This window comes from Pseudomonas fluorescens, assembly GCF_002837185.1.
Classification (GTDB): domain Bacteria; phylum Pseudomonadota; class Gammaproteobacteria; order Pseudomonadales; family Pseudomonadaceae; genus Aquipseudomonas; species Aquipseudomonas fluorescens_AM.
This window is the reverse complement of the sequence record NZ_KZ477990.1, coordinates 1-56755: the sequence shown is the minus strand read 5'-3', so window position 1 is coordinate 56755 and position 56755 is coordinate 1. Positions and strand designations below refer to the sequence as shown.

At 60.2% G+C, this 56755-nt stretch carries 53 protein-coding genes (1 of these 53 cut by a window edge); 22 read left to right on the top strand and 31 right to left on the bottom strand.

The window, feature by feature from the left end; genetic code table 11:
- The 7 genes from fghA to rpoS all read left to right on the top strand — a co-directional run.
- A protein-coding gene (fghA, locus tag CIB54_RS07520; protein WP_101219343.1) for an S-formylglutathione hydrolase crosses the window boundary here: on the top strand, positions 1-323 show its 3' end. Its footprint begins 523 nt before the window's first position; only the last 323 of its 846 coding nucleotides appear in the window; its start codon lies off the left edge, out of view; the stop codon is at positions 321-323.
- A 54-nt stretch (positions 324-377) separates the two neighbouring features.
- A complete protein-coding gene (gene ispF / locus CIB54_RS07515) occupies positions 378-851 on the top strand; it encodes a 2-C-methyl-D-erythritol 2,4-cyclodiphosphate synthase (RefSeq protein ID WP_065951951.1) in 474 nt (157 codons plus the stop codon).
- Positions 848-1906, top strand: coding sequence for a tRNA pseudouridine(13) synthase TruD (gene truD / locus CIB54_RS07510; protein ID WP_065951952.1), 1059 nt, complete (start codon positions 848-850; stop codon positions 1904-1906). The genes ispF and truD overlap by 4 nt, the downstream gene beginning before the upstream one ends.
- Entirely contained in the window at positions 1894-2643 is a 750-nt protein-coding gene (gene surE / locus CIB54_RS07505; protein ID WP_065951953.1) for a 5'/3'-nucleotidase SurE, read from the top strand. Before truD ends, surE begins: the two co-directional genes overlap by 13 nt.
- A 41-nt stretch (positions 2644-2684) precedes the next feature.
- The gene (locus tag CIB54_RS07500) at positions 2685-3320 is read left to right on the top strand and encodes a protein-L-isoaspartate(D-aspartate) O-methyltransferase (protein ID WP_170827533.1); all 636 of its coding nucleotides are present in this window, start codon (positions 2685-2687) and stop codon (positions 3318-3320) included.
- Positions 3321-3527: 207 nt separating this feature from the next.
- A complete protein-coding gene (locus tag CIB54_RS07495; protein ID WP_065951954.1) occupies positions 3528-4364 on the top strand; it encodes a peptidoglycan DD-metalloendopeptidase family protein in 837 nt (278 codons plus the stop codon).
- A gap of 105 nt (positions 4365-4469) precedes the next feature.
- Positions 4470-5477, top strand: coding sequence for an RNA polymerase sigma factor RpoS (gene rpoS, locus CIB54_RS07490; protein ID WP_065951955.1), 1008 nt, complete (start codon positions 4470-4472; stop codon positions 5475-5477).
- Between the two features lie 213 nt (positions 5478-5690).
- On the opposite strand, the gene CIB54_RS07485 is transcribed toward rpoS, so the two are convergent.
- Complete coding sequence (locus tag CIB54_RS07485) at positions 5691-5900, bottom strand: cold-shock protein (RefSeq protein WP_002554837.1); 210 nt, start codon at positions 5898-5900, stop codon at positions 5691-5693.
- Between the two features lie 388 nt (positions 5901-6288).
- Here CIB54_RS07485 and dcd point away from each other — a divergent pair, with 388 nt between their 5' ends.
- Both dcd and CIB54_RS07475 read left to right on the top strand, forming a co-directional pair.
- Complete coding sequence (dcd, locus tag CIB54_RS07480) at positions 6289-6855, top strand: dCTP deaminase (RefSeq protein ID WP_003189215.1); 567 nt, start codon at positions 6289-6291, stop codon at positions 6853-6855.
- Between the two features lie 108 nt (positions 6856-6963).
- Positions 6964-7161: a hypothetical protein gene (locus CIB54_RS07475; RefSeq protein ID WP_065886112.1), complete on the top strand. Its 198-nt coding sequence runs from the start codon at positions 6964-6966 to the stop codon at positions 7159-7161.
- Between the two features lie 22 nt (positions 7162-7183).
- On the opposite strand, the gene pdeM is transcribed toward CIB54_RS07475, so the two are convergent.
- From pdeM to CIB54_RS07405, 14 genes are all read right to left on the bottom strand, one after another.
- Positions 7184-7834: a ligase-associated DNA damage response endonuclease PdeM gene (gene pdeM, locus CIB54_RS07470; RefSeq protein ID WP_101219341.1), complete on the bottom strand. Its 651-nt coding sequence runs from the start codon at positions 7832-7834 to the stop codon at positions 7184-7186.
- Positions 7834-10314 carry a ligase-associated DNA damage response DEXH box helicase gene (locus tag CIB54_RS07465; protein WP_101219340.1) on the bottom strand — a complete coding sequence of 827 codons (2481 nt, stop codon included), beginning with the start codon at positions 10312-10314 and terminating at the stop codon, positions 7834-7836. Before CIB54_RS07465 ends, pdeM begins: the two co-directional genes overlap by 1 nt.
- Before the next feature lie 57 nt (positions 10315-10371).
- Positions 10372-11136 carry an ABC transporter ATP-binding protein gene (locus CIB54_RS07460; RefSeq protein WP_065951958.1) on the bottom strand — a complete coding sequence of 255 codons (765 nt, stop codon included), beginning with the start codon at positions 11134-11136 and terminating at the stop codon, positions 10372-10374.
- Positions 11137-11149: 13 nt separating this feature from the next.
- Positions 11150-12268 carry a succinylglutamate desuccinylase/aspartoacylase family protein gene (locus CIB54_RS07455; RefSeq protein WP_065951959.1) on the bottom strand — a complete coding sequence of 373 codons (1119 nt, stop codon included), beginning with the start codon at positions 12266-12268 and terminating at the stop codon, positions 11150-11152.
- Between the two features lie 9 nt (positions 12269-12277).
- Positions 12278-12988, bottom strand: a complete 711-nt coding sequence (locus tag CIB54_RS07450) for an ABC transporter permease (protein ID WP_065951960.1) — start codon at positions 12986-12988, stop codon at positions 12278-12280.
- A complete protein-coding gene (locus tag CIB54_RS07445) occupies positions 12985-13713 on the bottom strand; it encodes an ABC transporter permease (RefSeq protein WP_065951961.1) in 729 nt (242 codons plus the stop codon). The genes CIB54_RS07450 and CIB54_RS07445 overlap by 4 nt, the downstream gene beginning before the upstream one ends.
- Before the next feature lie 56 nt (positions 13714-13769).
- Positions 13770-14549, bottom strand: coding sequence for a transporter substrate-binding domain-containing protein (locus CIB54_RS07440; RefSeq protein ID WP_065951962.1), 780 nt, complete (start codon positions 14547-14549; stop codon positions 13770-13772).
- Positions 14550-14797: 248 nt separating this feature from the next.
- A complete protein-coding gene (locus CIB54_RS07435; protein ID WP_101219338.1) occupies positions 14798-16432 on the bottom strand; it encodes an ATP-dependent DNA ligase in 1635 nt (544 codons plus the stop codon).
- Positions 16429-17433: a ligase-associated DNA damage response exonuclease gene (locus CIB54_RS07430; RefSeq protein WP_065951964.1), complete on the bottom strand. Its 1005-nt coding sequence runs from the start codon at positions 17431-17433 to the stop codon at positions 16429-16431. Before CIB54_RS07430 ends, CIB54_RS07435 begins: the two co-directional genes overlap by 4 nt.
- Before the next feature lie 182 nt (positions 17434-17615).
- A complete protein-coding gene (locus CIB54_RS07425) occupies positions 17616-20057 on the bottom strand; it encodes a penicillin acylase family protein (protein WP_101219336.1) in 2442 nt (813 codons plus the stop codon).
- A 202-nt stretch (positions 20058-20259) separates the two neighbouring features.
- A complete protein-coding gene (locus CIB54_RS07420; protein ID WP_065886122.1) occupies positions 20260-20460 on the bottom strand; it encodes an SEC-C metal-binding domain-containing protein in 201 nt (66 codons plus the stop codon).
- Positions 20457-20939, bottom strand: a complete 483-nt coding sequence (locus CIB54_RS07415) for an LEA/WHy family protein (RefSeq protein ID WP_101219335.1) — start codon at positions 20937-20939, stop codon at positions 20457-20459. Before CIB54_RS07415 ends, CIB54_RS07420 begins: the two co-directional genes overlap by 4 nt.
- A 22-nt stretch (positions 20940-20961) precedes the next feature.
- A complete protein-coding gene (locus CIB54_RS07410; protein ID WP_101219333.1) occupies positions 20962-21432 on the bottom strand; it encodes a YchJ family protein in 471 nt (156 codons plus the stop codon).
- 4 nt (positions 21433-21436) lie between these two features.
- Positions 21437-21934: a DUF6231 family protein gene (locus tag CIB54_RS07405; RefSeq protein ID WP_065951969.1), complete on the bottom strand. Its 498-nt coding sequence runs from the start codon at positions 21932-21934 to the stop codon at positions 21437-21439.
- Between the two features lie 188 nt (positions 21935-22122).
- On the opposite strand from CIB54_RS07405, the gene CIB54_RS07400 reads away from it, so the two are divergent.
- Positions 22123-22881: a collagen-like triple helix repeat-containing protein gene (locus CIB54_RS07400; protein WP_065951970.1), complete on the top strand. Its 759-nt coding sequence runs from the start codon at positions 22123-22125 to the stop codon at positions 22879-22881.
- Between the two features lie 95 nt (positions 22882-22976).
- Here the strand turns inward: CIB54_RS07400 and CIB54_RS07395 are convergent, their stop codons facing one another.
- Positions 22977-23441 carry a CopD family protein gene (locus tag CIB54_RS07395; RefSeq protein ID WP_065951971.1) on the bottom strand — a complete coding sequence of 155 codons (465 nt, stop codon included), beginning with the start codon at positions 23439-23441 and terminating at the stop codon, positions 22977-22979.
- A gap of 99 nt (positions 23442-23540) precedes the next feature.
- On the opposite strand from CIB54_RS07395, the gene dinG reads away from it, so the two are divergent.
- The 6 genes from dinG (at position 23541) to CIB54_RS07365 (ending at position 31975) form a co-directional block, all read left to right on the top strand.
- Positions 23541-25685 carry an ATP-dependent DNA helicase DinG gene (dinG, locus tag CIB54_RS07390; protein ID WP_065951972.1) on the top strand — a complete coding sequence of 715 codons (2145 nt, stop codon included), beginning with the start codon at positions 23541-23543 and terminating at the stop codon, positions 25683-25685.
- Positions 25686-25773: 88 nt separating this feature from the next.
- Entirely contained in the window at positions 25774-28071 is a 2298-nt protein-coding gene (locus CIB54_RS07385; RefSeq protein ID WP_101219331.1) for a beta-galactosidase, read from the top strand.
- 83 nt (positions 28072-28154) lie between these two features.
- Positions 28155-29300, top strand: coding sequence for a serine hydrolase domain-containing protein (locus CIB54_RS07380; RefSeq protein WP_065951974.1), 1146 nt, complete (start codon positions 28155-28157; stop codon positions 29298-29300).
- Between the two features lie 142 nt (positions 29301-29442).
- Positions 29443-30579 (top strand): OmpA family protein, encoded by a 1137-nt coding sequence (locus CIB54_RS07375; RefSeq protein WP_065951975.1) that lies wholly within the window; start codon positions 29443-29445, stop codon positions 30577-30579.
- 27 nt (positions 30580-30606) lie between these two features.
- Positions 30607-31254, top strand: coding sequence for a pyridoxamine 5'-phosphate oxidase (pdxH, locus tag CIB54_RS07370; RefSeq protein WP_065951976.1), 648 nt, complete (start codon positions 30607-30609; stop codon positions 31252-31254).
- A 256-nt stretch (positions 31255-31510) separates the two neighbouring features.
- Positions 31511-31975, top strand: a complete 465-nt coding sequence (locus CIB54_RS07365; RefSeq protein ID WP_003189251.1) for an outer membrane lipoprotein — start codon at positions 31511-31513, stop codon at positions 31973-31975.
- A gap of 729 nt (positions 31976-32704) precedes the next feature.
- Here CIB54_RS07365 and nhaA read toward each other — a convergent pair.
- Positions 32705-33889, bottom strand: a complete 1185-nt coding sequence (gene nhaA / locus CIB54_RS07360) for a Na+/H+ antiporter NhaA (protein ID WP_101219329.1) — start codon at positions 33887-33889, stop codon at positions 32705-32707.
- 216 nt (positions 33890-34105) lie between these two features.
- Between nhaA and CIB54_RS07355 the strand changes: the two genes are divergently transcribed.
- Positions 34106-35200 carry a PLP-dependent cysteine synthase family protein gene (locus tag CIB54_RS07355; protein ID WP_065951978.1) on the top strand — a complete coding sequence of 365 codons (1095 nt, stop codon included), beginning with the start codon at positions 34106-34108 and terminating at the stop codon, positions 35198-35200.
- A 60-nt stretch (positions 35201-35260) separates the two neighbouring features.
- On the opposite strand, the gene CIB54_RS07350 is transcribed toward CIB54_RS07355, so the two are convergent.
- The 3 genes from CIB54_RS07350 to CIB54_RS07340 all read right to left on the bottom strand — a co-directional run bounded on the left by CIB54_RS07350 (position 35261) and on the right by CIB54_RS07340 (position 38346).
- A complete protein-coding gene (locus tag CIB54_RS07350) occupies positions 35261-36874 on the bottom strand; it encodes an NAD(P)/FAD-dependent oxidoreductase (protein WP_101219327.1) in 1614 nt (537 codons plus the stop codon).
- A 105-nt stretch (positions 36875-36979) separates the two neighbouring features.
- On the bottom strand, positions 36980-37651 hold the full coding sequence (locus CIB54_RS07345) for a COG3650 family protein (protein ID WP_065951980.1): 672 nt from the start codon (positions 37649-37651) through the stop codon (positions 36980-36982).
- A gap of 95 nt (positions 37652-37746) precedes the next feature.
- Positions 37747-38346, bottom strand: coding sequence for a short chain dehydrogenase (locus tag CIB54_RS07340; protein WP_101219325.1), 600 nt, complete (start codon positions 38344-38346; stop codon positions 37747-37749).
- A 104-nt stretch (positions 38347-38450) separates the two neighbouring features.
- Here CIB54_RS07340 and CIB54_RS07335 point away from each other — a divergent pair, with 104 nt between their 5' ends.
- Entirely contained in the window at positions 38451-39365 is a 915-nt protein-coding gene (locus CIB54_RS07335; protein WP_101219323.1) for a LysR family transcriptional regulator, read from the top strand.
- Here CIB54_RS07335 and CIB54_RS07330 read toward each other — a convergent pair.
- From CIB54_RS07330 to CIB54_RS07290, 9 genes are all read right to left on the bottom strand, one after another.
- Positions 39356-39841 (bottom strand): DoxX family protein, encoded by a 486-nt coding sequence (locus CIB54_RS07330; RefSeq protein WP_101219321.1) that lies wholly within the window; start codon positions 39839-39841, stop codon positions 39356-39358. The two genes, CIB54_RS07335 and CIB54_RS07330, sit on opposite strands and share 10 nt — an antisense overlap.
- Positions 39838-40614, bottom strand: coding sequence for an HvfC/BufC N-terminal domain-containing protein (locus tag CIB54_RS07325; RefSeq protein ID WP_101219319.1), 777 nt, complete (start codon positions 40612-40614; stop codon positions 39838-39840). The genes CIB54_RS07330 and CIB54_RS07325 overlap by 4 nt, the downstream gene beginning before the upstream one ends.
- A complete protein-coding gene (locus CIB54_RS07320) occupies positions 40611-41489 on the bottom strand; it encodes an MNIO family bufferin maturase (protein WP_101219317.1) in 879 nt (292 codons plus the stop codon). The genes CIB54_RS07325 and CIB54_RS07320 overlap by 4 nt, the downstream gene beginning before the upstream one ends.
- 22 nt (positions 41490-41511) lie before the next feature.
- Positions 41512-41808, bottom strand: a complete 297-nt coding sequence (locus CIB54_RS07315; protein ID WP_065932827.1) for a BufA1 family periplasmic bufferin-type metallophore — start codon at positions 41806-41808, stop codon at positions 41512-41514.
- Between the two features lie 239 nt (positions 41809-42047).
- Positions 42048-42749: an ABC transporter ATP-binding protein gene (locus tag CIB54_RS07310; protein ID WP_065932826.1), complete on the bottom strand. Its 702-nt coding sequence runs from the start codon at positions 42747-42749 to the stop codon at positions 42048-42050.
- A 1-nt stretch (position 42750) separates the two neighbouring features.
- Positions 42751-43518, bottom strand: coding sequence for a high-affinity branched-chain amino acid ABC transporter ATP-binding protein LivG (livG, locus tag CIB54_RS07305; RefSeq protein WP_065893410.1), 768 nt, complete (start codon positions 43516-43518; stop codon positions 42751-42753).
- Entirely contained in the window at positions 43515-44768 is a 1254-nt protein-coding gene (locus CIB54_RS07300) for a high-affinity branched-chain amino acid ABC transporter permease LivM (RefSeq protein WP_065886144.1), read from the bottom strand. The genes livG and CIB54_RS07300 overlap by 4 nt, the downstream gene beginning before the upstream one ends.
- A complete protein-coding gene (livH, locus tag CIB54_RS07295; RefSeq protein ID WP_065951982.1) occupies positions 44765-45688 on the bottom strand; it encodes a high-affinity branched-chain amino acid ABC transporter permease LivH in 924 nt (307 codons plus the stop codon). The genes CIB54_RS07300 and livH overlap by 4 nt, the downstream gene beginning before the upstream one ends.
- 227 nt (positions 45689-45915) lie before the next feature.
- A complete protein-coding gene (locus CIB54_RS07290; protein WP_101219315.1) occupies positions 45916-47043 on the bottom strand; it encodes a branched-chain amino acid ABC transporter substrate-binding protein in 1128 nt (375 codons plus the stop codon).
- 341 nt (positions 47044-47384) lie between these two features.
- Here CIB54_RS07290 and CIB54_RS07285 point away from each other — a divergent pair, with 341 nt between their 5' ends.
- The 3 genes from CIB54_RS07285 (at position 47385) to CIB54_RS07275 (ending at position 52118) form a co-directional block, all read left to right on the top strand.
- A complete protein-coding gene (locus tag CIB54_RS07285) occupies positions 47385-47687 on the top strand; it encodes a DUF2288 domain-containing protein (RefSeq protein WP_017530446.1) in 303 nt (100 codons plus the stop codon).
- 375 nt (positions 47688-48062) lie between these two features.
- A complete protein-coding gene (locus CIB54_RS07280) occupies positions 48063-48407 on the top strand; it encodes a hypothetical protein (RefSeq protein ID WP_101219313.1) in 345 nt (114 codons plus the stop codon).
- Positions 48408-48503: 96 nt separating this feature from the next.
- Positions 48504-52118: a dermonecrotic toxin domain-containing protein gene (locus CIB54_RS07275; protein ID WP_101219311.1), complete on the top strand. Its 3615-nt coding sequence runs from the start codon at positions 48504-48506 to the stop codon at positions 52116-52118.
- Between the two features lie 63 nt (positions 52119-52181).
- On the opposite strand, the gene CIB54_RS07270 is transcribed toward CIB54_RS07275, so the two are convergent.
- Both CIB54_RS07270 and CIB54_RS07265 read right to left on the bottom strand, forming a co-directional pair.
- Complete coding sequence (locus CIB54_RS07270; protein WP_101219309.1) at positions 52182-54446, bottom strand: putative bifunctional diguanylate cyclase/phosphodiesterase; 2265 nt, start codon at positions 54444-54446, stop codon at positions 52182-52184.
- Positions 54447-54583: 137 nt separating this feature from the next.
- On the bottom strand, positions 54584-54952 hold the full coding sequence (locus CIB54_RS07265) for a YkgJ family cysteine cluster protein (protein ID WP_065952026.1): 369 nt from the start codon (positions 54950-54952) through the stop codon (positions 54584-54586).
- 249 nt (positions 54953-55201) lie between these two features.
- Between CIB54_RS07265 and CIB54_RS07260 the strand changes: the two genes are divergently transcribed.
- Positions 55202-56548: a spinster family MFS transporter gene (locus tag CIB54_RS07260; RefSeq protein WP_101219307.1), complete on the top strand. Its 1347-nt coding sequence runs from the start codon at positions 55202-55204 to the stop codon at positions 56546-56548.
- Positions 56549-56755: the final 207 nt, after the last annotated feature.

The following is a 56755-nucleotide window of genomic DNA, read 5'->3' as shown; positions in this document are numbered from 1 at the left end:
CGATCAACAATCCGATGGATTGTCCCTGGGGCCAGAAAGCCTTCTCCCGTTACCTGGGAGAGGAGCGCTCGAAGTGGCGTGAATGGGATGCCTGCGTGTTGATCAGCGAAGCCTCGGAACAGTTGCCGCTGTTGGTGGATCAGGGCGATCGCGACGATTTCCTCGCCGTGCAGCTCAAGCCCGAGGCCCTGCAGCAAGCGGCCAGGGCCGCCGGCCATCCGCTGGAACTGCGCCTGCAACCTGGCTATGACCACAGCTACTTCTTTATCGCCAGCTTCATTGACGACCATTTGCGCCATCATGGTCGTGCTTTGCTCGGTTAATGTGAGGCAAAAGTAGGTAGAATCACGCCCTGAATTAAATCGGGGCGTTTTTTTATGCGTATTGGCCACGGCTACGATGTGCACCGTTTCGCTGAAGGCGATTTCATCACTCTGGGCGGCGTGCGTATCGCGCACCATCATGGGCTGCTGGCTCATTCCGACGGCGACGTTGTCCTGCATGCCTTGAGCGATGCGTTGCTCGGCGCAGCCGCGTTGGGTGATATCGGCAAGCATTTTCCGGACACCGATCCAACCTTCAAGGGCGCGGACAGTCGTGTCCTGCTGCGTCATGTCGTGGGTTTGATCCATGCCAGGGGCTGGAAAGTGGCAAACGTCGATAACACCATCGTGGCCCAGGCGCCAAAAATGGCTGCGCATATCGACGCCATGCGTGCCCTGATTGCCGCAGACCTGCAAATAGAACTGGACCAAGTCAACGTGAAAGCCACCACCACCGAAAAGCTCGGGTTCACCGGTCGTGAAGAGGGCATCGCCGTGCACTCCGTCGCCTTGTTGCTGCGCGCATGAACGAATTTGAATTGCTCGGCCCACGTGCCTATGGCGAGGCCTTGGGCAGCGCGGTGCTGAAGGCCACTGCCGAAGATTTCCAGGTAGACGAGGTGCTTGACATCCCGCTGACCGGCGAGGGCGAACACCTGTGGCTGTGGGTGGAGAAGCGCGGCCTGAATACCGAGGAAGCGGCGCGGCGTATCGCCAAGGCGGCTGGCGTGCCGTTGCGCACCGTCAGCTATGCCGGGCTCAAGGATCGCCAGGCATTGACCCGTCAGTGGTTCAGCGTGCAATTGCCCGGCAAGGCCGACCCGGACATGCGTGCCGCCGAGAACGACACCCTCAGGATCCTGAAAACCGCCCGGCACAAACGCAAGCTGCAGCGCGGCGCCCATGCCGCCAACGGCTTTACCTTGCGCCTGACCCAGTTGGCCGGTGACACCGCTGCCATCGATGCGCGCCTGCAATTGATTGCCCGGCACGGCATCCCCAACTATTTCGGTGCCCAGCGTTTTGGCCATAACGGCGGCAATGTCGTCGATGCCCGTGACTGGGCTGCGCGCAAGGCCTTGCCGGAACAGCGCAATGTGCGTTCGCGGCTGCTGTCCACTGCCCGTAGCTTTCTGTTCAACAACGTGTTGGCGGCACGCGTCGCTGACGGCTCCTGGCAACGCGCCCAGGTCGGCGACCTGCTCGCTTTCACCGACAGCCGCAGCTTTTTCCCGGCCGGGGAGGCTGAATGCAGCGACCCGCGCCTGGCGATCCTGGACCTGCACCCCACCGGTCCGCAGTGGGGTGAGGGCGACTCGCCGGCGAAAGGTCCTACATATGAACTGGAACAATCTGTCGCCGCCGCAGAAGCTGACCTGCGTGATTGGCTGGTGAATGCGGGCATGAGCCAAGAACGTCGCATTCTGCGACTGCCCATTGGCGGGTTGACGTGGCATTATCCCGGGCCTGACATTCTGCAATTGGAATTCGTCCTGCCGGCCGGATGCTTTGCCACTGTATTGGTGCGCGAGCTTGTTGATCTGGTGCCGGTGGGGCCGACGGACAACCCATGCGTATTCTGATATCAAACGATGACGGTGCCACCGCACCCGGTCTCGCCGCGCTTCATGCTGCGCTGGCGGATTACGCCGAGTGCGTGGTGGTTGCCCCGGACCAGGACAAGAGCGGCGCCAGCAGTTCGCTGACGCTCGACCGTCCGTTGCACCCCAAGGTCCTGGCCAATGGCTTTATCAGCGTGAACGGCACGCCCACCGACTGCGTGCACCTGGCAATCAACAGCCTGCTGGAGCACGCGCCGGACCTGGTGGTGTCGGGCATCAACCTGGGCGCGAACCTGGGGGATGATGTGCTGTATTCCGGCACCGTGGCGGCAGCCCTCGAAGGGCGCTTTGTGGGTGGGGTCGGGTTCGCGTTTTCGTTCGCCTCCCGGCAACTGGATAATTTGGCCACGGCGGCGTACTACGCGCGCAAACTGGTGGAGGCGCACGGTTCTTTGGACCTGCCGCCGCGCACCGTGCTCAACGTCAATATTCCCAACCTGCCTCTGGACCATATTCGCGGAATCCAACTGACGCGGCTGGGGCACCGTGCCCGTGCGGCGGCCCCCTTGAAGGTGGTCGACCCGCGTGGCAGGGAAGGCTATTGGATCGCAGCGGCCGGTGACGCCGAGGATGGTGGCGAGGGCACGGACTTTCATGCGGTGATGCAAGGTTATGTATCGATTACCCCGTTGCAATTCGATCGCACCTTCAGTGATGCCTTCAGTGGTCTGGATGGCTGGCTGGAGGGACTGCGCTGATGGCTCGTGAACAAGACGATCTGCTGCGCCGTGGCATCGGGATGACCTCCCAGCGCACCCGCGAGCGTTTGATCCAGCGTCTGTACGAAGAAGGCCTGTCCAATGCGCAGGTGCTGGAAGTGATACGGCGCACGCCTCGGCACCTGTTTGTCGACGAAGCACTGGCGCACCGCGCCTATGAAGACACCGCGCTGCCGATCGGCCACAACCAGACCATCTCCCAGCCTTATATGGTCGCGCGCATGAGCGAACTGTTGCTGGCCGCGGGGCCGCTGGACAAGGTGCTGGAAATCGGCACCGGCTCCGGCTACCAGACCGCCGTGTTGTCCCAACTGGTCGAGCGGGTGTTCTCGGTTGAGCGCATCAAGGTGCTGCAGGACCGCGCCAAGGAGCGCCTGGTAGAGCTGAACCTGCGTAATGTGGTGTTCCGTTGGGGAGATGGCTGGGAAGGCTGGCCCGCATTGGCGCCCTACAACGGCATCATTGTGACTGCAGTGGCCACCGATGTGCCGCAGGCGTTGCTGGACCAGTTGGCGCCTGGCGGCCGCCTGGTCATCCCGGTGGGCTCCGGCGAAGTGCAACAATTGATGCTCATCATTCGAGAGGATGACGGCTTTTCCCGGCATGTACTTGGCGCCGTGCGGTTCGTGCCGTTGCTCAACGGCCCGCTGGCCTGACATTTATTCCCTGATAGTGAATTCCATAGACGCGGATGTGTCTTACAGCGGGGTCTATAGATTCAACAGTGGTGGAGCGGGAATTGAACACGGTGAGTTTTTCGTTTCAGCCGTGTGCCGGTAAAAAGCCAATGCCCAGTTATACTTGCGTCATATTTCAAGCCTGATACAGGCGTTAACGTTCAGCCACCACAAAGGGAGCGGCGGGTGAGTCTCACAGGTCCTGCGCAGCGAATGAGTAAAACAAGCTTTCAGCGACTAGTGCTTGGCCTTGTCTTGAGTTCCTTACTGGCCGCCTGCTCGAGCACGCCTTCCGGTGGTGCGCGGGTGGTTGACCGCACGAATGCGGCACCGCAAAAGCCGATGGTTACCACAGGCCAGTATGTTGTACGCAAGGGCGACACGCTGTTCTCGATTGCCTTCCGTTACGGTTGGGATTACAAGGCGCTTGCAGCTCGTAACAATATTCCCCTGCCTTATACGATACATCCGGGACAGACGATTCGTTTCGACGGTCGCACCGGTTCGACGTCTACGGCAGTTGTGACAAAGTCCGGTTCTTCGTCTTCCTCTTCGAGTAAAACCACCGTCTTCACCCGTCCGGCAGGCACCGCCGCGCCTTCGGTTGCGAGCAAGCCGGCGCCCGCGCCATTGCCCCCTGCGGGGCCTGCGCCGACCGGTTGGGGATGGCCCTCAAACGGCGTGTTGATTGGAAAATTCTCTTCAAACGGCAGTTTGAATAAAGGCATTGATATCGCCGGGGATTTGGGACAGCCTGTTTTGGCTGCGTCTGATGGGACAGTGGTGTACGCCGGGAGTGGTCTACGGGGCTACGGCGAGCTGGTCATCATCAAACACAGCGATACCTACGTCAGTGCCTACGGTCATAACCGCAGGTTGTTGGTTCGGGAGGGGCAGCAGGTCAAGGTCGGACAGACGATTGCCGAAATGGGTTCAACGGGTACAGACCGGGTGAAACTGCACTTTGAGATTCGCCGTCAGGGCAAGCCTGTAGATCCACTGCAATTCCTACCCCGCCGTTGATGTGTTGCCAGCCTGTTCCCTCACGTAGAAGGAACAGGCTCCAGCGTTGCCAAGGATAAAGGCGTCGCTTGAGCTTGAGGTCGAACTCACCAAAGGACTATAACAATGGCTCTCAGTAAAGAAGCGCCGGAGTTTGACATCGACGATGAGGTTCTCCTTATGGAGGCCGGCATCGCTACGGAAACGATGTCAGATAATGAGGGGGCTTCACCACCCTCAGTTCGCACCAAATCCAAGAACTCCTCCGCGTTAAAGCAACACAAGTACATCGACTACACCCGGGCGCTCGATGCGACCCAGCTGTACCTCAATGAAATCGGCTTTTCCCCTCTGCTCACCCCCGAAGAAGAAGTCCATTTTGCGCGTCTGTCGCAGAAGGGTGATCCGGCTGGGCGTAAACGCATGATTGAAAGCAACCTGCGCCTGGTGGTTAAAATCGCCCGACGCTACGTCAATCGCGGATTGTCGCTGCTGGACTTGATCGAGGAGGGCAACCTGGGCTTGATCCGGGCGGTGGAGAAGTTCGACCCTGAGCGCGGCTTTCGCTTCTCGACCTATGCCACCTGGTGGATTCGCCAGACCATCGAACGGGCGATCATGAATCAGACCCGTACGATCCGGTTGCCGATCCATGTGGTCAAGGAGCTCAACGTCTACCTGCGCGCAGCGCGGGAGCTGACACAGAAACTCGATCATGAACCTTCGCCCGAAGAAATCGCCAACCTGCTGGAAAAACCGGTAGGGGAGGTCAAGCGCATGCTCGGCCTGAACGAGCGCGTGTCTTCGGTTGACGTCTCGCTGGGTCCGGATTCGGATAAAACCTTGCTGGACACCCTGACGGATGATCGTCCGACGGATCCTTGTGAACTGTTGCAGGACGATGATTTGTCCCAGAGCATCGACCAGTGGCTGTCGGAGCTCACCGACAAGCAGCGTGAGGTGGTGATTCGCCGCTTCGGCCTGCGCGGCCATGAGAGCAGCACGCTGGAGGACGTAGGCCTGGAGATCGGCCTGACCCGTGAGCGGGTTCGGCAGATTCAGGTGGAAGGTCTCAAGCGCTTGCGCGAGATCCTTGAGAAGAATGGCTTGTCGAGCGAGTCGTTGTTTCAATAACCACCCTGTTTGAACGCTTGAATGTGGGAGGGGGCTTGCCCCCGATAGCGGTGTGTCAGTCAATGCCTATATCGACTGAAGCGCCGCCATCGGGGGCAAGCCCCCTCCCACATTTTTTTTGCGTCGCGCATTTGCCTGGCAGCAGCGTCAACTCCCAGGCATAAAAAAACCCCGCTTTTGAGGGCGGGGTCTTTTTGACTAAGTCAGTACAAGTTAGATAACTTGAACTTCTTCAGCTTGCATGCCTTTCTGACCGCGGGTAGCGATGAAAGAAACCTGTTGGCCTTCTTTCAGGCTTTTGAAGCCGTCGGATTGGATAGCTTTGAAGTGAACGAACAGGTCGTCACCGGATTGTGGAGTGATGAAGCCGAAGCCTTTTTCATCGTTGAACCACTTAACGGTACCAGTTTGGCGATTAGACATGGTGTAACTCCTTGAACAAAGTTAACTGCGACTCAGGAAAAGCCCTGGCCGAGACTGAGTGCAAAGAGCAGGAAAAATTCTTGGAGATGGTTGGATCGAAATTCAACATATCGTGTAGAGATTCTCAGTGACACAAGCAACACAGTGACGCCACCTTAACCCTTTTTCCGGAACGTGCCAATGGTATTTCCGCAGGTTTCTCTAATTTCGTGATTGGCGGTGGTATTTATTGTCCCGCACAACCGCGCCAGGACCCCCGGCCACGCTGGCTGGGGGTTATGGGCGCCGGTGCATTCGTGATTAAAAGCCGTGCGCCCTTTGAACCCCACCGTCGGCCCCGGTAAGATGCCTCACAGAATTTTTCCACCTCGCTATTCAGGACACCGCCATGAGCATCAAATCGGACAAGTGGATTCGCCGCATGGCGCAGGAACACGGCATGATCGAACCGTTCGTTGAGCGCCAGATTCGTGGCGAAGGCGACGAGCGCGTGATTTCGTACGGGGTCTCCAGCTATGGCTACGACGTGCGTTGCGCCGATGAATTCAAGGTGTTCACCAATATCAACTCGGCGATCGTCGATCCGAAGAACTTCGACGAAAAAAGCTTCGTCGACGTCAAGAGCGACGTGTGCATCATCCCGCCAAACTCCTTCGCCCTGGCCCGCACCGTGGAATTCTTTCGTATTCCTCGGGACGTATTGACCATCTGCCTGGGTAAAAGCACTTATGCCCGTTGCGGCATCATCGTCAACGTGACCCCGCTGGAACCCGAGTGGGAAGGTCACGTGACCCTGGAGTTCTCCAACACCACCACCTTGCCGGCGAAAATCTACGCCAATGAAGGTGTGGCACAGATGCTGTTCCTGCAGTCCGACGAGGCGTGTGAAGTGTCCTACAAGGACCGTGCGGGCAAGTATCAAGGTCAGCGTGGCGTTACTCTCCCACGCGCTTGATCGAAAGCTCCTACGCTTCAAGGGAATTAGTCTGCAGAAAGTGACTCTATCTAGGTGTACTGCCTCGGCGCGTGTAAAACGCGTCGAGCCACGCTTGAGGAGTGCCCTATGAAGATCAACCCGCGAATCAGCGCAGAACTTGCCCGGCTTGAACCCAACCAGATTGGTGTTCTGGCCTGGTCCTTGATGGCCGATCCCGCTTATGCGGGCGGTATCCCCGGTCAACCTGAGCCGGACTATCCGCAGCCGACGGAACCGGGTGAACCGACCCTGCCGGATGAGCCACCACCCGCGCCCGTGGCCTGAGCCATAGACGCCCAACCGGCGTTCACTGAACCGGCCATACCGCCTGATCGCCGATCACAAAGATTCGGCGTTCACTGTCCTGTTCCACTGCATACCCACCGGTGAATGCGCCAAACGCCGGCAGCAGGCTGATGCGTTTGCCCACCTGGAAGCACGGCAGGCGCAGACTCTGCCGACCTCTGCCGCGCAGGCGATACACCGGATGGACATGCCCGGCCAGCACATGATGGCTGGGGTGGGCGTCCGGTTCGTGCTGCAGCGCGAACGGCCCCATCAACAGAGGCTCCGGCACAACGTCTATGCGCAAATCGGCAGGCGGATCGCCGGCGCGTTGATCGTGATTGCCGCGAATCAGTGTGATCGGCAACTCGGCATGCCGCGCCCGCCAGGCCCTGAGCGCGCCCAGGGTGCCGCTGGCGTGGGAGCCGGGGCCGTGGAGGAAGTCTCCGAGAAAGATCAGATGAGTGCACGGAAACGCCGCCAGCAGCCGGTCCAGGCGCTGCAGGTTTTCGCTGGTGGTGCCCTGGGGGACCGGTTGCCCGAGGCTGCGGTAGGCCGAGGCCTTGCCAAAGTGAGCGTCGGCGATCAACAGGCTCTGGCGCGCTGGCCAGTACACCGCTTTGTCCGCCAGTAACCACAACTGCTCATCTTCGAGCGTGATCGAACAGACCATTAACCTTTTCCTTTGTCCGCGATTTTTTCCAGGTCCTTGACCATCCGCGCAATGCGCTCCGAGAGTTTTTCCGAACTCAGGCTTTCGCGCATCCGCTCCACCAATAACGGGAAGGCCAGCGGCGTAGGCCGTTGGATCACATGCAGGTCCAGTTGCAGCGCCGACAGGCGCAGCAATGTCTCCTCCAGGCGCTGGATGTCCAGTTCGTTGCGCAGCACTTCTTCCCCGGCCTGGGCCAGCAACAGGTTCTGCGGGTCATATTGCTTGAACACTTCGAAGAACAACCCGCTGGAAGCCTGGACCTGGCGAGTACTTTTCGGCGCACCGGGATAACCGGCGAACACCAGCCCGGCAATGCGCGCGATTTCGCGAAAGCGGCGCAACGCCAGTTCACCGGCATTCAGGCTGGCTGCCACATCCGTCAGCAGATCCTGCGGGCTGAGCAGGGCCTCGTTGAAGATATCGGGCCAGTGCACCTCGGTGGCACTCAGCAGTTCCAGCCCGTAATCATTGACCGCAATGGAAAAGGTCACGGGTTGCCGCCGGCTGACGCGCCACGCCAGCAAACTCGCCAGCCCCAGATGCACCTGACGCCCGGCGAAGGGGTAGAGGAACAGGTGCCAGCCCTCGCGCGATTTGAGAAATTCCGCCAGCAAGTGGTTGCGGGTCGGCAGGCCGGACCAGCGCAATTGTGTCTGCAACAGCGGCTGCACCGCACGCATCTCCGGCCCTTCGAAGCGACCCTGGGCCGCCGCGTCAAAGCGCTCGATCACCGCCTGCGCCAACTCGTTGGAAAGCGGCATGCGCCCGCCATTCCAGCGCGGCACGGCGGCTTTTTTCGCGGTGCTGCGGCGTACATAGGCGGTCATGTTTTCCACGCGCACCAACTCCAGCAGGCGCCCGGCGAACAGAAAGCCATCTCCCGGCTTGAGCCGTGCAATAAAGCCTTCCTCGACACTGCCGAGGTTCTTGCCGCCACCGCCTTTGCTCCAGTACTTCAGATGAATACTCGCATCGCTGACGATGGTGCCCACGCTCATGCGATGGCGGCGTGCCAGGCGCGCATCGGGGACGCGCCAGATGCCCTGTTCGTCAGGCTCGACGCGGCGGTAATCCGGATAGGCGGTGAGCGACAGCCCGCCATGGCGCACAAAGGCCAGGGCCCAGGCCCAATCGGCGTCGGTAAGATCGCGGTAGGCCCAGGCACCGCGTACCTCCGCCAGCAACGCGTCGGGAGTAAACCCACCGCCCAGGGCCATGCTGACCAGATGCTGCACCAGCACATCCAAGGGTTTGTGGGGCGATTCGCGGGCTTCGATGCGCCGCTGGGCAATCGCATCCTGTGCGGCGGCGGCTTCCACCAGCTCCAGGCTGTGGGTCGGCACCAATGTCACCCGTGACGGCCGCCCCGGTGCATGCCCCGAGCGGCCGGCGCGTTGCATCAGGCGCGCCACACCCTTGGCCGAGCCGATTTGCAGCACTCGTTCCACCGGCAGAAAGTCCACGCCCAGGTCCAGGCTGGAGGTACACACCACCGCCTTGAGTTGGCCTTCTTTCAACGCACGCTCCACCCAGTCTCGGGTCTCCCGCGACAGCGAACCGTGATGCAGCGCAATCAGGCCGGCCCAGTCCGGCCTGGCCTCCAGCAACGCCTGATACCAGATTTCCGATTGCGCACGGGTGTTGGTGAATACCAGGCAACTGCTGCTCGAGTCCACTTCAGCCACGACTTGCGGCAGCATCTTCAAACCGATATGCCCGGCCCAGGGAAAGCGTTCGGCAGTGGGCGGCAGCAGCGTGTCCACTTGTAGCTGTTTGGCTGTCTGCCCCTGCACGTTTATCCCGCCACCCTGTGGCACCAACACCTCCAGCGCGTGGGCCTGATTACCCAAGGTCGCTGAGATCCCCCACACCAGCAAATCCGGATGCCAGCGCCGCAGCCGCGCCAACGCCAATTGCAGTTGCACACCGCGTTTATTGCCGATCAGTTCGTGCCATTCATCCACCACCACCATGCGCAGATGCCCCAGGCTGACCTCGCTGTCGGCGCGCGCGAGCATCAGCGTCAGGCTTTCCGGCGTGGTGATCAGCGTGGTGGGCTGGCGGCGGGTCTGGCGCGCACGTTCGCTGCTGCTGGTGTCGCCCGTGCGCAGGCCGACGCTCCAGGGGATCTGCAGTGCCGCCAACGGCGCCTCGAGGGCGCGCGCGGTGTCGGCGGCCAAGGCACGCATCGGGGTGATCCACAACACGGTCAGGGGTTCGGCCGGGGCTTTGCGCTTGCCGGTAGCGGGTGGGCGCGCTACGGCGAAACGATTGAGGGCCGCGAACCACAGCGCGTAGGTTTTACCCGCGCCGGTACTCGCATGCAATAAGCCTGACTGACCCGCCTTGATGGCCTTCCACACGTCTTTCTGAAAGGCGAACGGGCGCCAGCCGCGGGTGGCAAACCATTGTTTGGCGAAGTCGACGGGTTTTGCCATGCGGCAGCGGACGCTCTGGAGGCTCTAATGCACAGACCCCCCAGGCGGTCTAAAGGTTTACTTCAAGTTACCGCTCAGGAATTGCTGCAGGCGCTCGCTCTTCGGATTGCCCAACACGTCCGCCGGCGCACCTTGCTCTTCCACTCGGCCCTGGTGCAGGAACAGCACCTGGCTTGAGACTTTGCGCGCGAAGCTCATTTCATGGGTCACCATGATCATGGTGCGGCCTTCTTCGGCCAGGCCCTGGATCACTTTCAACACTTCACCCACCAACTCCGGGTCCAGCGCCGAGGTGGGTTCATCGAACAGCATCACCTCGGGTTCCATCGCCAATGCGCGGGCAATCGCGACCCGTTGCTGCTGGCCGCCGGAGAGGAACGCGGGGTATTGATCAGCCACTCGCGCGGGCAGGCCGACTTTATCCAGGTAGCGACGGGCGCGGTCTTCGGCGTCTTTCTTGCTGCACCCCAGCACGCGGCGCGGGGCCATGGTGATGTTTTCCAGCACGCTCATGTGGCTCCACAGATTGAAGTGCTGGAATACCATGGCCAGCCGCGTGCGCAAGCGTTGCAACTCGGCATCGTCGGCCACGCGCATGCCGTGGCGGTCGCTGACCATGCGGATCGTTTGACCATCCAGGGTCATGGCGCCGTCGTTGGGCGTTTCCAGGAAATTGATGCAGCGCAGGAAGGTGCTCTTGCCCGAGCCGCTGGCGCCGATCAGGCTGATCACGTCGCCGGTCCTGGCCTTGAGCGAGACACCTTTGAGCACTTCATTGTCGCCATAGCTTTTATGCAGGCCTTCAACGGTCAATTTGTACATGGGGCGTGCATCCTCAAGGCGAAAGTAGGTAGCCGCTGCGGTAGGCCTCTGCGCCAGCGACATGGCTGATCACCATCCCGGCGGTGGCCATGCGCCGCAGCGAGCGCGCGTAAAGCAGGCCGGCATTGCGGCAATGCACGGGCGTTACGCGGTCGGTGATGGGGTCGATGATTTCGGCGATAAGCTGCCCGGCCTCCAGGTATTCCCCCGGCAAGGCGTGGAACACCAGCAAGCCGCCCACCGATGTGGTCACAGGCTCCACACCGGCCAGTGGCGTGGCCGGGTAGGGCAGCGCGGGCAGTGGCGGCGCGTCGCCTTCAATTGCGCCGCAGTGGGTCAGGTAATCGATGATCGCCTGGCAGTCCAGGGCAGCCAGGCCGTGGTTGACGTCGCCTTGGCCGCGCAATTCGACGGTCACGGAAAAACTGCCCAGGGGTATCGGGAAGCGCTTGGCGAAGCGTTGCTGCAACTGCCACCACACCAGGGTGAAACATTCATCGAAGGACTGCCCGCCGGAATCGGTGGCCAGCAGGTTGGCCTCCGAACCCAGGTAGCGCGCCAGCGGCTCCACCTGCGGCCAGGCCTCGGGCGTGGTGTAGAGGTGCGCCACGGCTTCGAAATCGCAGTGCAGGTCCAGCACCACGTCGGCATCGCACGCCAGGCGCTGCAGCACCAGGCGCTGGGATTGCAATTGAGTCGACGCCGTTTGCGCGGCCAGGGCGCCGGATAACGCGGTGCGGATCAACCGGGCGTTGTGTTGGGGATCATTGCCCAGCAAATCTTCGACCTGATCCCCGACCGCGTCGCTGAGGTCGACAAACAGGCGATTGAAGTTCTGTCCGCTTTCCAGCTCATAGCGGCCCAGGGGAATGTCCATCAGCACCTGTTCCAGCCCCACTGGATTGGCGACCGGTACCAGGACGATTTCGCTGCGCACGCGCCCGTTCGCCGCCAACTGTGCCAGGCGCGCCTTCAAGTGCCAGGCCACCAGCATGCCCGGCAGTTCATCGGCGTGCAGTGATGATTGGATGTAGACCTTGCTTTTGGCCTGTTCCGGGCCGAAGTGGAAACTGTGTATCTGTCGCGCCGTGCCGGGCACCGGCGCAATCAGGTCATGTCGCTGATGACGCATGAGCGCTCCTTAATGGCTCGGCCCGAGAAAGGCCAGCCAGCGGCGTTCCGCCAGTCGAAACAGGCCGACCAGGGCGAAGGTCACGGCCAGGTAAATCAATGCCGCGATGCCGAATGATTGAAAAGTCATGAAGGTGGCCGAGTTGGCGTCCCTGGCGACTTTGAGGATGTCCGGAATGGTTGCGGTAAACGCCACGGTGGTCGAATGCAGCATCAGGATCACTTCGTTGCTGTAGTAGGGCAACGACCGGCGCAGTGCCGACGGCATGATCACATAGGCGTACAGCTTCCAGCCGCTGAGGCCGTAGGCCTTGGCCGCTTCGACTTCGCCGTGGGCCATGCTGCGGATCGCCCCGGCGAAAATTTCCGTGGTGTAGGCGCAGGTATTGAGGGCGAAGGCCAGGATTGTGCAGTTCATCGCATCGCGAAAGAACGCATCGAGGACCGGTTGCGCGCGCACGGCGGCGATGCTGTAGATGCCGGTGTAGCAAATCAGCAACTGGATATACAGCGGCGTGCCGCGAAACAGGTAGGTGTAGAACTGCACCGGCCAGCGCACCAGGCGCCTGCGCGATACACGGGCGATAGACAGGGGAATCGAGACTATGAAGCCGATCACCAGTGCTGCGCTGAGCAGCCAGAGAGTCATGGCCAGGCCGGTGATGTGCTGGCCGTCGCTATAAAGGAACGGGCGCCAGTATTCCTGCAACAGCTCGATCATCGCACGGCCTCCCGTGAACCTGCGGCGTAGCGACGTTCAAGACGGCGCAAGACAAAATTGGAGGCGCTGGTGATCAACAGGTAGATCAGCGCGGCGAGCACCAGGAAGTAGAACAGTTGGTAGGTGCTCTTGCCGGCATCCTGGGCCGCTTTCACCAGATCAGCCAGGCCGATGATCGACACCAGCGCCGTGGCCTTGAGCATCACCATCCAGTTATTGCCGATGCCCGGCAGGGCAAAGCGCATCATTTGCGGGAAGGTCACGTAGCGAAACCGTTGCCCGCGCTTGAGCCCGTAGGCGGTGGCGGCTTCCAGCTGGCCACGGGGCACGGCCAGAATCGCGCCTCGAAAGGTCTCGGTGAAATAAGCCCCGTAGATAAAGCCCAGGGTGATGACCCCGGCGCTGAAGGGGTCGATCTCGATGTATTCCCATTCCATAAAGTCGGTCAGGCCGGTCAGCCAGGTTTGCAGGCTGTAGAAAATCAGCAGCATCAGCACCAGGTCGGGGACGCCGCGAATCAACGTGGTGTAGAGCTGGGCGGGGATACGCAGCAAGGGCAGGCTGGACAGTTTGGCGCTGGCGCCGAGCAGGCCCAGCAACACGCTGACGGCCAGGGACAGCACCGACAATTTGAGGGTCATCCAGGTGCCTTGCAGCAACAGCGGGCCGAAACCCTTCAAGCTGAACGCGCTCAGCCCGAGAGTTTGCAACAGATCTTCGAACATAAATCAGGACCTATGGCGATAAAAAAGCGCCCCTTGAAAAAGGGGCGCCCCAGGCATTATTTGCCGCTGTACAGGTTCAGATCGCCAAAGTGTTTCTTCTGGAGGGTGGCGTAGGTGCCATCATCGTGTAACGCTTTGATACCTTTATCCAAAAGCGCCTTGAGCTCAGTGTTACCTTTTTTGATACCGATCGCGGTTTTCGCTGGCAGCAGCGGGTCGTCGATGGCGGCGCTGACTTCGTAGCCGGCACCGGCTGGAGACTTGAGGAAGCCCAATTCGGCTTGCAGCATGTCCTGCACGGAAGCGTCGAGGCGCCCGGACGTCAAGTCGGCATACACCTGGTCCTGGTTGGCGTAGGCCTTGGTGGTCACACCGGCCTTGTCCAACACGGCCTTGGCGTAGGCTTCCTGGATGGTGCCTTGCTCATAGCCCACGGATTTGCCCTTGAGCGATTCAGGCGTCGAATACCCTGCACCTTTTTTGAACACCAGCGAGGTAGGGCCCGAGAACAGCTCGTTGGAGAAGTCGATAGCCTTCTCGCGCACCGGGGTCACGGTCATGGAAGAAATCACACCGTCGAACTTGTTGGCTTTCAGGCCCGGAATCATGCCGTCAAAGTCGCTTTCAACCCATTTGCACTTGACCTTCAGTTCCGCGCAGATGGCGTTGCCCAGGTCAATGTCGAAGCCCACCAGGCTGCCGTCGGCGGCCTTGGATTCGAATGGTGCGTAGGAGGGATCGACACCGAAACGCAATTCCTTGTATTCCTTGGCGGTTGCAACACCTGCAGCCATGCACAGAGCCAGTGCAGAAAGGGTCAGCAATGCTTTTTTCATTATGTGTTCCCTGGAAACCAAGATAAGCGCTTGTGGCGCGTTTAGGACTGTTACTGAACGGTGTCAGACGCAGCACAAGTAGCAATTTCTGCACCATAGTTCCGAATGATCGTTTTAAAAGGTGAGATAAGGGATTTCTAAGCGTAGGAAATGCCCACTAGTGGGCATTCGGAAAAGGTTGCACCATTACAGGTCATATGGAGATTCCAATGTGGGAGGGGCAAGCCCCCTCCCACAATTGATTTTTGTCAGGCCAGTAAGTCCTGCAGTGTGGCGAGGCTATCGGCTTCCTCCACCGTTTTATCCTGGCGCCAGCGCAACATCCGCGGAAAGCGCACCGCAATGCCGCTCTTGTGCCGCTTGGACAGGGCGATGCCTTCGAAGCCCAACTCAAACACCATACTCGGCGTGACGCTGCTGACCGGGCCGAATTTTTCCACGGTGGTCTTGCGCACGATTGCATCGACCTTGCGCATTTCTTCATCAGTAAGCCCCGAATACGCCTTGGCGAACGGCACCAGTGTGCGCTCGCTGCCCGGCGGGCCATCCCAGACCGCGAAGGTGTAATCGCTGTACAGGCTGGCGCGCCGGCCATGGCCGCGCTGGGCGTAGATCAACACTGCGTCGACGCTGAACGGGTCGACCTTCCACTTCCACCACAGGCCCATGTCCTTGGTGCGGCCCACACCGTAGAGGCCTTTGCGATCCTTGATCATCATGCCTTCGACACCGAGGCTGCGGGAGGCTTCGCGTTGCACGGCCAACGCCTCCCAGGTGTGCCCCTCGAGCACTGGCGAGGGCAACAGCACGGGTTGATTGCACTGCGCGATCACGCGTTCCAGCTGCGTACGGCGTTCAGCCAGGGGGTGGTTGCGCCAGTCATCGCCCTGATATTCGAGCAGGTCGTAGGCGAGCACCGCCACCGGCGCGTCCTCAAGCACTTTTTTACTCAGTGTCTTGCGGCCGATCCGCTGTTGCAGCAGGGCGAAGGGTTGCACCGCGTCCTTCCAGACCACGATTTCACCGTCGATCACGGTGCCGTCCGGCAAGCCGCTGACCAGGTTGTGAAGCTCGGGGAAACGCTCGGTCACCAGTTCTTCGCCGCGCGACCAGACCCACAAGCGGCCCTCACGCTTGACCAATTGCGCGCGAATGCCATCAAACTTCCATTCCACTTGCCAGTCGGCGGGGGAGCCGAGCAGCGCGTCAAACTGCTCCAGCGGTTGCGCCAAGCCATGGGCGAGAAAAAACGGATACGGCTGCCCGCCGCGTTGCGCATGCTCGTCGGATGATTCGGGGGCAATCAGTTTGAGATAGCCGGCGGGAGTAGGGCGATTGGACAGGTCGGTGTAGCCCACCAGCCGTTGGGCCACGCGCTTGCTGTCGAGCCCGGCCATGGCGGCAAGCGCGCGGGTCACCAGCAGTTTGGACACGCCGACGCGAAAGCTGCCGGTGATCAATTTGATACACACCATCAGGCTCGGTTGATCCAGTTGCGCCCACAGCGCTGGCAGGCGCTCGGCCAGTTCAAGCGGCGCAAGGCCACGCAGCGGTAACAGTTTGTCTTCCAGCCACACCGCCAGGCCATCTTCAGAGGTGTAGGTGGATTCGGGTAACAGCAGGGAAATGGTCTCGGCCAGATCGCCGACGGACTGATAGCTTTCTTCGAACAACCACGGCTCGATGCTCGCCGCTTGCGTCGCCATGTCCCTGAGCAGGCGGGTCGGCACCAATTGTCGCGGCCGCCCGCCTGAGAGGAAGTACACCGCCCAGGCCGCATCCTGCGGCGGTGCCTGCTGGAAATAGTCTTGCAGTGCCGCCAGCTTGGCGTTGCTGGAAGTCGTGGCGTCGAGGTTGGCGTACAGCTCGGCGAAGGCTTTCATGCGCTGGCCTCTTCGTCGTCGTCGCCGTATTCGGTGCTGAACCCTTGAGCGTCCAAGCCTTTCTCGCGCAGATGGCGTACCAATACGCCGACCGAACCGTGGGTAACCATCACCCGCTCGGCGCCGGTCTGCTCAATCGCCCACAACAGTCCGGGCCAATCGGCATGGTCCGACAGCACAAAGCCGCGGTCGACCCCGCGGCGCCGCCGCGTGCCGCGCAGGCGCATCCAGCCGCTGGCGAAGGCGTCGCTGTAGTCGCCGAAGCGGCGTATCCAGGTGCTGCCACCGGTGGAGGGCGGGGCGATGATCAGGGCCTGGCGCAGCAGCGGGTCGTTTTTTTTGAAGTCGCCGGCGTACAGCGTTTCGGGAATGTAGATACCTGCTTCGCGGTAGACCCGGTTCAGTGGCTCGACGGCGCCATGGCTGAGGATCGGGCCGATGCTGGCATCGATACCATGCAGAATGCGCTGTGCCTTGCCAAAGGAATAGCAGAACAACACGCTGGCCTTGCCGGCAGCGATATTGGCCTGCCACCAGTCGTTAATGCCGGAGAAAATCTGCGCCTGCGGCTGCCAGCGGTAGATCGGCAGGCCAAAGGTGGATTCGGTGATAAAGGTGTGGCAGCGCACCGGTTCGAAAGGCGCGCAGGTACCATCGGGCTCGACCTTGTAATCGCCGGACGCGACCCAGACCTCACCCTGATATTCCAGGCGCACCTGGGCCGATCCGAGGACATGCCCGGCCGGGTGGAAACTCAGTGTGACACCGTGGTGAACGAGTTTCTCGCCGTAGGCCAGCGTCTGCAGGTTGATGTCCTGGCCGAGGCGCGAGCGCAGAATGCCTTCGCCGGGGGCGGCGGCCAGGTAATGCTCATTGCCGGTGCGGGCGTGGTCGCCGTGGGCATGGGTGATCACGGAGCGTTCCACCGGGCGCCAGGGATCGATGTAGAAATCCCCGGCGGGGCAATAGAGGCCTTCGGGTCGGGCGATGACGAGGTCCATGGGGTGACCGGGGAGATGGGCTTGTTACTTATGAGGCGGGGGGCTGTGCAGAAGTTCTATCAGAATGCATGGGGCCAAATGTGGGAGGGGGCTTGCCCCCGATAGCAGTAGTTCAGTCAATGAATGTGTTGACTGTCACACCGCTATCGGGGGCAAGCCCCCTCCCACATTTGAAAACCGGGTTACTTGCCGGGTGTCAGGGTCAACCTGGTTTTGCCATACACCTTGTCAAAGTTCTGCGGCTGCATCGGGAAGCTCAGGTAGTGCGCCTTGAGTGATGGATCGATGCCGTTGGCATAGTTCGGGCTGGCCGGGTTGCCCGACTGGCCAGTGCCGCCCTGGCCCATCATCGGTTCGGGCTGGCCGAAGTCGACAATCATGCGCAGCGCCGACGTCTGGGCCACATTGAAATCCTGCCCCCAGGTGTAGGGGGCCGGGTTCAGGGTGTTGTGGTCGCCGCCGCTGGCGAAAGGCCCGCGGATAACCTGGCCGCTGGCGTTTTTCCAGGTGGTGGTGTGCAGCTTGCCCCATTGCCAGGCCTTGTGATCGGCGCCCAGCAGGCTGTCGCCGGTGCTGATCGCAGCGGCCAGGGTGCGTGCGAGAATCGCCGGCTTGTCTTCTTTTTGCGGTGTGCGCGTGTCATCCCAGAGCGGGCTGTCTTCACGGCCCAGCAAATGGTCTGCGGTGGCTGAGTAGGACAGGCTGGCGTTGCTGACAAAGGCTTTCCAGCTGGCGCTGTGTTCCGGACCGAGTTTGTCGAGGAAAATCTGTTTGGCGCTTTCCTGCAGGAACAGTTCGTAGACCGCCGCGTCGGCGGACGTCGGTGCAAGGCGACCCTCAAAGGCCATCAAGCGGCCCAGTGCTTCGCGCGCCTTGGCCTGTTCGGCGGCGGGCAGCGCATCGATTGCCTGTTTCAACGGCTGGGCCATGCCCGGCGCCTGGAACATACCCTTGAGTTTGGCGGCAAAGGTGGTGGTCTGGTCGTATTGCATGGCGATCACGCTGCGGCTGTCGTGTTTGCCGGCGTTGGCCAGTTGCGCCAGGCGCTCGCTGCGCTCCGGCGCGTCCCAGGAATTGGACAGCTGCATGCCATAGCCACGCGGAGCAGTGCGCTGGTTGGCGGTGCCGATCCAGCCTTGAGCCGGGTCCTGGTCATAGGGGTGCAGCATGGCGTCGGCGTAACCGTCCCAGTCAAAGCGCGTATCCCAGCCCGGCGAGGGCAGCAGGCCTTCGCCTTCGCGGCGGTTGGGAAAGCGGCCGGTGACTTGCCAGCCGATGTTGCTGGCGTCGGCGAAGATCATGTTCAGCGCAATGGCGCGAATTTCGCGTGTGGCGTCCGAAGCCTTGCCGGCATTCTGTGCGCGGGACAGGTCGAAGAACGCATCCAGGCTCTTGTCGTCTTTCAAATCGGCGGTTTGCAGGGCCAGGCCAAAACCGCTGGTGAGCGCCTGGCTGCTGTTGAGCAAGGCGCCGTGGCGGGTTTCGTACACCACGTCGCGAATCGAGCGCTGGCCTTTGATGAAGAAGGTCTCGTTACGCACGCCGGCCGCTAGCCATTTGCCGTTGTTTTCGTAGTACAGCGCGCTGCCCTGGCGTTTGACCTTTTCCAGGAACAGGTCCTGGGTGTCGCCCTTGACCGCGCTCATGCTCCACGCCACCTTGCCGTTGAAACCCGACAGCAGGGTCGGCAGGCCGGCAATCGACGCGCCGACCGCCTGATATTTCGGTGCACGGATCTGCACATAGCTCCAAGGCGTGGGTGCTTGCGGCTGGGCAGCGATGTCGTTGGCCAGCAGGCTTTTGCCGCTGCGGCTGCGTTGCGGCCCGATGGCCCAGTTGCTCGACGTGGTCACGCCCAGGGCATTGAGGCTGTTGAGTTGCTGGCTGACCGTGTCCAACCCGGCAAGACCCGTGACCTGGCTCAGGTTCACGCCCTTGAGCTTGTCGGCCTCGGCCAGCGGGATCGCCTCGTCCGGCGCGCTGGGAATAAGCCAGGCGAGCTTGTCGACGCCGACTTTTTGCGCCAGCACCAGCGACGAGATTTCTTCCTGCAGGTTGCTCGACTCACTGAAATTCAGCAGGCAGAACAGCAGCGCCGAATCTTCCGGTTTCCAGTACTCGGGTTTATAGCCGGTCTGGGCCAGGTCTGTCGGCAGCTTGTCGCGGTAGCGGAACAGGTAGGCGTTGACGCCCCGCGCGTAGACTTCGAAGAAACGCTTGAGCCGCGGCGACGACGCGTTGTACAGCTCGCCGGCGCTCTTTTTCAGGTTGACCGCGCGCATGAAGCGGTCGACATCAAGCACCTCGGGACCGGACATTTCCGCCAGGCGGCCCTGAGCCAGCAGTCGCAGGGTGACCATCTGGGTGATCCGGTCGCTGGCATGCACGTAGCCAAGGCTGAACAGCGCGTCGTGGAAGGTGTTGCTTTCGATCAGCGGCATGCCTTGGGCATTACGGCGTATCGACACGTTTTGTGCCAGGCCTTTGATCGGCTGTACGCCGGCTGCGGGGGGCAGAGTGTCCTGGGTGTTCTGGAGCTGGCAACCGGACAGGCTCAACGCACTGACCACTGCCGCGGCAACGCCGAACCGGGGAAGAAAATGTGTAAGGGCTGGCGAGGCCATGGCAAAGCTCCTGCGGGGGGTAGCGTCATTAAAGGCGCTACGTTAGTCAGCGCGGCGAAACGACGCAAGCGGGAGTTGTGTAATTGGATGAGTACCCATGTGGGAGGGGGGTTGCCCCCGATAGCGGTGGGTCAGTAACAAATAGGCTGACTGACACACCGTATCGGGAGCATGCCCCGTCCCACATTGAGTTTCGAGTGGCTTAAGCGCCGTGGCACTTCTTGAATTTCTTCGCGCTGCCGCATGGGCAAGGATCGTTGCGACCCACGTCTTTCAACGCGTTGCGCACCGGCTCCTGGTGAGCGTGGCCGCAGTTCGGGCCGTGGACATGGCCGTGGTCGTGATCCTGGTGATCGTGATCGTGGTTGCAGTCAGGACCATGGACATGGGGTTGCTGAGTCATCGATGTCGCTCCGGAATAAAATCGCCGGGGATTATCTCGCCATTGTGGGCCACCTGCACGTCATTACCGATGAATAAGCCGGTTTTCAACTCGCCTTCAAGACGATAAGGCACGGGACGCTCGGGGTTTTTCAGCAGTTGCACCACATCGCGTATTCGCGGCCACAGGTTGGTACGCACCGACACCCGGAAGTATTTATGGCTGCGCGGCGGTACGGTCAGCCATTCGTTGGACTCGCCTTCGGTCAGCACCAGGTCGCCCAGGGTGACCTTGTAGATCAGGCCACGCACGGTCAAGTCCGCATCGTCGCGGTTGTCCACGCGAAAGTAGAGCTTGAACTTCTGCTCCAGCAACTTGGCACGCACCACTTCGACTTTCACCAGCGATACGTGGGGCGGCGGCGAATCGTCCTCGAACCAGGAGGCGCATCCGCTCAGGCCCAGGGTTAACGCCAGCATCAGGCTGAATGTGCGAAGCATTGGCGTTATCCCTGTCAGGTCGTTAAAAATAGCTGGAGCAGCACTTCTTGAACTTCTGCCCGCTGCCGCACAGGCATGGGTCATTGCGCCCGGCCTTCACTTCCACCGTCGGGTCGATGAAGTACCAGCGCCCCTCATTCTGTACGAAAGAAGACCGTTCGCGGTGGCTATGTTCACCGGTACTGTCATGCCAGCGCGCCGTGAAGGTCACGAAGGCATGTTCCGGTTGGCCGCCGAAGACCTCGGAATTTTCCACCTCCAGCCCAAGCCAGGTGCTCTGGGCACTCCAGGCGGTAATGGCATTGCGGTCCAGGCCGGCCTGCTGCGCCGGCAAGGTGGTAGCCACCAGATAGTCGACCAGGCCCAGCACATAGGCGCTGTAGCGCGAGCGCATCAATGCGCTGGCACACGGCGCGGGGTGGCCGGCGTGGTAATGGCCGCAGCAGGCATCCAGCAGGTTGCCACTGCCGCAGGGGCAAATGGATGTACTCATTGTGTTACCACCAATACTTGCCAAAATTTTCCGGGTTGGCCCAGAAGCGGGCGTTGAGCCAGTCGGGTACTTGTTTATAGTCAAGCAGATCATAGGTAAACAGCGTCAGCACCTGCTCATTGCGCTCAAAGCGTTCGCCGGCCTGCAGGGCCAGGGAGAAAAAATCGGTGTCCTTCCAGTCGCAGGCGCCCAGGTCCACCAGCACCGCGATGCGGCTGGCATTGAGGTTGCGAATGCCGCCCAGCAACGTCAGACCCTGGGATTTGGGCAGGTGTTCAAGGCAATCGACCACCAGCGCCAGGTCAAAACGCTGCGCCGCCAGTTCGGCGGGCAACGGTCCGGGTGGGGCAATGCTGACACGCACATCGGGATGCGCCGTTTTAAACGCATCCAGTGCGGGAAACTGGCTGGCGCCCAACAACAACAGGCGTTTGGGGGCGTGCAGGTCCAGCAGCGCGGCCAACGCTTGCTGGGGTGTACGGGAAGAAATTCCAGCGGTCATTTAAGATCCTCACATCAGGACCCTAGAGACTAGCGCGGCTGGGCGTGCGGGCCTAGCGCATCAGTGCCAATAGCGCCGGTGCCTGAGCCGGGCCTTCTGAAGTTTTTTGATCCTTCACTGGCAAATCGCCTGTAGAAGTCGTTACTGTGCGTCCAAAGAAAAATTCGGAAACACTCGGGAGCCCCATGATGCGTAAGGTTTTTCTGCTGGCCCTGTTGGTCAGCCCCGTTGCCCTGGCCCAGAGTGTCAGTGTTGAAACCCATTCGTTGATGCGCCTGCCCAGCAGCACCAGCGTGTTGCAGCTCGAGCGCCTGGACGTGGCGGACTACGGCACCCTGTTGATTCCGGCCACCATCAGTCAGATCGCGGTGGAGGAACTGCATCTGGGACGTGAAGCACGTATCGCCATCGTCCCCGGCACTACCGCGCTGCAGTTGCAGGTGCGCCAGGCTCAACTGGATCACGGCAGCCAGATCACCTCTCGCGGCGCGCCCGGCACCCATGAAAGGCCAGCCAAGCCGGGGCGTGACTTGACCTTGCGTATCGAGTCGCTGACTGCAGAAGAACTGTCGGTGGATGCCCGCGGTGGCGCCGGTGCCCAGGGGTATGCCGGCCTGGATGGCGCCAATGGCGTCGATCCGGGTTGCACCTGGGGTTCGGCCGGGCGTGGGTTCAATGGCGATAACGGCGGCGATGGGTTACCGGGTGCGTCGGGTGCGTTAGTGCGCGTGGAGTTGCCGCAGGCCTTCCCGGCTGATCAGATCAAGGTCCTGGTGGACGGCGGGCCTGGGGGCTTGGCCGGTGTTGCGGGTAAACCCGGCAAGGGCGGTCAGTCCAAGGGCTGCCTGGTGTACCGCGCCGATGGCGGTGAAAAAGGCCGCTCGGGCTTGGAAGGGCAGCCGGGGCCGGCCGGGCCTGCGGGGGCGGTGACCATTCAGCGGCTTTAATAGAACTGTAGCCGCAAGTTACAAGCTGCAAGCTGCAAGTGAAAAGCCTTGTGGCTTGTGGCCTGTAGCTTGTAGCTTGTAGCTTGTAGCTCCATTCAAACCATCGGCCGAGCCGAAGCAATTGCCACCACCACCAACCCCACAATCAAGTTGATCCCCACCAACTTGCGAATCTGCCCCAATGCAGCCGCGCCCGCCGGCCAGTCCTCAGCCGCCACCGCCGCCTTCAATGCCGGAAACTTCAACGCCTGGATGCGGATAAACAGCGCCGTCATCACCAGATACAAGCCCATCATCACCTGCACATAGCGCGGCGCCGTTTCAAAACCGTTGAAGCGCAGGTGCAGCAGGCCGACGCCGCTGATCGGCAAAATCAGCACCGCCACCCACACCCATACAAAAAAACGTTGAAACACATTTGCCCACAACTTCAGCCGGGCAGGGCCCTCAAGGGCCGCCATGGCGGCGGGGCGCAGGATCATCCAGGCGAAAAACATACCGCCGACCCAGATCAGGGCGGCCACTACATGCAGGGTGTAAGCGAGGCTAAACGCGGTCATTGTGGTACTCCGTTCTGCGCGGGATTAATTAGCGGGGTATGATAGCGGCCGATCCGAACCACTGAAAATTTATCCAGCGTTTTTTGCGCCCGACTATCCATGATCAGCACTGAACTCAAAACTACGATCCAGGGCGCCTACACGCGTTTTCTCGAAGCCAAGAGCTTGAAACCGCGCTACGGCCAACGCCTGATGATCGCCGAAGTGGCCAAGGTCCTCGGGGATATCGACACCGACGACGAAGGCCGGCGCAGTGGCGACCCCGCGATCGTGGCCGTCGAGGCCGGCACCGGTACCGGCAAGACTGTAGCCTACAGCCTGGCCGCGATCCCTACCGCCAAGGCCGCCGGCAAACGCCTGGTGATTGCCACCGCGACCGTCGCCCTGCAAGAGCAGATCGTCTACAAAGACCTGCCTGACCTGATGCGCAACAGCGGGCTGAATTTCACATTCGCGCTGGCCAAGGGCCGTGGCCGTTACATGTGCCTGTCCAAGCTTGACGTGCTGCTGCAGGAAGGCCATGCGCAGACCGCCACCGCCTCGCTCTTCGAAGAAGAAGGCTTCAAGATCGAAGTCGACGAAGTCAGCCAGAAACTGTTTACCAGCATGATCGAAAAACTTGCCGGTAATAAATGGGACGGCGACCGCGACAGCTGGCCCACCGCCCTGGAAGACTCCGACTGGGCGCGCCTGACCACCGACCACAGTCAGTGCACCAACCGCCATTGCCCCAACTTCGGTCAGTGCGCCTTCTACAAGGCCCGCGAAGGCATGGGCAAGGTCGATGTGATCGTCACCAACCACGACATGGTGCTGGCCGACCTGGCCCTGGGCGGCGGCGCGGTACTGCCGGACCCGCGTGACACCCTGTATGTGTTCGACGAAGGCCATCACCTGCCCGACAAGGCTATCGGACACTTCGCCCACTACACACGCCTGCGCTCCACCGCCGACTGGCTGGAGACCACCGCGAAGAATCTCACCAAGTTACTGGCCCAGCACCCGCTGCCCGGCGACCTGGGCAAATTGATCGAGCAAGTCCCGGAATTGGCGCGGGAGATCAAGACCCAGCAGCAGTTCATGTTCAGTGCCTGCGAGCAGGTGGCCGACTTCAAGCCCGGCGAAGACGTGGAAGGCCGTGAGCGGCCGCGTCACCGGTTTGTGGGCGGGATGATTCCCGAGCATATGCGCGAAATGGGGATTGAGCTGAAGAAAGGCTTTTCCCGTCTCACCGACCTGTTCACCCGTCTGACCGACCTGCTCAAGGAAGGCATGGACGGCGAGGTCAACATCGGCATCGCCAGCAACCAGGCCGAAGAATGGTACCCGCTGTTCGGCAGCCTTTTGTCCCGCGCCCAGGGCAACTGGGAGTTGTGGACGGCCTTTACCGTCGAAGACCCGGAAGACAACCCGCCGATGGCGCGCTGGCTGACCTTGGCGGAAAGCGGTGCGCTGTTCGATATCGAGGTCAATGCCAGCCCGATCCTCGCCGCCGAAATGCTGCGCCGCAACCTGTGGAACGTGGCCTACGGCTGCCTGGTGACCTCGGCCACGCTGACCGCCCTGGGCACCTTCGACCGCTTCCGCATGCGCGCCGGCCTGCCGAAAAAGGCCGTCACTGCGGTGGTGCCGAGCCCGTTTCATCACGCCGATGCTGGCGTCCTGCGGGTGCCCGACCTCAAGGCCGACCCACGGGACGCGGCGGCGCACACGGCGGCGATCATCCGCGACCTGCCCGAGTTGGTGGAAGGCTCGCGGGGCACCCTGGTGCTGTTTTCGTCGCGCAAACAGATGCAGGATGTGTTTGACGGTCTTGACCGCGACTGGCGTAAACAGGTGTTCATCCAGGGCAACCTGTCCAAGCAGGAAACCTTGAACAAGCACAAGGCGCGGGTCGATGGCGGTGATTCAAGCGTGTTGTTCGGCCTGGCGAGCTTTGCCGAGGGCGTGGACTTGCCCGGTGCCTACTGCGAGCATGTGGTCATCGCCAAGATCCCGTTTTCGGTGCCGGATGATCCGGTCGAAGCGGCGCTGGCCGAATGGATCGAAGCACGCGGCGGCAACCCGTTCATGGAAATCTCGGTGCCCGACGCTTCGCTCAAGCTGGTGCAGGCCTGCGGGCGCTTGCTGCGCACCGAGCAGGACCGGGGCACCATCACGTTGCTCGATCGCCGCCTGGTCACCCAGCGCTATGGCAAGGCAATCCTGAATGCCTTGCCGCCTTTCAGGCGCGAAATTTCTTAAGCCACGGTGGGCGAACTCGTCCACTTCGTGGTCTATCTCAAGTATGTCATCAGGCCATTCACCGGCCGTCTGGGAGAACCTTGTTCGTATGATTCGCACGCTGCCCGCTCTTTTTGCCCTGCTGTTCGCCGCGCCCTTGATGGCCGCGCCGGCCGGGCAACAAACGCTGTTCAACTTCGTCCGGCCCGCCGATGTGGTCAAGGTGGCGACTCAGGACGCCAGCCTGCCGCAATACAACGCCGAACAAACCCCGGAGGGCGAGGTGCTGCGCCGCATCACCTTCAACCCGGCGGCCGAGCCGAGCCTGGTGCTCAGCCCGCAAACCGGCGTGTGGGACTGGTCGCAATCGGGTGCCATGAGCCTGCGCATCCAGAGCGCCATGAATTGGGCGTTGACCCTTTACGTAAAAGTACAAAGTGCCGACGGCAGGACCCTGGTCAGCCGCATCGACTTGCCGGCCGGCCCGGCCCAGACCTTGCTGGTGCCACTGCAAGCCAACTCGCCGCTGAGCCAGGGCATGAAGGCCGGCCCGCCGATGCCGATGACCATGGACGGCCAGCGTGTCTTGCTGGCCGCCAGCGCCGGGGAAGTCGACCGCAGCCAAGTGGTGTCGGTGACGCTGTCGATGATCAAACCCAATGCCGCCCAAAGCATCCTGCTGGAGCGCTTTGGCGTGCAAGACAGCGAACCGGTGATGAAGGCCGCCTACAGCGAACTGGTGGACGCTTACGGCCAGTCCACCCGCGCGCGCTGGCCGGAAAAAGTCAGCAGCGACGAACAGCTCAAGGCCGCAGCCGCCAAGGAGCAGCAACAACTGAAGGGATGGCTTGCCGAGCGTGACAAATCCGCCCTGGATCAGTACGGCGGCTGGAACAAAGGCCCGGCGTTCGACGCCAGCGGCTTCTTCCGCACTGAAAAGCGCGACGGTCGCTGGTATCTGGTCACGCCGCAGGGCCATCCGTTCTACTCGCTGGGCGTCAATACCGTGGCTGCGGACAACAGCCAGACCTACGTGGCGGGGCGGGAGTGGATGTTTGCGGCGCTGCCCAAGGCCGGTGAACCCTTCGACAAGTATTACGGCCGTGGCGACAACCGTACCGGTAACGGCGCGGGCGAGGGTCGCGGTTTCGGCGCGGGGCGCTGGTATGATTTTTATGGCGCCAACCTGCAGCGCACCTACGGCGGTGACGGCTTCGATCAGAAACGCTGGGTGACCCATACCCTCGACCGTCTGCAAGCCTGGGGCTTCAACACCGTGGGCAACTGGAGCGAGCCGGACCTGGCCAAGGCCGACCGTGTGCCTTACACCTTGCCGCTGTCGATTGTGGGTGACTACGCCAGCATCAGCACCGGCACCGACTGGTGGGGCGGCATGCCCGACCCGTTCGACCCACGCTTCGCCATGGCCACTGAGCGCGCCGTGGCCATCGCCGCTCGCGATCATCGCGACGACCCGTGGCTGATCGGCTTCTTCGCCGACAACGAACTGGCCTGGGCCGGCCCTGGCGACGACGCAAAATCGCGCTATGCCCTGGCCTACGGCACCTTGCGCATGACCACCGACGTACCGGCCAAGCGTGCTTTCCTCAAGCAACTGCGCGACAAGTACCGCAATGAAGACGGTCTGTCCAAAGCCTGGGGCATCCATCTGGCCGGTTGGGAGCTGATGGAAGACCCCGGCTTCGAGCCGCCGATGCCTGACCCGGAACACCCTGAAATCGAGGCCGACTTCAAGTATTTCCAGAAGACTTTTGCCGATGCCTACTTCAAGACCATCTCCGACTCGCTGAAATGGCACGCCCCCAACCAACTGCTGCTGGGCGGGCGTTATGCCGTGAGCACCCCCGAGGCCGTGGCGTCGTGTGCACAGTATTGCGATGTGCTGAGCTTCAACATGTATACCCTCAAGCCCCAGGACGGTTATGACTTCGCCGCCCTGCGCGCACTCGACAAACCGGTATTGATCACCGAATTCAACTTTGGCTCGACCGACCGTGGCCCGTTCTGGGGCGGTGTGACGCAGTTGGCCCGTGAAGAAGAGCGCGGCGCGGCCTATGCCGCCTTCCTCAAGCAAGCCATGGCGGAGCCGTCGATTGTCGGCGTGCACTGGTTCCAGTACCTTGACCAGCCCGTGACCGGACGCCTGCTGGACGGTGAAAACGGCCATTTCGGCCTGGTGGGCATGACTGATGTGCCCTTTCAGGGGTTTGTCGACAGCGTGCGTAAAAGCAATCTCGCGGCGGTCGACCAGTTGGGTAAGGAGGCTGAAAAAGCCAGGGCGACCGGTGCGGCCCGTGAGAGCGAAGGCGGCCGCTCGGGCCAGGCGGGCAAAGATGCCGGCCAGGGCGCCGGGCATGCCGGCGGGCACTCCGGAAATGGTCATTGATTCGTCGTTGACGGGTTCACAAATCCTACAATGGCTGGAACAATGTCGGTCACTTTTCATGCAGTTTTCTTGAGGTCGTTCCGGTGCAGATTCAGGGTCATTACGAGCTCCAGTTCGAAGCGGTACGTGAAGCGTTTGCCGCATTGTTCGATGACCCTCAGGAGCGCGGTGCCGGGCTTTGCATCCAGATCGGCGGCGAGACGGTTGTCGATCTGTGGGCCGGTACCGCCGATAAGGACGGCGCCGAAGCGTGGCACAGTGACACGATCGTCAATCTGTTCTCCTGCACCAAGACCTTCACTGCGGTCACCGCCCTGCAACTGGTGGCCGAAGGCAAACTGAAGCTGGATGCGCCCGTGGCCGATTACTGGCCGGAATTTGCCGCGGCGGGCAAAGCGTCCATTACCTTGCGCCAGTTGCTCTGCCATCAGGCCGGGCTGCCGGCGATCCGCGAGATGCTGCCCACCGAAGCCTTGTACGACTGGCAACTGATGGTCGATACCCTGGCGGCCGAAGCGCCGTGGTGGACACCCGGCCAGGGCCATGGCTACGAGGCAATCACCTATGGCTGGCTGGTCGGTGAACTGTTGCGCCGTGCCGATGGGCGCGGGCCTGGCGAGTCTATCGTGGCGCGGGTGGCGCGGCCGTTGGGGCTGGATTTCCACGTGGGCCTGGCGGACGAAGAGTTTTACCGTGTCGCCCATATAGCCCGCAGCAAAGGCAATATGGGCGATGCCGCGGCACAACGGTTACTTCAAGTAATGATGCGTGAACCCACGGCGATGACTACGCGTGCATTTGCCAACCCGCCGTCTATTCTGACCAGCACTAATAAACCCGAATGGCGGCGTATGCAGCAACCCGCGGCAAATGGTCACGGTAATGCACGCAGCCTGGCCGGGTTTTATAGTGGTTTATTGGATGGTAGTTTGCTGGAAAGCGAGATGCTCGAACAATTGACCCGTGAACACAGTATCGGAGCGGATAAAACCTTATTGACCCAAACCCGTTTCGGCCTGGGTTGCATGTTGGATCAACCGCAGGTGCCCAATGCTACGTTCGGCCTTGGCCCGCGCGCATTCGGGCATCCCGGGGCAGGGGGCTCGGTAGGGTTTGCCGACCCTGAGCATGATGTAGCCTTCGGTTTTGTGACTAATACGCTGGGGCCCTATGTACTTATGGACCCACGGGCTCAGAAGTTGGTCGGAATATTGGCCGGTTGTCTATAAACCCCTTGCTGTTTCACAATTTTTTGTTACAAAGACACGTATAAGAAGACGCTGAACGCAATGATGTAACTTCAATGTTCTTTAAGCGTCTGGTTAACGGGGCATTTGGCCCCTTGGTTTTTTCTCATTTTGTGGATATCTCATGTTATCGAACAAGTCCTTGGCACTGGCGCTGTGCCTCACTATTACTGGCTGTGCACAAACTCCACAAAATGATGCCGAAGGTGGGCACTGGTGGTCATTTGGATCGGATAAGGCTGCTACCAAGGACGCAGTGACCCAGACCGACGCCAAACCGGATGCCAAGCCTGCTGCCGATGCCAAGCCTGTTGCGCCTGTCGCCGCGGCGCCTGCTCCGGCAGCCAAGAGCGACACCGGTTTCAACTGGTGGCCATTCGCCGCCAAGAGCGCCGACGAAAAGGCCGCCGAGGCCAAGGCCGATCTGAAAGCGGACCTCCAGGCCGCCACCCCGGCTCCCGTGGCCAAGACCGACACCGAAGCCCATTGGTGGTGGCCGTTCGATACCAAGCCCAAGCCACTGGCCAAGGTCGATGTGACCAACGTGCAGATGCCCGATCCGAAAATCACCCAGGCCTGGCTGGACGATTACGAGCCGCGCCTGCGCGCCGCGATCAAGGACAGCAACCTGCAATTGGAACGTCGCGACAACGTACTGGTGGTGATCGCCCCGGTAGACGGTTCATACAACCCGAAACGCCCGGCGATGCTGCTGCCGGTGACCCTGGGCCCGTTCACGCGCGTTGCCAAGGCCGTTGAAGCGGACCCAAAGACCGCCGTACTGGTTCTGGGCCACGTTGATGCCACCGGCAGCGCTCCGGCCAGCCAGGCGCTGAGCAAGGAACGTGCGCAGTCGATCGCTTCGATTTTCAGCCTCAGCGGTTTGAAGCAGGATCGCCTGATGCTGCGTGGCATGGGCGACCTGATGCCGCGCGCCGCCAATGACAGTTCCCAGGGCCGTGCGCTGAATCGTCGCATGGAAATCATGTTCACTCAGCGTTCAACTATGTTGGCGCTGCTGAGCCAGTACAACTCGGGCAAGACCCCGCCTGTGGCTGAAATGGTTGCCGTGCAGGACGTTCCCGCACCGGCCCCGGCGGCAAAAGCTCCAGCGAAAAAAGCACCGGCCAAGAAAGCTGCCGCCAAGCCAGCCGCCAAGTCAGCCGCTAAAAAGGCCCCGGCCAAACCGGCTGCGAAGAAACCGGCTCCGGCCAAAGCCAAGGCTGCTGCACCGGCAAGCAACGACCAGGCGAAAAACTGATCCGTTGAACCACAAGGATAAAGCCGCATGACCCAGGCACTGGCCGATATGCGCCGTGACTACACACGGGACGGTTTGAGCGAGGCCCAGGCCCCGGACGAGCCGTTTGCCTTGTTCCACCAATGGTTCGCCGATGCGGTGAAAACCGAGCAGGCACCGGTGGAGGCCAATGCCATGACCCTGGCGACGGTCGACCAGGACGGTCGGCCGCACTGTCGCATCCTGTTGCTCAAAGGCCTGGATGCACAGGGCTTTACCTTCTTTACCAACTATCAGAGCGCCAAGGGTGAGCAACTGGCGGCGCGGCCGTTCGCGGCCATGACGTTTTTCTGGCCGACCCTCGAGCGCCAGGTGCGTATTGAAGGGCGCGTGGTCAAGGTCACGCCTGAAGAGTCGGATGCTTATTATCAGGTGCGCCCCCTGGGCAGCCGCCTGGGTGCGTGGGCATCGCCGCAGAGCCAGGTCATTCGTGATCGCGAAGAACTGCAGCAACTGCTCAAGGCGACTGAACAACGTTTCAGCGACACCCAGCCCGATTGCCCCGAGCATTGGGGAGGCTATCGTTTGCTGCCGGAGCGCATCGAGTTCTGGCAAGGCCGCGCCAGTCGCCTGCATGATCGTCTCGACTATCGGCTGCAAGCGGGCCAATGGACGCGCGCGCGTCTTGCGCCTTGAGCGGCTCCTTTCGTCATTCCATCTGAATCATGCCCTGCGCGCCGAAGTCTTTATGTACGAGATTTCGGCGTTTTCGGCTGTATGGCTACACTGATCAACCAGGCTATGGCATGGTGCGGCTTAGCTACCGTTCGTCGAATCTTGTGGTGTCGGAAGTCTGTACTCAGGCTGAATGAAAGCACTTTTCTGCCTGGCTTGCCGTGACAGGCGCCAAGCCGCAGCGTTTAATGAATACCTGTCCTTTGGAGTTGATGCTATGCGTAAGTCCGTTTTACTAGTTGCCTGCTTTACTACCCTGTCCTTGCTGTTGGGTGGCTGCGCCTCGAGTCTGACCGGCGACTCCTACTCCCGTGACGAGGCGCGTCGTGTACAGACCGTTCGCATGGGCACTATTGAATCCCTGCGTCCGGTGAAAATCGAAGGCACCAAAACCCCAATCGGCGGCGCTGCCGGTGCAGTCATCGGCGGCGTTGGCGGCAGCGCCATCGGCGGCGGTCGTGGCAGTATCGTCACCGCTGTGATCGGCGCGGTAGCCGGCGGCCTGCTGGGATCGGCCACCGAAGAAGGCCTGACTCGCACCCAGGGCGTGGAAATCACCGTTCGCGAAGACGACGGCAGCATGCGCGCCTACGTACAAGCCGTGCAGGAAAATGAAATTTTCCGCATTGGCGACCGCGTACGCATCATGACGGTTGACGGTACCAGCCGCGTTACCCGCTAAGCGGTCAGCGAAAGGCAAAGAAAAACCCCAACCGGGTGACGGGTTGGGGTTTTTTGTTTAATAGGCCATGAGCTTGTCGTTTAGAAAAAACTTAATCGCACATAATAAAAAACCGCCTTAGTAGGGCGGTTTTTTATTGCAGGCCCACTTTGGCACGGGCTTGCGGTCTCACGGGAGCACTGACGTGTTCACGATACTACTGCTTTTTCAGCGCGCAGAGCAAGGCTTGAGGATCAGTGGTTCTCATTGATGTAATGATCTTTTTTGTGGATTTTAATCTGCAAAAACGAGCAACAACTCCATAGTGTAATCAGCTTTTGTCTGTCACACCCTGGCGCGACAGTTGGGCTAGTATCGCCGTCGTTCTGCGCTCTTCGTGAAGTAGGTTGGCCGGGTTCGCGCGCAAATTTTGGACCGACTGCCACGGGCTAGTAATCCGTGCCGGATTGATGCACGAGGACCATAAACCCGGCCCGCCTCACAGGAGCACTGACGTGCACCCGAAGGCTCACATGTTCCGGTAAGTGCGCTGGAGGTAAGGCCCAACGTTTGGAGGGCCGAGTATGTCTAAGTTTGCACGACGTACGTGGAACCTCGTAGTGAATGCCCTGCGTGTTTATCCCGTATGGGTATTCCTGCGGGACAGTTTCGATGACCTGTAAGGTCTGAGAAGCGGAGCCGCCTCGATTCAGTTCGAGGCGGCTTTTTGGTGTTTGGCTATCACCTCAACTAGGAAATGACGGCTTTCCTGCGACTCGCCAGCGCCGTTACCGCATAACCGATACACGCCGCCACTATCGAACCGGTCAGAATCCCCATGCGATCTTCGCCGGCAAACTCGCTGACGCCCGGTACGAAGGCCAGTGAGCCGACAAACAGGCTCATGGTAAAGCCGATACCACACAGAATCGCTACCCCCAGCACCTGGCCCCAGTTCGCGCCGCTGGGCAGTGAGGCAATACCGGTCTTGATGGCCAGCCAGGTCAGGCCGAACACACCGATGGTCTTGCCGATCAACAGGCCGGCGGCGATGCCCATGGGCACAGGGTGGGTAAAGCTTTCGAGGCTGACGCCGGTGAGGGACACCCCGGCGTTGGCAAACGCGAACAGCGGCAGGATGGCGTAGGCCACCCACGGGTGCAGGGTATGTTCCAGGGTCAGCAGGGGCGAGGTTTCGGCGTTCCGGGTGCGCAGTGGAATGCAGAACGCCAGGGTCACCCCGGCCAGGGTGGCGTGCACGCCGCTCTTGAGCACGCACACCCACAGGATCAGGCCGATGATCATGTACGGCCCGAGCTTGACCACACCCAGGCGGTTCATCGCAATCAACGCGATCAAGCATGCCGCTGCGCCTGCCAGGGAAGCCCCGGACAGGTCGGCGGAATAGAACAGCGCAATGACGATAATAGCGCCCAGGTCGTCAATGATTGCCAGGGTCATCAGGAACAGTTTCAGCGACACCGGCACGCGTTTGCCCAGCAGTGCCAGGACGCCCAGCGCAAAGGCGATATCCGTGGCCATCGGGATTGCCCATCCGCCGAGGGCCGCAGGGTTGTCCTTGTTCAATGCCCAGTAGATGAGCGCGGGTACGACCATGCCGCCGATAGCCGCCGCACCCGGAAGGACGACCTGCGACGGTTTGGACAGGTGACCGTCGAGCAGCTCGCGTTTGACTTCGAGGCCGATCAGCAGGAAGAACAACGCCATCAGGCCGTCATTGATCCAGAGCAAGGCGGGCTTGGCGATTTGCAGCGCGCCAACCTGGGCCACCACGGGCGTGTCGAGAAAGGCGCCGTACAGGTGTGACAACGGTGAGTTGTTGATAATCAGCGCCAAGGCGGCAGCCGCGATCAGCAACAGGCCGCTGGCGGCCTCCAGCTGGAAGAAACGGGTGAAAGTGCTACGCAGAGGCAAGGGATGCTCTCCAATCCAGGTTCAATAGGTGGGTACCCTAACCCGTACCGTTAGTTGTTAAAACAAAAGTTATATTCTTATTTGTTATAAGCGTCGGGTAGAGCTGGCGTTGCGTCTAAGCCTAGCAATTGTGTGTCCAATTGAGTCGTTACTGTATCTGTGTGCAGTGTAGGAAACCCCCTAATATCAGGCCCAAATCCTTAGAGAAGCCTCGTCATGAGCGACCACCGTCCCTGGGCCCGCGAAGCCATTCGTATCATTGAAGCGGATTTCCAGCGCAGCGCCGATACCCACCTCATCCCGTTGCCATTGCCGGGCTTGCCGGGTATCGAGTTGTATTTCAAGGATGAGTCCAGCCACCCGACCGGCAGCCTGAAGCACCGGCTGGCGCGCTCCCTGTTCCTGTACGCGTTGTGCAACGGCTGGCTGAAGCCGGGTGCACCTGTGATCGAGGCTTCCAGCGGTTCGACGGCCATCTCCGAAGCCTATTTCGCGCGCCTGCTCGGCCTGCCGTTCATTGCCGTGATGCCCGCCACCACCTCCCAGGAAAAGATCGCCCAGATTGCCTTTTATGGCGGCAAGAGCCACCTGGTGCAGGACCCTACGCAGATCTATGCCGAGTCCGAACGGCTGGCGCAGGAAAGCGGCGGCCACTTCATGGACCAGTTCACCTACGCCGAGCGCGCCACCGACTGGCGCGCGAACAACAACATCGCCGAGTCGATCTTCCAGCAGTTGCGCTTCGAGCAGCACCCGGAGCCCAGTTGGCTGATTTCCAGTCCGGGTACCGGCGGCACTACCGCGACCCTGGGACGCTATGTGCGCTATCGCCAGCATCGCACCCGCGTGCTGTGCGCCGATGCCGAACGTTCGGTGTTTTTCGATTATTACCTGAGCGGCGACGCCAGCCTGCGCCTGGACTGTGGTTCGCGGATCGAAGGTATCGGCCGGCCACGGGTCGAAGCCTCGTTTTTGCCTGCTGTGATCGATGCGATGGTCAAGGTGCCGGACGCGCTGTCCCTGGCGGCCATGCATTACCTGGCCGAGCGGTTGGGGCGGCGAGTGGGAGGCTCCAGCGGGACGAACCTGATCGGTGCCCTGGTGGCTGCGCAACAGATGAAAGCGGCGGGGGAGTCGGGGTCGATCGTGGCGATTCTATGTGATGGGGGAGAGCGCTATGCCACCACTTACTACGATCCGGCGTGGCTGGCGGGGCAGGGGTATGACTTGCAAGGGTTGATCGCGGCCGTTGCGGCAAGTGTCGAGCAGGGTGAGTCACTGCCGGACAGCATCCTGCGCGCCAATATCTGACACACCGCAAACCAAATGTGGGAGGGGGCAAGCCCCTCCCACAGGTTTACAGCAGCGTTCTCAGGCTTCGATGCCCAGCATGTCCCGCGCCAGGGCCTCGGCAATCCGAATGCCATCGACGCCTGCCGAGAGGATGCCCCCGGCATAGCCCGCGCCTTCACCGGCCGGAAACAAGCCTTTCACATTCAGGCTCTGCATCGATTCATTACGGGTAATCCGCAGCGGCGATGAGGTGCGCGTCTCGATACCGGTCAAGACCGCATCGTGCAGCGAGTAGCCTTTGATCTGCTTCTCGAATGCCGGCAAGGCTTCGCGGATGGCTTCGATGGCGAAGTCCGGCAAGGCCAGGGCCAGGTCACCCAGGGATACCCCCGGCTTATAGGACGGTTCCACGCTGCCGATGGCCGTGGACGGTCTGCCTGCGATGAAATCGCCGACCAACTGCGCCGGGGCCTCGTAATTACTGCCGCCGAGCACGTAAGCATGCGACTCCAGGCGCTCCTGCAGTTCGATACCGGCGAGCGGTCCGCCCGGGTAGTCCACCTCGGGCGTAATGCCGACCACGATGCCTGAGTTGGCGTTGCGCTCATTACGCGAATATTGGCTCATGCCGTTGGTCACGACGCGATTGGGCTCCGACGTCGCTGCCACTACGGTGCCGCCGGGGCACATGCAGAAGCTGTAGACCGAGCGACCGTTTTTGGCGTGATGCACCAACTTGTAATCGGCGGCACCGAGTTTCGGGTGCCCGGCGTATTTACCCAGGCGTGCGGCGTCGATCAACGATTGCGGGTGCTCGATCCGGAACCCCACCGAAAACGGCTTGGCTTCCATGTACACGCCACGGCTGTGAAGCATGCGGAAGGTGTCGCGGGCACTGTGGCCCAGGGCAAGGATCATGTGCCTGGAGAGGATGTGCTCGCCGCCATCGAGGACTACGCCATTCAACTGGCCATCTTCGATCAGTACGTCGGTGACCCGTTGCTCGAAGCGTACTTCACCGCCCAGGGCGATGATCTGCTGGCGCATGTTTTCCACCACGCCGGTCAGGCGGAACGTGCCGATATGCGGTTTGCTGACATACAGAATCTCCTCCGGCGCGCCGGCCTTGACGAACTCGTGCAGCACCTTGCGCCCGTGGAATTTCGGGTCCTTGATCTGGCTGTACAACTTGCCGTCGGAGAAGGTCCCGGCGCCGCCTTCGCCGAACTGCACGTTGGACTCGGGGTTGAGCACGCTTTTGCGCCACAGGCCCCAGGTGTCCTTGGTGCGTTGGCGCACTTCCTTGCCACGCTCGAGGATGATCGGCTTGAAACCCATCTGTGCCAGCAGCAACCCGGCGAAGATTCCGCAGGGGCCGAAACCGACCACCACCGGCCGTTCGACCAGGCCTTGCGGTGCCTTGCCCACCACGTGGTAGCTGACATCCGGCGCCGGATTGACGTTGCGATCATCGGCAAACTTGAGCAGCAGGGCGGCTTCGTTCTTCACATTGAGGTCGACGGTGTAGATGAAGCACAGTTCCGAGGACTTCTTGCGGGCATCATAGCTGCGCTTGAACAGGGTGAAATCGAGCAGGTCATCACTGGCGATGCCCAGGCGCTGCACGATGGCAGGCCGCAGGTCTTCTTCGGGATGGTCGATGGGCAGCTTGAGTTCGGTGATTCGTAACATGACAGGATCCGGTAGGCGGCGGGCAAGAAGCCGGCTGTTTTGCAAACCGGCGATTATAAGCCCCAATAGGGTTTTTCCGTCAGGTTAAAACAGTGCGGGTGACAATCAGTCGTCCCGCGAGCCGCCAAATGCCGCGCAACCACGCTGTACCTGGCCGTTGACACGCAATTCGGCGCTCATGTGTTGCAGGCTGCCGCTTACGCTGTCGACGCAGCGCTGCGGGGCGACCCACAATTCGATGTGCTGGTTATTGGCGTCGGTCATCAGGTTGAAGCGCCCATCACCCAGTTGCTCTTCAACATAAGGCACCGCCAGTGGGGGTTGGCCTTCGCGCTCCAGCACCATGCCCTTGGCCGTGACGCTCATCGCCCAGGCCGGCTTATGGCCGTTTGCCCGCAGGATCATGCGTTTGAAGTCCGCATCGTTGCAGGCCGATGTCGAGCGCTCGACGCGGTACAGCTGTTGCAGGTCCACCGAGCCCTGGGTGCCGCTGGCGACGCCGGAGAACTTGCCACGCAAGTCGGCGAACAACGTGCCTTGCTGGCCCGCCAGGGAGGCGGCTTCCTGCAGGATGCTGGTACCGGCGGTATCGTTGACCACGTAGTTGCGCTGGTCGCCGCAGGGCTGGAACAGCAGCTTGCCGTCAACCGCTGTCAATTCGCCCTGCATGCGGGTCAGCCCGGCGGTAGACAGCTTGGCCGGCTCGCTGTCGAACATCTGGCACGCGGCGAACAAGGGGAAAAGGGCTAGCAAGGTAAGGGTCGAGGCGGCACGCATTTTCGGTCTCCAGACAAGTGCCGTCACGTTACGCAGGCTCGCGCCGCATCACAAGCCCGCAGCCCAGCTTCAGGCGATTCTTACAACGCTGAAACTCAGCCCACGATAAAGGTCTGACCGGTCTGCAAGCCCTCGACACTTTTCGCGTAGGCTAAAGCCACTTCGGCGCCGGCCACCGGTTTGAACCCACGGAAATACGGGGCGTAGCTGCCCATGGCTTCCACCAGTACCGTCGGGCTCACCGAATTGACGCGCAACCCCCGGGGCAGTTCGATGGCCGCTGCTTTGACGAAGGCGTCCAGCGCGCCGTTGACCAGCGCCGCCGAGGCGCCGGTGCGAATCGGATCACGGTTCAGAATGCCGCTGGTAAAGGTAAACGACGCGCCGTCATTGGCGAACTCCCGGCCGATCAGCAACAGGTTGACCTGGCCCATCAGCTTGTCACGCAAGCCCAGTTCGAAGTCGGTTGCGCTCATCTCGCCCAGCGCCACAAAGTTCACGCTGCCTGCCGCGCAGATCAGCGCGTCGAACTTGCCGGTCTGCTCGAACAGCGTGCGTATCGAGGCGCTGTCGCTGATATCGACCTGGAAGTCGCCGCTGTTGCGGCCGATGGCGATCACGTCGTGGCGCTGCGCCAGCTCGGCCTTGACGGCTGAACCGATCGTGCCGCTGGCGCCAATCAAAAGGATTTTCATCGTGCTGTTCCTCCTGGGGTTAGATGAAGGTTAAGTCTAGAGTGGCTTTTTCCCTGGATAAACGCGCTAATAGGCAACCGTTGGTTTTCATTTGGAAACAATCAATGAGCGAAATGGACGATCTGGCGGCTTTCGCCGTATTGGTCGAAGCCGGCAGTTTCACCCTGGCGGCCGAGCAACTGGGGTGCAGCAAGGGGCAATTGTCCAAGCGGATCAGCCAGTTGGAAGCGCAGTTCGCGGTGGTGCTGTTGCATCGCACCACGCGCAAGCTGAGCCTGACCGCCGCAGGCGCCGCATTGCTGCCCCAGGCACAGGCGCTGGGGGTGCAGGTGGAACGTGCGCGTCAGGCCTTGGCGCGGCTCAAGGATGACTTGGCCGGTCCAGTGCGTATGACGGTTCCGGTTTCCCTGGGAGAGACGTTCTTCGATGGCTTGTTGCTTGAGTTTTCCAAGCAGTACCCCCAGGTGCAGATCGAGCTGGAACTGAACAACCGCTATCGAGACCTGGCGCGGGACGGGTTCGACCTGGGCGTGCGCTCGGGGGCCATCGAGAACGAGCGCCTGGTGGTCAAGCCGCTGTTGGCCTGGCACGAGATGACCTGCGCCAGCCCGGCCTATCTGCAACAGCACGGCGAACCGCTGTGCCCGGCGGATTTGGCGAGCCACACCTGTTTGCTCAACAGCCACTACAGCGGCCGCGAGGAATGGCTGTATCACCAGCAGCATGAGCTATTGCGTGTGCGAGTGAGCGGCACCTTCGCGTCCAACCACTACAACCTCTTGAAGAAGGCCGCATTGGTGGGCGCCGGTATCGCTCGCCTGCCGTCCTACCTGCTGCCGGCGGAATTGGCCGATGGTCGATTATGCGCACTGTTGCGTGGCTATCAGACGCGCAGCCAGCCGATGTACCTGGTGCATCCCTATCAAGGTGGCCTGCCGCGACGCACCCAGGTGCTGGCCGACTACCTGGTGGACTGGTTCAAGCGCCGCGGTGCAACGCTGGATCGCCTTCAGCGGTAGTGCCGAGCGATCCAATGGTCGATGGATAACCGGCCCGGGCCCTTGGCCACCAGCAGTAATAACAGCGCAATCCAGGTGCCATGGGTGGGGTAAGCGTCTGGATAGACAAACAACTGAATAGTCAGTGTCATGCCAATCAAGGCAAGGGCCGAGAATCGCGTGGCCAATCCCAGCAGGATCAGCGCCGGAAAAACGTGCTCGGCAAACGCCGCCAGGTGCGCGGCGACTTCGGCGGACAACAGCGGGACGTGATATTCGCTGCGAAACAGTGGCAAGGTCGAGGCGGCAAATCGAGGTTCGCCGAGTTCGAAGGTGCCGCTGATCAGATCGATGGCAAAACCTTCAACCTTGGTTTGCCCGGACTTCCAGAACACCGCCGCAATGGAGAAGCGTGCGATAAAAGCGATCAGGCTGTAGGGGATTTTTTCGAAAAGGGCGATGGCTTGTTTCAGCAGGCCGGCAGCGGAACGGTTCATGGCGATACCTTTTGTTCCAGGTGTAAATGAGTGATGGCGTCGTGACTGATCAATAGCGTCAGGCACCGATGCAGGTCGAATTCGGACGAGGCCTGCAAGGCATGCTCCACCGCCATTTCCAGCCCCGTGCCCTGGTTCAGGCAGTTGATAAAGCTCACCGAGCCGCTGTCGATGGCGAAGGTCTTGACCGCCAGCCCCTGGCGCAACACCAACGCATTTTGCGCAGGCCAGGGGCTGAAACCCGTGTCATCGCCGTCATTCTGGTGAGCGGCCCATACCGCCACCACCGCATAGGGTGAGCGCAAGGTGGCGAGGGATGGATGCAATTGCAGGCTCAACTGCCCCAGGTTTTCCTGGCCCTGCAGGTGCTGAAGAATGTGCTGCTGGCACAGCGCCGGCGTGTCGGCTGCGTGATAGGCACGCACCCGCAGGCGCTCCAGCCGTGCGACATCCGCCAGGTAAGGCACGCTATTGGCCGGTTCGAATGCCTGGATAAAATCGGCCAATCTGCTGCCGTACTCGTTGATCAACGGGCTGCCAGGCGGGTTGGCCTGGATAAAAAGGCCCGCCATGGCACGGAAGAATTCATCGCCCACCAGTTGCAACGTCACCGGATAACTGGCTGCCAACGCATTGATCAACGAGCCATGGACATTGTTGCGATACACCGCAAAGCGGCTCGCGGGGTCGGCGCCGTTGCTGCTGAACAGGCCATCCGGGCAGCAGTCGTGCGCTGCGAGCAGGGCGTTGGCGAACGCATCCTGAAGGCTCATGACATCACCCGCGACAGATGCCATTCGGCTTGCCGGGCCTCGGCGTGCAGCACGTTGAAGGCCGGCACCCGGTTATCGCGCTCGATCAGCGTGGCCACCGGCCCCGTGCGCTCGAGCACCTGTGCGTAGAGCCGCCACACCGCATCATCGACCGGCGCGCCGTGATCATCGATGAGCAGTCGGTCGCCCAGGCTGTCAGTGTCTTCGGCAAAGCCGGCCAGGTGTATCTCGCCGACAGCATGCAAAGGCAAGGCATCGAGGTAGGCCAGCGCATCACGTTGATGATTGACGCACGACACGTAGACGTTGTTCACGTCCAGCAGCAAACCGCAGCCGGTGCGCCGGACGATTTCGCTGATGAAGTCGGTTTCGTCCAGGGTGGAGCGCTGGAACTGCACATAGGTCGACGGGTTCTCGAGCAGCATCGGCCGCCTGAGTGTGTCTTGCAGCTGATCTATGTGCTCGCAGACACGAGCCAGCGCTTGCGCATCGTAGGCCAGGGGCAGCAGGTCATTGAAAAATACCGGACCGTGGCTGGACCAGGCCAGGTGTTCGGAAAATGAGTGGGGTTGATAGCGATCGATCAGCCTGGCCAACCTTGCCAGGTGCTGAGGGTTGAGTGGACTTTCGCCGCCGATGGAGAGCCCCACCCCATGCAACGACAGTGGGTAGCGTTCGCGGATCAAGCCCAGGTGGTGGTGGAAAGGCCCGCCGGCAACCATGTAGTTTTCGGCGTGCACTTCAAAGAAACCGATGTCGGGGCGGGTCTCAAGCACTTCCTGGAGGTGCTCGGTCTTCAGCCCCAGCCCGGCCCTGTGGGGGAGGCCGGGCACCTGAGCCGGTGAGACCGTGGGAGAGAGTGAAAGCGTCATCATCAGTCCTCAGGTTTTTCGGGATTCAGGACTTGGCGGTAAAGGCTGCTTCCTGACCGAAACCGGTCGGCGAGGTAGTGCTTGGGGTTTTGAGGCAGGTACCGGCTGGGACCAGTTTCCAGGCGTTGGCCTGGTCTTTGGTTTTAGAGGTACCGGCGCATGAAGTACCGGCGCCTGCGGCGCAATCGTTCTTGCCGGCCTCGGCGACGCCGAAGCATTTCTGCATGTCGTCGGCGGCATGGGCGGTGGTGGTCAGGGCAGACAGGCTCAGGGCCGAACCGAGGGCCAGGACGAGGGTGGCGGCGGACAGTTTGGTGGTCATGGTGTGTCTCCAGCAGTGGGTTGAAAGAGCAGGCTCGATTGCCTGCTTGCACCACTAGAGAGAGAGGGGAGGGGTTCGTTACAAGATCAGTCGAAATTTTTTCACGTTACGCAAAGCAAAATGTGGGAGGGGGCTTGCCCCCGATGACAGTGTGTCAGGCACAGGACATGTGACTGATATACCGCTATCGGGGGCAAGCCCCTCCCACATTTAGATCCAGTTTACTCAGTAACCGGGTCTTAGCCGCCCAGGTACGCCTCCCGCACCTTCGGATCCGTCAGCAGCTGCTCGCCAGTGCCCTGCATCACCACCCGGCCGTTCTCCAGCACATAGGCGCGGTCGGCGATTTTCAGTGCCTGGTTGGCGTTCTGTTCCACCAGGAACACTGTCACTCCGTCCTTGCGCAGTTGTTCGATGATGTCGAAGATCTGCTGGATGATGATCGGTGCCAGGCCCAGGGAGGGCTCGTCCAGAAGCAACAGCTTGGGCTTGCTCATCAATGCGCGGCCGATGGCGAGCATTTGCTGCTCGCCGCCGGACATGGTGCCGCCACGCTGGCTGAAGCGTTCCTTGAGACGCGGGAACAGGTGCAGCACCTTGTCCATCTGTTCCTGATAATCGCCCTTGTCGGTAAAGAACCCGCCCATGGCCAGGTTCTCTTCCACGGTCAGGCGCGAGAACACGCGACGGCCTTCCGGTACCACCGCAATGCTCTTGCGCATGATTTCGGCGGAGTGCTTGCCCACCAGTTCTTCACCCATGTAGCGGATGCTGCCGCTGTGGGCCTGGGGCGACCCGCACAGGGTCATCAGCAGGGTGGACTTGCCGGCACCGTTGGCGCCGATCAGGGTCACGATCTCACCCTGGCGCACTTCCACGTTGACGCTGTGCAGGGCCTGGATCTTGCCGTAGAAAGTGGAAACGTTTTCGAATTGCAGCATTTTACGCTTCCCCCAGATAGGCTTTGATCACTTCGGGATTGTCGCGGATCTGCTCCGGCGTCCCGTCGGCCAGCGGCGTGCCCTGATTGATCACCACGATATGGTCGGAAATGCTCATGACCAGTTTCATGTCGTGTTCGATCAACAGCACGGTGGCGTTGTTTTCCTCACGCAACACGCCGATCAGCGCCTTCAGGTCTTCGGTTTCCTTGGGGTTCAGGCCGGCCGCCGGTTCGTCGAGCATCAGGATCCGCGGGCGGGTCATCATGCAGCGGGCGATTTCCAGGCGACGTTGCTGGCCGTAGGCGAGGGTGCCGGCCGGACGGTTGGCGAACTCGGTGAGGTTGACCTTGTCCAGCCAGTACTCGGCGTACTCCATGGCCTCGCGCTCGCTCTTGCGGAACGCCGGGGTCTTGAACAGGCCTGCGAAGAAATTGGTGTTCAGGTGACGGTGCTGGGCGATCAGCAGGTTCTCGACCGCCGTCATGTCCTTGAACAAACGCACGTTCTGGAACGTGCGCACCACACCCTTGCGGGCAATCTCGTGACCGGCCAGGCCCTGGATCGGCTGACCGTCCAGCAGGATATTGCCGCCGCTCGGCTTGTAGAAACCGGTGAGGCAGTTGAACACCGTGGTCTTGCCGGCGCCGTTCGGGCCGATCAGCGCCACAACCTGTTTCTCCTTGACGGTCAGGGCAACGCCATTGACCGCCAGCAAACCGCCGAAGCGCATGCTCAGATTTTCGACTTTCAGGATCTCGCGGCTCATTTGCGCAGCTCCATGTGTGGACGTTGCATGGGCAGCAGGCCTTGAGGGCGCCAGATCATCATCAGCACCATGAGGGCGCCGAACATCAACATGCGGTATTCACTGAAGTCGCGCATCAGTTCCGGGAGCAACGTCATTACCACGGCAGCCAGAATAACGCCCAGTTGTGAACCCATTCCGCCCAATACGACAATCGCCAAAATGATTGCTGACTCGAGGAAGGTAAACGACTCAGGTGTAACCAGCCCCTGACGTGCAGCAAAGAAGCTGCCGGCAAAACCGGCGAATGTCGCCCCGAGGGTGAATGCCGAGAGTTTGATTACTGTCGGGTTCATACCCAGCGCCCGGCAGGCTATTTCGTCCTCACGTAATGCTTCCCAGGCTCGGCCGATCGGCATGCGCAGTAAGCGATTGATCACGAACAAGGTCGCAAGCACCAGCAACAGCGCAATCAGATAGAGAAACACTATCTTGTCAGATCCGCTGTAAACCAAACCGAAGTACTCATGAAACGTTTGTCCGCCATCAGGCGCAGTTTTATCGAGCGGAAGACCGAAAAACGTTGGCTTGGGAATGTTGCTTATGCCGTTCGGCCCACCGGTGAGGTCGGTGAGGTTGCGAAGAAACAGACGAATTATTTCCCCGAAGCCGAGCGTCACGATTGCCAGGTAGTCGCCGCGCAGTCGCAACACTGGGAAACCCAGAAGGAAACCGAAGGTGGCAGCCATCATTCCGGCAATTGGCAGGCAGATCCAGAAGCCCCAGCCGAGGTAGTGCGACAGCAGTGCGTAGGTATAAGCGCCAACAGCGTAAAAGCCTACGTAACCCAGGTCGAGCAACCCCGCCAGGCCCACCACAATGTTCAACCCCAGCCCAAGCATCACGTAAATCAGGATCAAGATACCGATATCCACCGCACCTCGGGAGCCAAAAAACGGCCATACAAGGGCGGCGGCGATCAGGGCGATGATGATGTAACGCTGTGTACGCGGGAGGGTCAGGAATTGGCTGACCTTGGGTGAAACCAACGGACCACGATTGCGTTTGAATAACCCACCAAGCTGGTGGGTAAACAGTACCCGCAAAAACATCAGAACCGAACACACCGCGATGATGCTCAACGTCAGCGGCCCGGTGCCATGCACTTCCAGGTTGATGCCGACAATGCTCAGCTTGAGGCCGAGTACCGGAAAGGCCACGGCCCATACCAGCAAGGCGCTGAAAAACGCCGATTTAAGATATCTGCTCATACTTTCTCAACCTCCGGACGGCCCAGGATGCCGGTCGGACGGAACAACAACACCAGAACCAACAAGCCGAATGCCACGACGTCCTTGTACTGGTCACCGAAGATGTCGGCACCGAAGGCTTCGGCCACGCCCAGCACCAGCCCGCCGAGCATGGCGCCCGGAATGCTGCCGATGCCGCCCAGTACCGCCGCGGTAAAGGCCTTGAGGCCTACCAGGAAACCGGCGTTGGGGTTGATCACGCCGTACTGCATGCTCAGTAGCACGGCAGCGACCGCCGCCAGCGCAGCACCGATCACGAAGGTCAGGGCGATGATGTTGTTGGTGTTGATGCCCAGCAGGTTGGCCATCTTGATGTCTTCGGCGCAGGCCCGGCAGGCGCGCCCCAGGCGGGAGCGGGAAATGAACAGCGTGAGGCCGAGCATGGCCACCAGGGTGACGATGAAGACCAGGATCTGCATGTAGGAGATCAGCACTTCCTGCGCACCACCGGGGCCGAAGGAAATGCTCCCCGGAATCAGGTTGGGAATGGATTTGTCCTTGGAGTCCTGGGACAGCAATACGGTGTTCTGCAGGAAAATCGACATGCCGATGGCGGAAATCAGCGGGATCAACCGGTTGCTGCCACGCAAGGGGCGGTAGGCAACACGCTCGATACTGTAGCCATAGGCACTGGTCACGACGATCGACGCAAGGAACGCGGCGGTCATCAACAGCGGCAGGGAGTGGATACCCATCATGGCCAGCCCGGCGAGGGCGATGAAGGCCACGTAGGAACCAATCATGTACACCTCGCCATGGGCGAAGTTGATCATTCCAATGATGCCGTAGACCATTGTGTAGCCAATGGCTATCAAGGCATAGGTGCTGCCAATGGTCAGGCCATTAACCAGCTGTTGGAAAAAATGATAGATCTCAGGCATTACAGCGCTCCTAAAAACCCGATACGCATTTCACTGGTGGAGTCATTTCCGGCTCGGTGCCCTGTTCTGTGACCAGGTTGCACAAAGCGTTTGCCAGCGAACCGCTGGTGACGGTTTTAAGATTTTCAGGTGAGCCAGCGCCCGGATCGCGGGTGCCATGGCCCATAAACCTCGTAAAACAAAGCCCACTGCTTGAACAGTGGGCTTGTTGACCAGTAATGCCTGGCTTACTGAGGGGAAACTTCGGTTTTTGGTTTGCCGAAGTGCCATTCGTAGACCACGAACTTGAAGTCCTTCAGGTCGCCCTTGGCATCGAAGCTCAGGTCGCCGGTAGGGGTCTTGAAGGTACCGGCGTGGATGGCTTCGGCCACCTCGGTGGTGTCTTCGCTTTTGGCGGCCTTGATACCGCCGGCGATCACTTCGATGGCCGAGTAGGCCGGGAACACGAACGGACCGGTCGGGTCCTGCTTGTTCTTGGCAAACTCTTCAACGATGGCTTTGTTGGCAGGGTCGGTGTCGAAGGATTTCGGCAGGGTCACCAGCAGGCCTTCGGAAGCGCCCTGGGCGATTTGCGAGATGGAGTCGTTGCCGACGCCTTCAGGGCCCATGAACTTGGCGTTCAGGCCTTTTTCCTTGGCCTGGCGCAGGATCAGGCCCAGCTCAGGGTGGTAGCCACCGTAGTAGACGAAGTCGACGTTGGCTTGCTTGAGTTTCTGGATGATCGAGGAGAAGTCCTTGTCACCGGCGTTCAGGCCTTCGAAGACGGCAACCTTGGTGCCTTTCTTCTCCAGAGTCTGTTTGACCGCGGTGGCGATGCCTTCACCGTATTGCTGCTTGTCGTGCAGTACGGCCACGATCTTCGGCTTCACGTGGTCGGCGATGTAGTTACCGGCCGCCGGGCCTTGTGCGCTGTCCAGGCCGATGGTGCGGAAGATCAGTTTGTAGCCACGGGCGGTGATTTCCGGGCTGGTGGCGGCCGGGGTAATCATGATCACGCCTTCGTCTTCATAGATATCCGACGCTGGCTGAGTGGAGCTGGAGCAGAGGTGACCGACCACGAACTTGACGCCGTCGTTGACCACTTTGTTGGCTACGGCAACGGCCTGTTTCGGATCGCAAGCGTCATCGTATTCCTTGGCTTCAAGCATTTTGCCGTCTACGCCGCCCTTGGCGTTGATGTCGGCGATGGCCTGCTTGGCACCCATGAATTGCATGTCGCCGTATTGCGTTACAGGACCGGTCTTGGGACCTGCGATACCGATCTTGATGGTATCGGCTGCGAACGAATGGCCGGCAACCCCAGCCAGGACCATAGCGGCAAACAGTTTGGAAATCTGCTTAGTAGCCTTATTCATAGTGCTCCACTCTTACTGTTGTATTTTTTATAGTTCTAGCGGCCTTGTGAGCTGCAGAACCGGATCAGATATCGCGGATATCCCCCCGGCATTGCCCCGGCAACTGTACCGGTACAGTGTAGAGCGCCGGTTGATCGCTTGAAAAGCTGGCTGCCGGGGGCAAAACCGAGTTGTGTCGCTTAAATGAAAGAAAAAGACAGAATTGCGGCGGGGTCATGCCAGCCTTTCAAGCATTCCGTGGCTTTTCCGACACTTTCAATCGCCAGCTCATTTGCTACTGGGTTTTTCTGCCTGAGTTACGGGGCTATGATTGCGCCGATTTTTTACTCAGGTGAACTCCCATGACGCAAGAACCTAGCACCCTCTATGCCAAGCTGCTCGGGGAAACCGCGGAAATTTCCTGGAAAGAGCTCGAGCCGTTCTTTGCCAAGGGTGCCCTATTGTGGGTCGACGCCGGCCTTGATTTGATCGAAGCGGCCGAGGGAATGGCCGAAGACAACCGCGACAAAGTCGCTGCCTGGCTGGCTGCGGGGAGCCTTGGCGAAGTGTCTGCGACGCGGGCATTGGACCTGGTTGAGCGTGATCCGAGCTTGTGGGCGGTGGTGGTTTCACCGTGGATTCTGATCCAGGAAAGGGCAGCATAAGAAAAGACCGCACGAAAAGGGTGCGCGTTTTGCGTTGAAAAAAGTGTGTAGTGCAGTAACTACCAGCGCAGTGATGGCATCTTGCCGTGAAGAAAGGTCACAGCGCACCCTGACGCGCACGTCACGGGAACAGTTAAGCTGAAGGTTATCCTTGAAGTTAATTGTTTCTTGGTGTGAGAGATGCTGAGGTTGCCCCAGGCTATATATAGAGCACCTGCCGGAAGAGGCGCGATGTCACGCTGAGTTTTTAGGTCTTAAGGCTCAGCTATGCAACCTCGGTCATCTTCACCCTCCCTCAGTCTTCTATTGGCTCAGGACAACGATTACCAGACTCACTATCGGACAAGACTCGAGTGGATCGACCAAGAGCTTCTAATGCTCAGGCAGCGACCGTCATTTCTGTCCTTTGTAAATCATTCGTTTAACGCTGCGTTTACCTCCAGCGAGAAACCACTGCAATCCAATCGAATTTTCATCACCAGCCATACTCAGGACGAGGTGGTGATTCCAGCAGACGTCAGCGTTGTTCTGCTGCCCAGCGTGTTGGATGCGGTGGTGCGCAGAATCGTAGATAAACAGCCTGCATCGTTTGCCAGTCGCTTGACTACCTTCAGCTTCGGTCGGGGAGAAGAGGACGATAAAGATTTACCCGCATCGCTGACACCGGCTGCCTTTGACACCTTTGTCGATAACGTTGCAGTTTCGCTGGAGACTGCTTAACAGGCTCATCTTGATACCTTCTGGAATAAAACGCTTGAGGGAAGCGCCCGCTCCTACAAGCAAAAGGTTATTTCAAGGCGTGAGGATCAGCTACGCGTGGAGGCTACGCTGCTCAGGGGTGACGGAACGCTGAACTCGGGTGGCGTGTTGTTGGTTGAAGAGTTTCTGGCATTTTCCGATGCGTCTGCCCGTCAAGGCAGGCCTTACAGGGCCGCTGCCTATGCATTGGCGCTCAAAGATGGCAGCCAGTCGCCGAATATGCCCTTGCATGGCGCATTGGTGCTGACCTCTCGGGACCCGTCATATTCTGAGTCAGATATTACCGCGACGCTCCCGCCCCCCAGCATTCGCCCGATCCAGACCGATGCCAATGTTGGTTTTGTCGTGTTGTTCACACCCAACCAAGGGCTGGAGGCATTCGCCTCATTGGCCCTTCTGGATAAGGAACTTCACCGTCGGCTCAATAAGGATCATGAGTTCGAGAGTGTTTTTGCACTTCTGGCGGACAGATACGGTGAACGTGCGACGACCCTTCGCAACAAGGTGCAGCAAGCGGACTGCTTTGACTACACGGAAATTCTGGAGTCGGTGTTCAGCGCCAGTGTGGAGTCTCAATATCAGAAGTTGATTCAAGACTTCATGTTCATGGTGGGCGTGTACCAGGCTCGCGGTGTGCAGACCGACATGAGCCAATTACCGGACAGCCTGGATCTCACGACTGACATGAGCAAGTTGTTCAGCTTGAGCGGCGTGTTGATGGCTCGGGAAACCAAGCGGTCAAAAGCAGAGCTTAACGCGTTTTTGAGGACGGCCTCGGAAACCGATAAAGCCGCGTGGGCGGCAGCGACGCGTGACTATCTGCAGGTGCTGCAAAGTGCTTGCGCCGCAGACGGCTTGCCCTCTATTTCACAGTTTGGTGACCGTACAGCACTATTGGATTACAGCAGGACACGGCTGTCGGAAGTGCTCGAGATCCAATATGGCATTGATGCAGATCCGGACGACATCCGGGTGACCATTCGACGGCCCAATCCTGCCGGTGGCATTTATTTTTCAGGTGCCAGGCCTAATCCTCAAACAGGCCAGGCTCGCTATAAAGTCCAAACGAAGACCCTGACCGAATTGGCAGTGGAGAACGTCGAGTATTTCGACCAGGTCTTTGTTGATAAATCCAGGTTAAGTCTGAACAACCAGCCTTATACAGAACTGACCCCGCAGCACGTCAAAGACTTGGTGCGTGAGCTGGATATTGGCAGCGCCTACGAGGGGTTTCTCACAGCGCGTTTGTTGACGTCTCACGAAGCGCAGAGTTTAAAGAAAGACTTTGTGCGGGTCATGGAAAAGCAACTGAGGGTCGATGCGCTTGAGGCGAAAATTGCCGGAGACTATTCGCCTGATACGCTGGACCGCGGCTACCACTGGGTCAAAAGTGTACTTGATCACCCCACGCAGACCGATCAGCGGGCCACAGTGGGTGGGCACGGAGTCACTGTATCGGCGTTGGTTATCCGTGATATCGCGGTGCGCGGCGTTTTGGTATTCCGTTCTGCCAGTTCAACGATTCATTCCAAGGTCGTCTATACCCCTCGGGCTCCGGGTGGCCGGGTATTTCACGAGTATGAGAGCAGCACACAGTTGCTTGAGCGGTTTATCAATAACAGCGCCTGGCATGATTATCTGTTCGACAATATGGAAGGTGCCTATCAGCCAAGGTTACGCAGGAAGCTGGCAAGTGGTATTTACTACACCGAATTCGACTACTTGAACATTACCCGCCATGTGTTTGAGCGTGCCTATGACATCGAGGCGCGCAACGCCATCGAAAAGGCTAACCGTAACTCAACCAGTACTCATGAAGCGGATGTCCGCAGCGTCTGGACCATTGTCGAAGGTGTGGTAGAGGTGGCCTTGGCGGTTTTGCCGGTGCGAATCACCTTTGTCATCGGTCTTGTACGAAGCGCGTTTGCCTTGAACCAGGCTGTTGAGGCCTTGCAAAAAGACGACAGTGTGGCGGCGAGCTATGAGTTTGTCAGGGCCTTCAGCCATCTGATCGGTGCGCTGGTGGACGGCGCCATAGGGTTTGCACCGGTGCGTGTGGGCGGGGTGCCTGGGCACGCGGGCTTACCCTCTGATAGGGCACTCAGGGCTGTGCCTAAAGACGTTACCCCGTTGGTGGGTTGGGAAGGCAAGGGGATTTACACCCGAGCGGGAAACGGTGCAAAACCCGGCCAGCACTTTTTGCATGAAAAGGGCCAGTGGTACAAGGTTACCTATGATGAAGTCTCGGGTGCCAAGACCTGGCGTCTACAGAAACCACGTCGTTCGGCAGAGCACTCGTATCACCTGCCGCCCATTGCACAGAATGCATTGAACGAGTGGGTCATCCGTTCCCCTGAAATAGGGTTGAAAGGTGGCGTTCACTCTAGAATGGCGCGGGATGACTTGATGCGTTTGTATCCTGATCTGGGGCCGCAGGCGGCGGGGAGAGTGCTGGATTCGTTTCAGTTTCCTGCGGGCGCTGAAAGAGCCTGGGAGCTTCGTTTCTCGAGGCGACTGTGGGATAGTCAGGCCCCTCTGCAACAGGCGTTTTTAAGAGAGATTCCAAGCGAGTTTCATCAGTATCTTATAGTGCCTCTTGATCAGGCCCGACTGCGGATGCAGGGTATTGACCAGATAGCAGGTGCAGCCCCTGTTGCCGTGACCCCCGTTCGCGCAAGTGTCATCCAGAGCAATCATTGGAAAACCTGGGGTAAAGTCATTAATTCCGCAGTATTGGAAGTTCATCCTGGCCACCCTTCAATATACCGGTATAAGAATGTTCCTGGCACTTGGTGGCGGCACCAAGAGGGCAACTTTATCAAGGTAGAGGGTGCTTACTACAGGCTCACTGATAAGAGTGAGATCACGTTGACGCCGCCGTTTTATGTGCGCAATCCTGACAGCGCCTACAACACCTTTGATAGCTTCGAACTCATGTTGCGCCATAATCCCGCCGAGCAGCCCAGGCTGGCTACGTATAATCGCGCTACGTCGACCTGGCATGTTTCTAATCTGATGTCGTTCGAGAAAAGCCTGGTGAGTTATGCTGCCGATATTTTCCCTGAACTGACGCCCGGGAGTCAGGTGCAGCTTGTCAGGGCGATGTTTACAGAGTTCGCCTCTATTAGTTATTCAAATATGAATTTTTTGCGCGAATGGCGCACAGGGGCGTTCCGGTCAAACGATCCTATATCAATGATGGAGTACCGTGGTTCGGTCGCAGGAGCAAATCCCAGGTACAACATCGGTCGAGTGACCGAGGATGTGCGATCGGGCGCTTTTGGGCGCTTGGATTTCTCATTCAATGCCCTTCACCCACATCTTCACCACGCGATCACCCGCCCAGGACCTGCTACGCTAAGGCCGCTGATGGTCGAGGCGATGAGGCATGTGGCTCGTGTTGATTTAGTAGAGTCATTGTCGTCTTCCACCCGATTGTTCTTTCAGCGGGCAGGCGACGTTACGTTGTATTGCCTGCATTGCGTCAATGTCAGCGAGACGTTCGTCAGGACAAACAGCTTTCAACTCTATAACCCCTCGTTAATGACCAGCACTGGACTCGTCCGCTCTGCGGTGCAAGCCAATAAACTGATAAACCTGGTAGGGGGCATTCAGCGTAGTGCTCGTGCGCCGCAACAGGCCCAGGTATTTATCTTTAAAATTATCCGATAGGCCCGCTGAATCAGGCCGTCTTGCCGGTGTGGCTATGGTTCCATGAGACGCACTGGCGGCGCCTCAGCGAATCGGCCTGACGATAGACGGCGGGCCGATACGCGCCGGGGCAGGGTCTTTTGACGGTGGGGCGTCTTTGTTGCCCTCCATGCTGGACGGGTAAAGCGGGTTGCGCATCGCGATGCCCTGGATCACGCCGATGACGTCATTGAAGGGCACCGCCGGGCTAAGCAGGTAGCCCTGCATAAAGTCACAATCGTGCTTGAGCAATAGCTCGAACTGCGCCTGGGTTTCCACCCCTTCGGTCACCACCTGCAAGTGCAGGATATGAGCCATGCCGATAACCGCCTGGACGATCTCGCTGTCTGCGGTGGACTTGGGAATGTCCTGGATAAAGGAGCGGTCGATCTTCAAGGTGTTGATCGGCAGGCGCTTGAGATAGGCCAGGGACGAATAACCGGTACCGAAATCGTCGATCGCCAGGGAGACACCCAAGGCACGGATTTGCCGCAGCAGCGCCAGGGTGCTGCTGATGTTGCCCATCAGCGCATTCTCGGTGACTTCCAGTTCCAGGCGGTTGGCCGCCACGCCGGCGAAGCGCAGGGCGGCTTCGATTTCATCGGCCAGTTCGTCCCGTGCCAGGTTCAGGGCCGAGCAGTTCACGGACATGGTCAACTCGGTGTAGCCCCGGTCAGACAGCAGGCTCAAATCATGGCACGCCTGGCGCAATACCCAGTGATCCAGTTCGGCGATCAAGCCGTTGTTCTCGGCGATGCCGATAAACCGGTCCGGGGTCAGCAGCCCATGTTGGGGGTGCTGCCAGCGCACCAGGGCCTCCAGGCGCGTGACCTTGCCGAGCTTGATGTCGAAGATCGGTTGATAAAACAGCACCAGTTCGTTGCGTGCACGCAAGGCGGCGCGCAGTTCTTCTTCCAGTTGCAGTTCCAGGAATGCGCGGGTTTTAAGGTTGGAACTGAAGAAGTTCAGGTTATTGCGCCCGGCGTCCTTGGATTGATATAGCGCCAGGTCAGCGGTTTTCAGCAGCTCTTCGCACGTTTGGCCGTCATCCGGGAAAAGGCTGATGCCGATGCTGGTGGTCATCACCATACGCCGGCCCGCCAGTTCGATGGGTTCTTTCATCTGCTGCATGATGCGCTGGGCCAGGCGCCGGGCTTCGTCGCGGTGATGAATAGTGATCAGGATGCAGAACTCATCCCCGCCGAAACGCGCGACCACGTCGGCATGGCTGCGCACCGAGCTTTTGATATGGCTGGCCAGCACGGTGAGCAATTGATCGCCGGCATCGTGCCCAAGGCTGTCGTTGATACGTTTGAAATGGTCAATGTCGAGGAAGATCAACGCCATCATGCCGTTGGAAGCCGTTTTTTCAGCGACCTTTTCCGCAAAGATCTGATTGAAGCCCCGTCGGTTGAGCAAGCTGGTCAGCGCGTCGTAATGGGCGACCTGCTGCAACGAGGCACGGGCCTGGTCCAGTTCGCTGAGCAGCGCATTGACCCGGCGCAGGTCGCGCTCCTTGTGTTGCAGTTTTTTGTCCGCCAGGGCCGCACTGACGCTGCTGCCGATCACCAGCAAGGTAATCACCGCCACCGACAGGCCCAGTTGCATGGGGTTGTTATCCACCGGCAGTGACAGATTCACGCCATTGGGTACCAGCATTTGCATGGCCGCCATGCCGGTGAAATGCATGCTCAGAATGCCGGCGCCCAGCACCAGGCTGGCGGCGTATTTGAGCAATTGGTGAAACACGCCGGCACCGTTGCGCAGGTAGCTCGACAGCAACAACGCCGCGAGGCTCGCGCCGATGGCAATCGCCACCGACGCCATGAACAGCCCGGATTCGAAGTACACCTGCGCCTGGGAGCGCATGGACGACATGCCGACGTAGTGCATCAGGGCGATGCCCAGTCCCATCCACACCGAGGCCAGCACGTACTGGTGCAAGCGCAGGTGCGCGTGACTGAGGGTTTGCATGGCGAACAGCGAAGCGATCAGCGCGATGACCAGGGAAACGAAGGTCATGAGCAGTTCGTAATGAATGGCGATAGGCGCCTGGAATGCCAGCATGCTGATGAAATGCGTCGACCAGATACCGCCCGCCAGGCAGCCCGCGCCCAACCAACGCCAGCGGCGGCGGGCGGTGGGGTCTTCCACATGACCGACGCGTTCGGCCATGTCCAGCGTGCCGAAGCCCGCCGCACAGGCGACCAGGTAAGCCAGTAGCACCAGAAAGGGGTTATGACTGCAATTGAGTAATAAGTGCCCGTTGTCTGGGAGGTCGGTGAAAAAGTGCAACCCCAGCCATTCCATAGCGAGTCCCGTCATAGCGTCGCGTCACCGCCTGAGGCGATGACCTATGAGATCGAGTATAGAAGCCTCGCGGGATTTTCCATGAATAATGGCACTTTGATTCAATTCTTTTTGCATGCCGCCCATCGCGTTTGATGCTAAGCGCTGATGGGCAGATCCAGTTCGAAAGGTCGCTCCTGGAGGGGCGCCAGACCGAAGGCGGCACGGGCGGCATCGCAATCGACGTTTTGCACGCCCTGGCTCCACGAGGCGTCGAATTCGCGGCAGGGGCTTGAGCGCTGTTCATAGATGGAACAACGCGTGCCTTTACCCACTTCGCCCTCGAGGCTGCAGCAGCGTGCGGGCTTCTGGTCGGTTCCGATCATCGCCACGCGGGTGGGGTTGATCTGCACCACCAGGTCATCGGGCACCGTACCGCCCGATGAGGCGCATTCGCCCCAGAAGAAAGACACACGGAAGTGTGAACAGCAGGCACCGCAACTCAGACACGGACTGGCTTCGGACATGGGCGTCATCGATTAGGGTAGGTAAGGGGGGACTGCGGGAAGGCTCGCCATTCTATCCGGGTCATGGCCGTTGGGAAGGGGGGCGCCTATATATATTTTCGTAGGGAAAATCCCGTAGTTTCGGGGATATCACGCCCTATCAGCTTTACGAATCATTACAGACAAGCGCCGCCAGCCTGACTATGTTTCAGCAACCTGAGCAGGATGCAGTGGGCATCGCAGCTCTCATAACAATAAAGAGACGGACCCATGCAGAACTCGACCCAAGCGGCGAATGCCTGGCGCATTCTGTTCCTGCTGTTCCTCGCCAACCTGTTCAACTTCTTCGACCGCACCATTCCCGCGATCATCATCGAGCCGATCCGCATGGAGTGGCATCTGAGCGACTTCCAGCTCGGCATCATCGGTACCTCTTTCACCATCGTTTATGCCATCGCCGGGCTGCCGCTGGGGCGCCTGGCCGACACGGGTTCGCGCAGCAAACTGATGGGCTGGGGCCTGTTTGCCTGGAGCGGGCTGACGGCGATCAATGGCCTGGTTGGCAGTTTCTGGAGCTTCCTGTTGGTGCGCATGGGCATTGGCATCGGGGAAGCCAGCTATGCCCCCGCCGCCAATTCGTTGATCGGCGATCTGTTTCCCGCCCACCGCCGCGCACGCGCCATGGGGATCTTCATGCTCGGCCTGCCGCTGGGCTTGTTGCTGGCATTTTTCACCATCGGCGCGATGGTCAAGGCGTTCGACAGCTGGCGTGCGCCGTTCTTTATTGCTGCCGTGCCGGGGCTGATCCTCGCGGTGTTCATGTTCTACATCAAAGAGCCCAAACGCGGCGCTGCCGAATCGGTGCAAGTGTCCCAGGCGCGCGTCGACCGCCCGATCCGCCGTGTACTGGCGGTGCCGACTTTCCTGTGGCTGGTGCTGGCCGGACTGTGCTTCAACTTCGCTACCTATGCGTGCAATTCATTCCTGGTGCCGATGCTGCAACGTTACTTCCTGATGCCTTTGCAGGAGGCGGCGGTGGCCACCGGTGTGATCGTCGGCCTGACCGGTCTGGTGGGCCTGACCCTGGGCGGCTGGATTGCCGACAAGATCCACCAGCGGGTCGCCAATGGCCGGCTGCTGTTCGCCGCGTGCAGCCTGATCATCTCCACGGTCACCACCGCCTGGGCACTGCATGCCGGGCGTATCGAGATCGGGGTGTTCGTCCTGCTGTTCAGCGTGGGCTGGCTGTTTGCGTACAACTTCTATACCTGCGTGTACACCGCGATCCAGGACGTGGTTGAACCGCGCCTGCGGGCCACGGCGATGGCGTTGTTCTTTGCCGGGCTGTATCTGCTGGGCGGGGGGATGGGGCCGATCGTGGTGGGCGGGCTGTCTGATCACTTTGCCCATGCGGCGATGTACGCGGCGGGGGCGGAGCAGATGACCGAGGCTTATAAGGCGGTGGGGTTGCATGACGCCATGTACCTGATTCCGGTGGCGTTGTTTCTGACCATGCTGTTTCTGTTCCAGGCTTCGCGCAGTTTTGTGCGTGATGCCAAGCGGATGAAGGAGGGGTTGAGTGCGGAGGAGGTGCCGGCTGCGGCGGCGACAGCTTGAGACCGAGGTGAGTCTATTGGGCTCCCCCACATTTTGATGTGTGAACACAGTCAAGTGTGGGAGGGGGCTTGCCCCCGATGGCGGCCTCCGGGCCGACCAGGATGTTGGATCAGACCGAGTACATATCCGTTTCTGCGGTAACGGCGGCTGGCGGTTCCGCTTTTACAGCGGGTCACTTTTGGAAAAGAGCCCCAAAAGTAACCAAAA

What these genes read in the sequence shown, in the direction of transcription:
- ispF (WP_065951951.1), top strand. Translation starts at nt 378, where the DNA reads ATGCGTATTGGCCACGGCTACGATGTGCACCGTTTCGCTGAAGGCGAT.
- truD (WP_065951952.1), top strand. Translation starts at nt 848, where the DNA reads ATGAACGAATTTGAATTGCTCGGCCCACGTGCCTATGGCGAGGCCTTG.
- surE (WP_065951953.1), top strand. Translation starts at nt 1,894, where the DNA reads ATGCGTATTCTGATATCAAACGATGACGGTGCCACCGCACCCGGTCTC.
- CIB54_RS07500 (WP_170827533.1), top strand. Translation starts at nt 2,685, where the DNA reads ATGACCTCCCAGCGCACCCGCGAGCGTTTGATCCAGCGTCTGTACGAA.
- rpoS (WP_065951955.1), top strand. Translation starts at nt 4,470, where the DNA reads ATGGCTCTCAGTAAAGAAGCGCCGGAGTTTGACATCGACGATGAGGTT.
- CIB54_RS07485 (WP_002554837.1), bottom strand. Translation starts at nt 5,900, where the DNA reads ATGTCTAATCGCCAAACTGGTACCGTTAAGTGGTTCAACGATGAAAAA.
- dcd (WP_003189215.1), top strand. Translation starts at nt 6,289, where the DNA reads ATGAGCATCAAATCGGACAAGTGGATTCGCCGCATGGCGCAGGAACAC.
- CIB54_RS07475 (WP_065886112.1), top strand. Translation starts at nt 6,964, where the DNA reads ATGAAGATCAACCCGCGAATCAGCGCAGAACTTGCCCGGCTTGAACCC.
- pdeM (WP_101219341.1), bottom strand. Translation starts at nt 7,834, where the DNA reads ATGGTCTGTTCGATCACGCTCGAAGATGAGCAGTTGTGGTTACTGGCG.
- CIB54_RS07465 (WP_101219340.1), bottom strand. Translation starts at nt 10,314, where the DNA reads ATGGCAAAACCCGTCGACTTCGCCAAACAATGGTTTGCCACCCGCGGC.
- CIB54_RS07460 (WP_065951958.1), bottom strand. Translation starts at nt 11,136, where the DNA reads ATGTACAAATTGACCGTTGAAGGCCTGCATAAAAGCTATGGCGACAAT.
- CIB54_RS07455 (WP_065951959.1), bottom strand. Translation starts at nt 12,268, where the DNA reads ATGCGTCATCAGCGACATGACCTGATTGCGCCGGTGCCCGGCACGGCG.
- CIB54_RS07450 (WP_065951960.1), bottom strand. Translation starts at nt 12,988, where the DNA reads ATGATCGAGCTGTTGCAGGAATACTGGCGCCCGTTCCTTTATAGCGAC.
- CIB54_RS07445 (WP_065951961.1), bottom strand. Translation starts at nt 13,713, where the DNA reads ATGTTCGAAGATCTGTTGCAAACTCTCGGGCTGAGCGCGTTCAGCTTG.
- CIB54_RS07440 (WP_065951962.1), bottom strand. Translation starts at nt 14,549, where the DNA reads ATGAAAAAAGCATTGCTGACCCTTTCTGCACTGGCTCTGTGCATGGCT.
- CIB54_RS07435 (WP_101219338.1), bottom strand. Translation starts at nt 16,432, where the DNA reads ATGAAAGCCTTCGCCGAGCTGTACGCCAACCTCGACGCCACGACTTCC.
- CIB54_RS07430 (WP_065951964.1), bottom strand. Translation starts at nt 17,433, where the DNA reads ATGGACCTCGTCATCGCCCGACCCGAAGGCCTCTATTGCCCCGCCGGG.
- CIB54_RS07425 (WP_101219336.1), bottom strand. Translation starts at nt 20,057, where the DNA reads ATGGCCTCGCCAGCCCTTACACATTTTCTTCCCCGGTTCGGCGTTGCC.
- CIB54_RS07420 (WP_065886122.1), bottom strand. Translation starts at nt 20,460, where the DNA reads ATGACTCAGCAACCCCATGTCCATGGTCCTGACTGCAACCACGATCAC.
- CIB54_RS07415 (WP_101219335.1), bottom strand. Translation starts at nt 20,939, where the DNA reads ATGCTTCGCACATTCAGCCTGATGCTGGCGTTAACCCTGGGCCTGAGC.
- CIB54_RS07410 (WP_101219333.1), bottom strand. Translation starts at nt 21,432, where the DNA reads ATGAGTACATCCATTTGCCCCTGCGGCAGTGGCAACCTGCTGGATGCC.
- CIB54_RS07405 (WP_065951969.1), bottom strand. Translation starts at nt 21,934, where the DNA reads ATGACCGCTGGAATTTCTTCCCGTACACCCCAGCAAGCGTTGGCCGCG.
- CIB54_RS07400 (WP_065951970.1), top strand. Translation starts at nt 22,123, where the DNA reads ATGCGTAAGGTTTTTCTGCTGGCCCTGTTGGTCAGCCCCGTTGCCCTG.
- CIB54_RS07395 (WP_065951971.1), bottom strand. Translation starts at nt 23,441, where the DNA reads ATGACCGCGTTTAGCCTCGCTTACACCCTGCATGTAGTGGCCGCCCTG.
- dinG (WP_065951972.1), top strand. Translation starts at nt 23,541, where the DNA reads ATGATCAGCACTGAACTCAAAACTACGATCCAGGGCGCCTACACGCGT.
- CIB54_RS07385 (WP_101219331.1), top strand. Translation starts at nt 25,774, where the DNA reads ATGATTCGCACGCTGCCCGCTCTTTTTGCCCTGCTGTTCGCCGCGCCC.
- CIB54_RS07375 (WP_065951975.1), top strand. Translation starts at nt 29,443, where the DNA reads ATGTTATCGAACAAGTCCTTGGCACTGGCGCTGTGCCTCACTATTACT.
- pdxH (WP_065951976.1), top strand. Translation starts at nt 30,607, where the DNA reads ATGACCCAGGCACTGGCCGATATGCGCCGTGACTACACACGGGACGGT.
- CIB54_RS07365 (WP_003189251.1), top strand. Translation starts at nt 31,511, where the DNA reads ATGCGTAAGTCCGTTTTACTAGTTGCCTGCTTTACTACCCTGTCCTTG.
- CIB54_RS07355 (WP_065951978.1), top strand. Translation starts at nt 34,106, where the DNA reads ATGAGCGACCACCGTCCCTGGGCCCGCGAAGCCATTCGTATCATTGAA.
- CIB54_RS07350 (WP_101219327.1), bottom strand. Translation starts at nt 36,874, where the DNA reads ATGTTACGAATCACCGAACTCAAGCTGCCCATCGACCATCCCGAAGAA.
- CIB54_RS07345 (WP_065951980.1), bottom strand. Translation starts at nt 37,651, where the DNA reads ATGCGTGCCGCCTCGACCCTTACCTTGCTAGCCCTTTTCCCCTTGTTC.
- CIB54_RS07340 (WP_101219325.1), bottom strand. Translation starts at nt 38,346, where the DNA reads ATGAAAATCCTTTTGATTGGCGCCAGCGGCACGATCGGTTCAGCCGTC.
- CIB54_RS07335 (WP_101219323.1), top strand. Translation starts at nt 38,451, where the DNA reads ATGAGCGAAATGGACGATCTGGCGGCTTTCGCCGTATTGGTCGAAGCC.
- CIB54_RS07330 (WP_101219321.1), bottom strand. Translation starts at nt 39,841, where the DNA reads ATGAACCGTTCCGCTGCCGGCCTGCTGAAACAAGCCATCGCCCTTTTC.
- CIB54_RS07325 (WP_101219319.1), bottom strand. Translation starts at nt 40,614, where the DNA reads ATGAGCCTTCAGGATGCGTTCGCCAACGCCCTGCTCGCAGCGCACGAC.
- CIB54_RS07320 (WP_101219317.1), bottom strand. Translation starts at nt 41,489, where the DNA reads ATGATGACGCTTTCACTCTCTCCCACGGTCTCACCGGCTCAGGTGCCC.
- CIB54_RS07315 (WP_065932827.1), bottom strand. Translation starts at nt 41,808, where the DNA reads ATGACCACCAAACTGTCCGCCGCCACCCTCGTCCTGGCCCTCGGTTCG.
- CIB54_RS07310 (WP_065932826.1), bottom strand. Translation starts at nt 42,749, where the DNA reads ATGCTGCAATTCGAAAACGTTTCCACTTTCTACGGCAAGATCCAGGCC.
- livG (WP_065893410.1), bottom strand. Translation starts at nt 43,518, where the DNA reads ATGAGCCGCGAGATCCTGAAAGTCGAAAATCTGAGCATGCGCTTCGGC.
- CIB54_RS07300 (WP_065886144.1), bottom strand. Translation starts at nt 44,768, where the DNA reads ATGAGCAGATATCTTAAATCGGCGTTTTTCAGCGCCTTGCTGGTATGG.
- livH (WP_065951982.1), bottom strand. Translation starts at nt 45,688, where the DNA reads ATGCCTGAGATCTATCATTTTTTCCAACAGCTGGTTAATGGCCTGACC.
- CIB54_RS07290 (WP_101219315.1), bottom strand. Translation starts at nt 47,043, where the DNA reads ATGAATAAGGCTACTAAGCAGATTTCCAAACTGTTTGCCGCTATGGTC.
- CIB54_RS07285 (WP_017530446.1), top strand. Translation starts at nt 47,385, where the DNA reads ATGACGCAAGAACCTAGCACCCTCTATGCCAAGCTGCTCGGGGAAACC.
- CIB54_RS07280 (WP_101219313.1), top strand. Translation starts at nt 48,063, where the DNA reads ATGCTCAGGCAGCGACCGTCATTTCTGTCCTTTGTAAATCATTCGTTT.
- CIB54_RS07270 (WP_101219309.1), bottom strand. Translation starts at nt 54,446, where the DNA reads ATGGAATGGCTGGGGTTGCACTTTTTCACCGACCTCCCAGACAACGGG.
- CIB54_RS07265 (WP_065952026.1), bottom strand. Translation starts at nt 54,952, where the DNA reads ATGTCCGAAGCCAGTCCGTGTCTGAGTTGCGGTGCCTGCTGTTCACAC.
- CIB54_RS07260 (WP_101219307.1), top strand. Translation starts at nt 55,202, where the DNA reads ATGCAGAACTCGACCCAAGCGGCGAATGCCTGGCGCATTCTGTTCCTG.